Origin of the sequence: Prosthecobacter sp. SYSU 5D2 (assembly GCF_039655865.1) — a bacterium.
Classification (GTDB): Bacteria; Verrucomicrobiota; Verrucomicrobiia; order Verrucomicrobiales; family Verrucomicrobiaceae; genus Prosthecobacter.
In genome coordinates this window covers 115,344-173,014 of the sequence record NZ_JBBYXL010000008.1, presented here as the reverse complement: position 1 = coordinate 173,014, position 57,671 = coordinate 115,344, and the positions used below count along the sequence as shown (strand labels likewise).

Here is a 57,671-nt window from a genome sequence, read left to right as displayed (position 1 = left end):
CTTTGCAAAAGCGCATTCTTCAAATTCTGAATCCTGTGCGTGAGAAACTGTCCGGTCAAAAGCCTGAGGCGTATGCTGCCGATGCGCCCGTTCCGTATGCCGAGTGGACGTTTGATAAAGACGGATCGGATACGCTTCAGCGCCTGCCCTTGAAGCTCGAAGGAGCTGCCAAGATCGCCGATGGATCCCTGATCCTGGATGGACGCACCGCTCTGGCCAGAAGTATGCCACTAACAAAAAGTCTGGCAGACAAGACCTTGGAGGCCTGGGTGGTGCTTGACACGCTGGATCAGAAAGGCGGCGGTGTCATGACGGTGCAGGATCGTCGCGGCGGCGTCTTTGATGCCATCGTTTATGCCGAGCGCTCGCCTCAGGCGTGGCTGTCTGGCAGCAATAATCATAAGCGCACCGAGGAGTTTGGCGGACCGCCTGATGACGAGGCAGACAAGCGGCCTGTGCACGTGGCCATCACGTATCAGGGGAATAAAGTTACCGGCTATCGCGATGGGGTGCGCTATGGCGAATCCTATGCCAGCAAGGAGGTCAGCGAATTCAGCGCCGGAGATGCCGAAGTGCTGCTGGGCTGTCGCCATGGCAATCCGAGCGGCAACCGCATGCTGCGAGGCCGCATCCTGCGGGCACGGCTTTACGACCGGGCCTTGAGCGAAAAAGAGATCTCCCTTTCCCGGCATCTGGAAAGCACCTTGGTCACCGAGCGTGACGTCATGAATGCCCTCAGCGAAGCGCAGCTCGCTGAGCTGGAACAATGCAAAACCGAGCTGCACCAAGTCATCGGCTCCCTAAACCGCCTAACAGAGAATGCCGAAAGGGTGGATCCCGGGACGTCCGGCTGGGAGAGCCTCGCTCTCTCCATCATCAACCTCAAAGAATTCGTTTATCTGAGATGAACCCCTTCCTCACACGTCGTCAGATTCTGTCCCGCACCTCCACGGGCTTTGGGCTTGCGGCCCTGAGCGGACTCATGGCTCAGCAGGCCAATGCGGGGGTTGGCATGGACCGGTCGCGGCGTTTTGCGCCGCGTGCGCGCAGCGTCATCTTTTGTTACATGAGCGGCGGGGTGTCGCATGTGGATTCGTTTGATCCCAAACCGATGCTGGAGAAACATGCAGGCAAGCCGCCGCCCTTCGCGACTGCGCGCACGCAGTTTAACAATGACGGTGTGATCCAGCCTTCCCACTGGGGATACAAGCAATATGGCCAGAGCGGGCTGCCGGTGAGTGATCTGTTTCCTCACATGGCCAGTGTGGCGGATGAACTGGCGGTGGTGCGCAGCATGACGGCGAAGTTCAGTGAGCATGCGCAGGGGAATTTTTTCATGCACACAGGTTTTCCTTTTGTGGGTTATCCCAGTGCGGGCGCGTGGACCAGTTATGGACTGGGCACGGAATCGCAGGACCTGCCAGGCTACGTGGTGCTGCAAAGCGGCGGTGCCACGGCTCCGCATGGCGGTGTGGGCTTGTTTGGCAATGGCTTCCTGCCAGCCCAGCATCAGGCCTCTATCATCAAGGCGGACAGCAGTGAGCCGGTGTTGAACATCCAGCCACGCGAGGCGGCCATGCTGCAAAGGCAGCGGCTCAATTTCATCGGTGAGATGGATCAAAACTTCCTCGGTGAACTGGGGGCGAACAGCCAGGTGGAGGCGGCCATTCAAAACTATGAGATGGCCTGGCGCATGCAGGCGGCGGTGCCGGAGCTGTGTGACATCCGTGGCGAGTCCGAAGCGACGAAAAAGATGTATGGCATGGACGGCCCTGAAAACTCCAGGACGGGCTATGCGCGGCAGTGCCTGCTGGCACGGCGGCTGGTGGAGCGCGGGGTGCGCTTTGTGGAGCTGAGCTGTCTGGCGCAAAACATCGGCAGCGGTCAGGCGGCGAACCCCTGGGATCAGCATGGTGCTTTGAAAAAAGGACATGGCAACATGGCGCATCAGGTGGACCAGCCGATCGCCGCCCTGATCAAGGATCTGAAATCACGCGGTCTGCTGGACAGCACGCTGGTTGTGTGGGCCGGGGAGTTTGGCCGCACGCCGTTTGCCCAAGGTGCTGATGGCCGTGATCACAACCCTTATGGCTTCAGCATCTGGATGGCCGGCGGCGGGATCAAGGGAGGCACGACTCTGGGCGAGACGGATGAGTTTGGTTATAAGGCCGTGGACAAGCCTCAAACCGTTTATGACCTGTGGGCCACCGTATTGTATCTGATGGGTGTGGACCATGAGCAGCTTACGTATCTCTTCAGCGGCAGAAACGTGCGCCTGACCGATGTGCATGGACATGTGATGAAGGAGATTTTGGCGTAACAAACTACTTTGGCAATGGCACTTGCGAAGGGTGCATGAGGTAGGAGATGAGGTCGCGGATCTGGTCGGGCTGGAAGGCCATGAGCAGGCCTTCGGGCATCATCGAGACAGGAGAGGTTTCCTGTTTGGCGATCTCGGCTTTTTCAAGCGTGGTCTCCTCGGTGAGCAGGCGCAGGGTCAGGGTGCGGGCATCCTGCCGGGCGATGACACCGGAGAGCACGCGGCCATCTTTGAGGGTGAGGACGCTCATGCGGTAGTCGGCGCTGACCACGCCGCTAGGGTCAATGATGTTTTCTAGTAGGTAGTCAATGTTGCTGCGGCCAGAGCCGGTGAGGTCGGGGCCTACCTTTCCACCCTCGCCATACATGATGTGGCAGGCGGAGCAGATTTGATACATGAGGCGGCCCTGGCTGAGATCGGCCTTGGCCAGGACTTCGGGCGTGAGGCGGGCTTTGAGATCTTCGATCATCTTCGTCTTGTCCTCGGCGGAGTCTCGCAGCTCCCCCCAGACTTCGGTCAGACGGTTGGTTAGGCCATCATCCCCCAGGCTGCGGATCTGCCGCGCGTGGAAGGCGGACAGGTCCGCCCGGGAAATCTTGCCAGCGGCGACCTGGTCCAGCAGAACCTTGGCAAAGGCAGGGCGCGATGTAAGGGCCGCGATGATGCCGGGGCGGTCCTCGCTACTGAACTTACGGTAGCTGGTCGCCAGCTTCTGGCCAATGGCCGGATCATCAAACTGGGCGAGGGCTTTGGCGGCGAGGCCATTGAGGCCGCGTGTTTCGATGAGCTTTTCGCAGAGGGCGCGGAGGTCATCGGGCCGGGCATCAATCAGGGTCTTGAGGGCGGCGATGCGGTTTTCAATCGGGGCCTTGGGATCAAGTGCGAGAGCCTTCACTTCATCCAGGGCGCGGCCATCTCCGAAGAGGGTGGAGAGTTCGCGGACTGCCTTGTCACTGCCGACGGAGGTTTGAGTCATAAAGCTGTCCCAAGCCTCCGGTTTCGGGGCTTTGCGCCAGCCTTGGAAGGCTTCGCTGAGTCCCTGGAGGATCGCGGCATCGCCTGGCCGTGAGCTCAGCAGTGCATTCACCGGCTCAGGATGCGTTTCGATTCTTGAAGCCAGGGCGCGGGTGATCCAGCTGACAGCGTCTGGCCAGGTGCACGCTTGTGCCACGTTGATCAATGCCATGGGGTCTTTCTCAGATAGGGGAATGAGGCCATACCAAACGAGCGACGGAAGGAATGTATCCTGGGCGTCAGCGGCGTGTTTGACCAGTTCCATGGCCAGAGCCGGGCGATGTTTCAATGGCAGGCGCTGCAATGTGCTGGCGAGAGTGAGGCGGACAAGGCTGGAAGGATCAGTCCTGGCCAGACTAACCAAAGATGTGTAAATGGTTTCATCAAACACCTCCTTGGCGGGACGCTGGCTGGTCAGGGTATCCAGCGGCCAGAAGTCGGTGAGCAGGCGGATGGCCCAGACGCGGACGTGCTCGTCTTCATCCATGAGGTGCTGCATCAGTCCATCTGTCGTGGTTTTGCCCTCTTGATATTGCTTCCAGAGAGAGGACAGCTTGCCTTCTCCCATCAGGCAGCGGGGATACTGGGCGGGCTGTGGCGGGCCGGGTTTGCCGTAACTGATTTTAAAGATGCGGCCGCTGGTGCGATGTACACCGGTGCTGTCATGGCACTCGCCGGTATCGCTCCAGTCAAGAATGTATCCGCTGCCGTCGGGGCCGGTGCTGATCTCGATGCCACGGAACCATTCATCCTCGGTCAGGAAGACATCCGGTTCGTGCTTGCCGACGTAGCCTGAGCCGTGGCGCTCCAGCCGCTCCACATTGGCCCGGCGGCCATGCATGTTGAGGGTAAAAAGTTTGTTGCGGTATTGGTTAGGCCATTGGCCGCCCTGGTAGATCATCATGCCGATGTGGGCGTGGCCGCCGCCGAGGTCGTTGGCCTTGCCGTCCCGGCTTTCCTGCCAGGAGCCGCTGGTATCAAAGTGATAATGGTCGGCGATGGTATCCAGCCGCTCATAGACATAGGGGTTGAGGGAAGGGGAGGTATCATGCAGATGCGCACCGGGGATGAGATGCCAGAGGTGGCCGGTGACGGTGTTGATGAAAAACATCTCGCCGTTTTTATCCCAGTCGTGGCCCCAGGGATTGGTGGTGCCGTGGGTCAGGACCTCCACCGTTTTCCGCTCTGGATGAAAGCGCCAGATGCCGCCCTTCATGGGGATGCGCTGGTCATCGGGCGTACCAGGCACGCCAAGGCTTGCGGGGCAGGAATGGCCACAGCGGCCGTAAAGCCAGCCATCCGGGCCCCAGCGCAGGCCATTGGCAAAGTTGTGGTAGTTGTCCTTCGCCACCGTGAAGCCATCCAGCATCACCTGTGGCGGGCCGTCGGGAATGTCATCGCCATTGGCATCAGGGATGAACAGAACCTGCGGCGGGCACATCAGCCACACGCCACCCCGGCCCACTTCCACACTGGTCAGCATCTGGACGGTGTCGGTGAAGACCTTGCGGGTCTCGGCATGGCCGTCGTTATCCTTGTCTTCCAGGATGATGACGCGGTCGCGCAGGGAGAGGTCAAAGCGCATGCTGCGCTCGGCATAGGTGTAGTTTTCCGCCACCCACATGCGGCCCTTTTGGTCCCAGGCCAGGGCAACCGGGTTTTGTACATCCGGCTCGGCGGCAAAGAGGGAAGCCTGGAAACCCTCCGGCAGTTTCAGCATGGCCAGGGCTTCCTGCGGACCCGGGGGCTGCGTATCGCCGGGGTCACTGTTATATACCTGGGGAAAGTCAGCCTGCAGGGCGCAAGGCAGGGCGATCAGGCAAAGGAGGCGGCGCAGGGTGGAAGGCATGAGAGGGCGGAAAGAGACTCGCGTGACAATGCTGGCGACAGATCCGCAAAAGGAAAGCGGCTTTCCTTCTTGCCACCTGCCACACACTCCGCTGAGATAGGTAGTACAACCAAACATGAAAATCACCTTTTGCGGAGCTGCAGGGACGACGACGGGGTCCAAGCATTTGATCGAAATCAACGGAAGCCGCATCCTGCTGGATTGCGGGCTGTTTCAGGGGCGCCGCAAGGAGTCCATGGAAAGGAACAGCAGCTTCCCTTTTGATCCTGAAAAAGTGGACTGCGTGGTGCTTTCCCATGCCCACATTGATCACACGGGAAACTTGCCGCACCTGTGCCGGAAGGGATTCAATGGCAACATTTATGCGACGCCTGCCACGCGGGACCTGTGCAGCATCATGCTCCCGGATGCGGCGCATATTCATGAGAGTGACATCGCCTGGCTGAACCGGCACCGGAAGCGGGAAGACCTGCCGCTGCTGACGCCGAACTATACCAAAATGGATGCGGAGAACTGCATGCGGCAGTTTGTGACGCTGAGCTATAACCGGCCGATGCGCATCGCGGACGGGGTGCAAATCACCTTCATTGATGCCGGGCACATCCTGGGCAGTGCGCAGGTGGTGCTGGACCTGGAAGACCACGCCACAAAGAAAAAATGCCGAATTCTCTTCAGTGGTGACGTTGGCCGGCCAGGCAATGATCTGCTGGAAGAGGCGGCTCCCTGTGCGGATGTGGACTACGTCATCATGGAGAGCACGTATGGCGGACGGCATCATGAGATGCCGGCGGAGACCTCGGAGCACATCTGCCACATCATCCGGGAGGTCCAGCAGCGCCGTGCCCGGCTCATCATCCCGGCCTTCGCCGTGGAGCGCACCCAGCAGCTTCTCTTTACCCTGGACAAACTGCGCGCAGAAAATTGCTTCGCCCCGGTGCCCACCTTTGTGGACAGCCCACTGGCGGTACGTGCCACTGAGATATTCCGGTTGCACATCGAGGACCTGAAACCGGAGGTGCGGGATGCGGTCTTCATGCGGGATGATCCGTTTGGTTTCGAAGGATTGCGCCTGGTCCGCAGCGTGGATGAATCCAAAGCACTGAATTTTCTCAAAGGCCCCAGCATCATTATTTCCGCGTCCGGCATGGCAGAAAGCGGGCGCATTTTGCACCACCTGCGCAACAACGTCGGCAACCCGGATAACATCCTCCTCTTTGTCGGCTACTGTGCAGAAAACACCCTCGGCTGGAAGCTGCGCAGCGGGCAGAAACGGGTGAACATCCTGGGTGATGAATTTGAGGTGCGTGCCGAGATCGAAACCCTGGATTCCTTTTCCGGCCATGCTGACCACAATGAACTGCTGGCTTACTTTGACCGCATCAAAGGTCCAAAACGCCGCGTCTTCCTCGTCCACGGCGAGCCCGAGCGGTCCGAGGTTTTCAGCAAAGCCCTGGCTGAGCGCCACCCGGAAGGCACCGTGGAGGTGGCCCAGCACATGCAGACGGTGGAGCTGTAAACCGTTCGGGCTGGTCAACATCGTTTATGGCAGGTGGATTCCCTGCCATCCTTCCTGCTTGGCACTTGTCAAGATAGGCAAGGTTGGTAGCGTTGAGGTCTATGGATACACTTTCTCCGGATCGCATTCTTCAGACTGGTATGGGGTTTTGGGCTTCGAAAGCTCTGCTGACGGCGGTGGAACTGGGAGTCTTTACGGCGCTGGCGCGGGAGTCTGGAGATGAGGCGGCTTTACGTGCCCGGCTGGGGTTGCATGCGCGGGGTGCGCGTGATTTCCTGGATGCGCTGGTGGCCCTGGGTTTTCTGCATTGCGAGGGGGGCGTGTATCGAAATGCACCTGAGACGGAGATGTTTTTGGACCGCGAAAAACCGAGCTACATCGGGGGCATTTTGGAGATGTGCAATCACCGGCTCTACGGTTTCTGGGGGAATCTGACGACCGCGCTGCGCACAGGAGAGGCTCAAAATGAGGCCAAGGGCGGCGGGCCAGACCCCTTTGCGGCCATCTATGCGGAGCCGGAGAGGCTTCGTGAGTTCCTCCGCGCGATGTCGGGCGTGAGCCGTGGGGCGAACATCGCTATCGCCAGGACGTTTCCTTGGGCTGACTATCAAAGCTGCGCGGACATCGGCACGGCACAGGGGGATCTGGTGACGCAGATTGCGCTGGCGAACCCGCATTTGCAGGGGATCGGCTTTGACCTGCCACCCGTGGGCCCAGTTTTTGAGTCCTACGTGGCGGAGCATGGGCTGGCGGAGCGGGTGACCTTCCAGGGCGGCAGTTTTTTTGAGCAGGATCTGCCACAGGCGGAGGTGCTGCTGTTCGGCCATATCCTGCATGACTGGGATGTGGAGACGAAGCGGATGCTGCTGCGCAAGGCTTACGAGGCGCTGCCTCCAGGCGGCGCGGTGGTGGTGTATGATGCGATCATTGACGACGAGCGGAAGCAAAATGCCTTTGGCCTGCTGATGAGCCTGAACATGCTGATCGAGACCCCCGGTGGGTTTGATTACACGGGCGCGGACTGCATCGGCTGGATGCAGGAAGCGGGCTTCAAGGACTGCCGTATGCAGCACCTGGTGGGGCCTGACTCGATGGTGGTGGGCATGAAGTGAAGAGCGAAAATGGGTGCCGCGTCGCGGTATCTGCCTGCTTGGCGGTCAAACTCCCTGGTTGCGAAATGCCGCCCGCGCGCCTTCTTGCGCGCCCCGTATGAGCAGCGAGCAGCGTAAAGCATTCCCCTTTTCTGAATTTGAGCCGAAGTGGCAGTCCGAGTGGGACGCCAGACAGGCTTTCCGTACCCCGAATCCGGGGGACGCGGACTTTGATGCGTCCAAGCCGAAGTACTACGTGCTCGACATGTTCCCGTATCCCAGCGGCGCGGGCCTGCATGTGGGCCACCCGGAAGGTTATACCGCCACGGACATCATCGGCCGGTATAAAAAAATGACGGGTCACAACGTCCTGCACCCGATGGGCTGGGACGCCTTCGGTCTGCCGGCGGAGCAGTACGCCATCAAGACCGGCCAGCATCCGCGCGTGACGACGGAGGCGAACATTGATGGCTTCCGTGGCCAGCTCAAGCGCCTGGGTTTCGCCTATGACTGGAGCCGCGAGGTCAACACCACGGACCCAGATTATTTCAAATGGACGCAGTGGATCTTCACCAAGCTGTACAACAGTTATGTGAACGAGGCAGGCAAAGCCGCTCCCATCAGCGAGCTGGAAGCCCAGGGTCTGAGCCGTGCGGAGATTGACGCACGTCGTCTGGCCTATGTGAGCGAGGCCCCGGTGAACTGGTGCCCGGAGCTGGGCACCGTGCTGGCCAATGAAGAAGTGGTGGACGGCAAGAGCGAGGTGGGCGGCTTCCCCGTGGAGCGCCGCCCCATGCGCCAGTGGATGCTGCGCATCACCGCCTTTGCCCAGCGCCTGATTGATGAACTGGACGGCCTGGACTGGCCGGAAAGCATCCGCCTGCTGCAGCGCAACTGGATCGGCCGGAGCGAGGGCGCGGAGGTGAAGTTTTCCCTGGTCGGCAATGACCAGACCGTTACCGTCTTCACCACCCGTCCAGACACCCTGTTCGGCGCGACCTACATGGTCATCGCCCCGGAGCATCCGCTGGTGGATGCCATCACCACACCGGAGCAGAAAGAAGCTGTGGCCGCTTACCAAAAGGCCGTCGGCTCCAAGTCCGACCTGGAGCGCACCGAGCTGGCCAAGGAGAAGACCGGCGTCTTCACTGGCGGCTTCGTCATCAATCCCGTCAATGACGAAAAGATCCCGGTGTGGATCGCCGACTACGTCATGATGGGCTACGGCACCGGTGCCATCATGGCCGTTCCTGCACATGATGAACGGGACTGGGAATTTGCCACGAAGTTTGCCCTGCCGATCCGCGAGGTCGTTGCCTCTGCGCCGAAGCTGGGCGGTGAAGGAGGGGCCGTCTGTGAGATGGAACCTGCGGAGTGTTTTGCCAACGAAGGCTTCGCCGTGAACTCCGGTTTTCTGAATGGAATGGCCACAAAGGAAGCCAAAAAGAAAATGGCCACCTGGCTGGAAGAAAAAGGCGTGGGCAAGGCCATGGTGAACTTCAAACTGCGCGACTGGTTGTTCAGCCGTCAGCGGTATTGGGGTGAGCCCTTCCCCATCGTTTGGGAGAACGGTGAGCACCGCTCCATTCCGGAGACGGAGCTGCCGCTGCTGCCGCCGACGCTGGAGGACTTCAAACCCACCGGCACGCCTGAGCCGCCGCTGTCCAAGGCCACCGACTGGGTGAAGTATTCTGAAACTGCCACGCGCGAGCTGAATACGATGCCTCAATGGGCCGGCTCCTGCTGGTACTATCTGCGTTATTGCGATGCGCAGAATAACCAACGATTCGTCAGCGAAGAGGCGGAGAAATACTGGATGGGCGGCGGCAAGCCCGGCGGTGTGGACCTTTACGTCGGAGGCACCGAGCATGCCGTGCTGCACCTGCTGTATGCGCGCTTCTGGCACAAGGTACTGTTTGACCTGGGCTACGTCAGCACACCGGAGCCCTTCCAGCGTCTGGTGAACCAGGGCCTCATCATGGGCGAGGACGGCCAGAAGATGTCCAAGAGCCGCGGCAACGTGGTGAACCCGGATGACGTCGTCAAAGAATACGGTGCCGATTCGCTGCGTCTGTATGAGATGTTCATGGGCCCGCTGGAGCAGGTGAAACCCTGGAGCATGAAGGGCGTGGAAGGCGTGTATCGTTTCCTGGCCCGCGTGTGGCGTCTGGTCATGGAGCAGAATGCTGAAGGCGAGTGGAGCGTATCCGCCGCCTTGCAGGATGTGCCTGCGGACAAGCAGGTGACCAAAGTCCTGCATGAGACCATCAAGAAATGCGGCGAGGACATTGAGAAGCTGAGCTTCAACACCGCCATCGCCCAGATGATGGTCTGCACAAATGCCTTCACGGGTGCAGCGGTGAAACCCGCCTCCGCCATCGTCACCTTCCTGAAAGTGCTTGGCCCCTTTGCCCCGCACCTCGCGGAAGAGCTGAATGCCCGCATCGCCAGCAAGTTCCCTGAGCTGGCCGTGAGCGGTCTGCTCAGCGACACCACCTGGCCTGTCTATGACCCGGCGGCCCTCATCGAAGACGAAGTCGAAATCGTCTTTCAGGTGAACGGCAAGCTGCGTGACAAAGCCCGCGTGGCCATCCAGGCCACCAAGGAGGAGATCGAAAAAATCGCCCTGGCCAGCCCGCGTGTGCAGGAGTTCATGGAAGGCAAGCCCGTCAAAAAGCTCATCGTCGTCCCCGGCAAGCTGGTGAACATTGTGGTTTGATCACAGGAGAACGCGTCCCGCCTTTCACACAAAAAACCCGCGCAGGTGACTGCGCGGGTTTTTTGTGATAAACTTAAAACCTGTTAGGCCAGATCAATCCTCTCCGCTGGCGGCGAGCTGGGCGATGACGCTCAGGTCCTCCAGGGTGGTGGTGTCTCCCTTGATGACTTCACCAGCGGCGATCTGCTTCAGCAGGCGGCGCATGATCTTGCCAGAGCGTGTCTTCGGCAGCGCAGCGGCGAAGCGGATCTCATCCGGCGTGGCGACCGGGCCGATGACCTTGCGCACGTGCTTCTTGAGATCGTCCGCCAGCTCGCGGCCGGTGGCGATGCCTTCCTTCACAGTGACAAAGCAGACGATGCCCTGGCCCTTCATTTCATCCGGACGGCCCACGACTGCGGCCTCAGCCACGGCTGGGTGGGAAACGAGGGCGCTTTCCACTTCGGCAGTGCCCAGGCGGTGGCCGGCGACGTTGAGAACGTCATCAATGCGGCCAATGATCCAGATGTAGCCGTCCTTGTCGCGACGGGCGCCGTCACCGGCAAAGTACCAGCCGTCGAATTCGCTCCAGTAGGTTTCTTGATAGCGCTTCTTGTCGCCCCAGATGCCGCGCAGCATGCCCGGCCAGGGTTTGCGGATGACCAGTTTGCCCTGCTCGTCCTTGCCCACTTCATTGCCCAGATCGTCCACGATGGCCACATCCACGCCGAAGAAGGGCAGGGTGGCGGTGCCGGGTTTCGTCGGAGTAGCGCCAGGGAGAGGCGTGATCATGTGACCGCCGGTTTCCGTCTGCCACCAGGTGTCCACGATGGGGCACTTGCCGCCGCCCACCTGGGTGTGATACCACATCCAGGCTTCCGGGTTGATCGGCTCACCCACCGTACCCAGCAGGCGCAGGCTGGAAAGATCATGCTTCTTCAGCCACTCATCACCCCACTTCATGAAGGCGCGGATGGCGGTCGGTGCGGTGTAGAAAACGGTGACGGCGTATTCCTCGATGATCCGCCAGAAGCGGTCATTCTCCGGCCAGTTCGGCGCGCCTTCATACATCAGGGAGGTAGCACCCAGAGCCAGCGGCCCATAGACCATGTAGCTGTGACCGGTGACCCAGCCCACATCGGCGGTGCACCAGTAAACGTCGTCTGCGCGCAGATCGAAGACATACTTGCAGGTCATCTGCGCGTGCAGAAGGTAACCGCCCGTGCTGTGAAGAATGCCCTTCGGCTTGCCCGTGCTGCCGCTGGTATAAAGGATGAAAAGAGGCGCTTCAGAATCCATCGCCGCCGCAGCGCAGTGGGCGTCCACGTATTCCAGCTCACGATGCCACCAGACATCGCGGCCCTGCTCGATGTGCACATCCTGACCTGTGCGACGGAAGACGATCACCTTGTCCACACCGGTATCGTTGGCCTTCAGCGCATCATCTACATTCTTCTTCAAAGGCACCACACTGCCGCGGCGGTAGCCGCCATCGGAGGTGATGATGATCTTGGCCCCGCAGTCCATCACGCGGTCCTTGATGCTCTCCGCGCTGAATCCGCCAAAGACCACGCTGTGCACCGCGCCGATGCGGGTACAAGCCAGCATGGCGATCGCCGCTTCCGGGATCATCGGCATGTAGATCATCACCCGGTCGCCTTTTTTGACGTTGTTGCGCTTCAGCACATTGGCAAAGCGGCACACCTCACGATGAAGCTGCTGATAAGTCAGCACGCGTTTTTCTCCCGGCTCACCTTCCCAGATGAGCGCCGCCTTGGTCTTGTTCACGCCAGTGAGGTGGCGGTCCAGGCAGTTTTCACTGACATTCAGTTTTCCGCCCACGAACCACTTCGCATTCGGGCACTTCCATTCCAGCACCTTCGTGTAGGGCTTCTGCCAGGTCAGCTCCTTGGCCTCACGGCCGAAGAACTTGTCGGGATGCTTGATGGATTCCTCATGCATCCGGCGATACTCCGCCATGCTGCCCACCTGGGCCTTTTTGGAAAATTCTGCGCTCGGTTTAAAAACGCGGTTTTCCGTCATGATCGTCTGCGCTTTCACAGCAGACTTCTTGGCAGCGGACTTCTTCGGGGCGGGCTTGGCAGCTTTCTTCTTGCTCATGGTTGGTTGAAACGGACGGATTAAACGCAGGAAAATCCAGGCTACATGCAGCAAACATGCCCTGGCAACAGCAGAGTGTTGCAATCCGTCGCATCAGGTCTAACCTGTCTGCCCCCTTTCCCCCAACCTAAAAACACACAACCATGAGCAACCTCAAGCACGTCGCAGTCGTCGGCGCCACCGGAGCGGTGGGTGCGGAAATGCTGCGCTGTCTGGAACAGCGCCACTTCCCTGTCGGCCAGCTAACCCTTCTCGCCAGCGCCCGAAGCGCCGGCAAGACCCTGAAATTCAAGGGTGAAGACGTGACGATCAAGGAACTGACCCCAGAAAGCTTCGCCGGTGTGGACATCGCCCTGTTCAGTGCAGGCGGCGGCATCTCCCGCGACTTCGCCCCGCATGCCGTCAAGGCTGGAGCCGTCGTGGTGGACAATTCCTCCTACTTCCGCATGGATCCCAACGTCCCCCTGGTGGTGCCGGAGATCAATGCCGAGGACGTCAAAGGCCACCAGGGCATCATTGCCAATCCGAATTGCACCACCGCCATCTCGCTCATGGCACTGTATCCGCTGCATCAGGCCTTTGGTGTGAAGCGCATTATTGCCTCCAGCTACCAGGCCGTCTCCGGCACCGGTGCCCAGGCCATCGAAGAACTCGCAAAGCAGAGCCGCGAATGGGCTTCCGAAAACCGCGAGTGGGACGCCGCCAAGCTGGACTCCAAGCCGCATGTGTATCCCCATCAGATCGCCTTCAATGCCATCCCGCATGTGGATTCCTTCCTGGATAACGGCTACACCAAAGAGGAGATGAAAATGGAGAACGAGGGGCGCAAAATCATGCACCACCCGGACTTCCGCGCCTCCGTCACCTGCGTTCGCATCCCGGTCTTCCGCAGCCACAGCATCTCCATCAGCGCCGAGTTTGAAAAGCCGGTGGACCTCGCCATCGCCCGCGAAGTCCTCTCCAAGGCCCCCGGCCTGGACGTGCTGGACGACCCCGCCAACAAGGTCTATCCCCTGGCCCTGGACATCGCCGGTCGCGACAACTGCGCCATCGGCCGCTTGCGTCTCGATTGCGCCCTGGGTAATGGCCTCAGCTTCTGGGTCGTCGGCGATCAGCTCCTGAAAGGAGCTGCGCTCAATGCCGTCCAGATCGCCGAGTGCCTGTAAGCAAGGTTGATTAGACATCCTCCAAAGGCGCATCGGACATCCGTCCGGTGCGCCTTTTTCGCTTCGCTAAGGGCCGATGAGGATGATCGGGCCTTCGTTTTTGGGCACGCCGCCTTCACGCTCGATGCTGAGGGCAAACTTGCCAGCGCTGCTGACCACTTCGGCAGGTTTGAAATCCACGCTGGCAAATCCCTGGGCATCCACCCGGACGATGCCTGCTGGCACCGGCTCTGGATTCTTTGGATCCACGACCCAGAGCTGGTAATCCTTGCCCGTTTCCACCGGCGGCATTTTTTCCAGTTTCAGCACGCCCTGCATTTTGTCGCTGTCCCAGACGACGACGGCCACGCCTTCTTTGTAGGCGGCCACGGTGCTTTGCAGAGTGGCGATTTGCATCTGGGCAAAGGCATCTTTGCGGCGCAGCTGGGCGATTTCCTCGCTCAGCGTGGCCAGTTGCTCCTGGGCCACCTGGCCGCTCTGGCGGGCAGATTCCAGCTCCGTTTGCAGCCTGGCCAGTTGCTGTGCCGCCGATTGATTTTTGGCCTCAGCGGCATCCCGTTCATCGCGGACCTCGATAAGCTTTCGCCGGGCTTCCTCTTCCACCTCGCTCATGGCCTGGACCTGCATGGCCAGGTGGCTGCGCTCCGTCCAAAGCCAGAAACAGCCTGCGGCCAGCACCGCCGCGATGCCCCAGGTCAGCCCTTGATAAAAACGGGGCGGTTGGGCAGCCTTCCGGCTTTCTTTTTTCTGCGTGGCTTTGCGGGCTCTCACCTGGGCCACCAGGGCCGCTTTGACATTTGCCGGCGGCTTCACGGCAGGCGCAGCGGCAGCCAGGGTCGCGGCCACGGTGTCCAGTTCAAAGGCGAGGCCGCTCAATTCGCTGTCGCGCGCCATCTCGATCTCCAGGGCGCTCTGCTCGGAATCATCCAGAGCATGCAGCGCATTCAGAGCGGCCAGTTCTTCGTGTTGTTCGTCCATTAGGACTGCCCTCCTTTCATCAAATCGCGCAGCCGCAGGAGGCCGCGCCGGATGTTCGTTTTCACGGTGCCTAAAGGTAGATTGAGTGATTCGGCAATGGCATGATGCGTGAGGCCCTTCAAAAAAGCAAATTCGATCAGCTTGCGTTGTTCCCCGGGCAGCTCATTCAGGGCAGTGTGCACCCGTTTTTGCCGTTCCTTCATGTCCACTGTCTCTCCGGCTGTCACCGCTGTGGGTTCTAAAACGGCCAGCTCACACGCGGCGGATTCCATCACCCGGGCCCGTCTTCCCAGGGCCCGCATGCGGTCAATGGCCTTGTGGCGGAAAATCATCACCGTCCAGGTAAAGGCGCGGCTGCGGTCCGGATTATAACTGGACGCATGGTCCCAGAGGTAAAGGAACCCCTCCTGGAGCACATCTTCAGCCTCCTTTTCATCCTCCAGCATCTGCCTCAGCAGCCCAAAAAGCCGGGGAGAAAAGCGGTCATACAGCTTTTCGAACGAGCGCACATCCCCCTGGCCGACCTGCTGGACCAGGGTTTCATCGCTGATTTCGAGTGAAGTCATGAATTGGTGAGGGGCAATGGCGAAATGAATTCTGCTGTCGGTAAGGATATGCCTGGGCTCACCTGAGGATGCTATCAGCAGGATCCATGTCAAAGAAAGCGCATTCACACAAGCATTTGCGTCATGTGAAGAGCGGCGGATTCGGAAATCTACCGCTCAGGCCTTCTTGGGCTTCATTTCCCAAGCGCATTTTTAACAGCAGCTTCGATTTCGCCGCCCTCCGGTTCCGCATCCGAGCCATACCGGGCGATGAGCTTGCCATTCTTGCCAACCAGGAATTTCTCGAAGTTCCACTGCACTTCGCCTGTGGATGTGAGCGCGGCGAACAGAGGGTGCTTGTCCGTGCCGGTGATGGAGACCTTTGCAAACATGGGGAAGGTCACATTGTAGCGGCTGGTGCAGAAGGTTTTGATTTCAGCCTCCGATCCCGGTTCCTGCCCGCCAAAGTCATTGCAGGGAAATCCCAGCACTGCGAAACCCTCCTTCGCATATTTGTCATGCAGCGCCTGGAGGCCCGAATACTGGCCGGTATAGCCGCACTCCGAGGCGACATTGACGATGAGCAGCACTTTATCCGCGTGGTCTTTGAGGCTCGCGTCTTTGCCGTCAATGGTCTTCAAAGGAATGTCCTGAAGGTCGGCAGCCGGGGCGGCAAAGGTGATCATGGCGAGCAGGGTGACAAGGGTTTTCATAAAGATGAATCAGCGAGACCAGGAAACGCAATCCAGGCACCCGCTTGTTTCAACAACGCCTGAAAGTTCTGGCAGGATGAATGTTTCCTTACTTCCCAAGTTCCTCTGTGCCGGGAGGATCAAACGGCTTGTTAAAAGGGGGGCCGCGCTCGCCTCCATAGGTAGCCCTCAGTCTTTTGTCGTCGGCTCCCTCCTTGCGGCGGATGATGGCCGGTGCCACCAGATTCCCTGTTCGCCGCCGGGCGGCACGCCCCGCCTGCCACTGCTCCCAGGTGTAGCAGCGTTCAGGATCAACGGGCAGTGTGGTGCGGATCATGGGGCAATTTTAGACTCTTTTCTTTGGTGTTTCCAGTTCCGAAGTGACTTCCGCTTTTACATCTTCAAGCTCTTTTTCACAACGATATGCTGGAAGTGCGGCAATTTGCCGCGCCGTCTCCCAATCACAGGAGATCTCGCCTCTTAAAATACTGGCCATCAGTTTTTTGGCACAGGCATCATCTTCCGCGTTGAAACCGACCCAACGACGTGCGGCGAACACGCGCTCGGCCAGGACTTCCTCGACGGAAATAAAAACAACTTCTCCAAAGGGTGTCAGCGTTGAAGTGAATGGCCGGGAACCATACGATCTGAGCTCCCCCAAAAGATCAACCCACGCATTTTCGATGATCCAGGATCTCGTTCCGTTAGCCCTGACTCCTGGAATCTGACTCATGACCTCCGCACGTTCAAAAGGGGTTGGGACGCTGATGCCTGCCCAACAGATATCCGTGTCTCCAGAGGTATATGCTCCGTCGGTGTAAAACTCGATCGCAGAACCTCCCACGACGACCGGTTCAAATCCACGCTCACGAAACAATTCAGAAACGAGACCTGCCAGGAGCAGCGATCTGACATTCGCATCCGTTTGAGCGGCAATCTGTTTTAAACCGTCCAGAATTTTATCGGAAGTCATGATGGACCATAAATCGCCATCATCGGCTTGAAAACCTGCAAAATTTTGGTGCCAATTGTGCTAGGCTCGCTATCCCTGAGTATCACCCGATGAATACCCCTAGCACTTTCACCACTGGAACTGGCGCCACAGGCAAGTTTTACTCCCTTCCCGAACTCGAAAAACAGGGCGTCGGCAAGATCTCCAAACTGCCAGTTTCCATCCGCATCGTGCTGGAATCCCTGCTCCGCAATCTGGACGGCAAAAAGGTCACTGAAAAGGACGTCACCAACCTGGCCAACTGGAACGCCAAGAACCCTGGTGACTATGAGATCCCGTTCACCGTCGCCCGCATCGTCCTGCAGGACTTCACTGGTGTGCCTCTTCTGGTGGACCTGGCCGCCATGCGCAGCGCCGTCGCCAAGATGGGTAAAAACACCAAGATGATCGAGCCGCTCGTGCCGGTGGATCTCGTCGTGGACCACAGCGTGCAGGTGGACTTCGCCGGCACCCAGGCCGCCCTTAACCAGAACCTGGCCCTCGAGTTTGAGCGCAACCGCGAGCGTTATGAGTTCCTCAAGTGGGGTGAGCAGGCTTTTGATACCTTTAAAGTCGTGCCTCCCGGCATCGGCATCGTCCACCAGGTGAACCTGGAATACCTGGCCAAAGGCGTGCTGGAAAAGGACGGCGTCTTTTACCCGGATACCCTCGTCGGTACGGACAGCCACACCACCATGATCAACGGCCTGGGCGTCGTCGCCTGGGGCGTTGGTGGCATTGAGGCGGAAGCCGGCATGCTCGGCCAGCCCGTCACCTTCCTGGTACCGGAAGTCGTCGGCGTTTACATCACCGGTTCCCTGCGTGAAGGCGTGACCGCCACCGATCTGGCCCTGCATTGCACCCAGATGCTGCGCAAGCACGGCGTGGTGGGCAAGTTTGTCGAGTTCTATGGCCCAGGCGCTGAAAGCCTGCCGCTGCCAGACCGCGCCACCATCGCCAACATGGCCCCTGAATACGGTGCCACCATGGGCTTCTTCCCGATTGATGAAGAGTGCGTCAATTACCTCCGTGGCACCGGCCGCACCGAGGAACTCTGCGCCACCTTCAAAAACTACTACACCGCCCAGGGCATGTTCGGCATCCCGCAGAAGGGCGAGGTGGAATACACCAGCGACCTGTCTCTGGATCTCGGTGACATTCAGCCTTCTGTCGCCGGACCGAAGCGCCCACAGGACCGCATCACTGTGGATGCCCTCAAAGGCACCTGGAATGAAATCCTCACCAAAGCCGCCCCCCAGGGCTACGGCAAGCTGCCTGAGGTCAATAACGAAGCGGTCCCCAACCTGCCTGAGACCCTGGATGCTATCCCGGACGGCTCTGGTGTGGCTCGTGCTTTTGGTGCCCAAGAAGGTGTCATTACTGAAAACAGCGACAAGCCGGCCTATCCCCTCTGGGAAGTGGCGGTGGACAGCAAAGGCGGCGAAAAAGACGTCATCACCCACGGCAGCGTGCTCATTGCCGCCATCACCAGCTGCACTAACACCAGCAACCCCAGCGTCATGCTGGCCGCCGGTCTCCTGGCCAAAAAAGCCAACGAAAAAGGCCTCACCGTCAAGCCCGCTGTCAAAACCAGCCTCGGCCCAGGCAGCCGTGTGGTGACCGATTACCTCACCAAAACCGGCCTCCAGGTGGAGCTGGACAAGCTCGGTTTCCAGACCGTCGGCTACGGCTGCACCACTTGCATTGGCAACTCCGGCCCTCTGGATGCAGGCATCGAAGACGTCGTCAAAGCGGAAGACATCGTCGCCGCCAGCGTGCTCTCCGGTAACCGCAACTTCGAAGCCCGCGTGCATCAGAGCATCAAGGCCAACTTCCTCATGAGCCCGCCGCTGGTCGTGGCCTACGCCATTGCCGGCACTGTGGACATTGACCTCAGCCAGGATGAACTCGTTCCCGGCAGCGGTGTTTTCCTCAAGGACATCTGGCCCAGCCTTGAAGAGATCCGCGAGGCCATGCTCTCCGCCCTTTCCCCGGACGTCTTCCGCGCTCTTTACACCGACTTCGCCAGCCAGAATCCAAAGTGGAACGAGATCCCGGCCTCCACTGGCCTGGTTTACGACTGGAACGAATCCAGCACTTACATCCAGCATCCTCCTTTCTTTGAGGACTTCAGCATGGAGCCGAACGACATCCATGAGATCATCGGTGCCCGTCCCCTCGGCATCTTTGGCGACTCCGTCACCACCGACCACATCAGCCCTGCCGGTGCCATCAAGAAAGCCAGCCCCGCAGGCCGCTTCCTCGGCGAAAACGGCGTGGCCCAGAGCGACTTCAACAGCTACGGCAGCCGTCGTGGCAATGACCGCATCATGACCCGTGGCACCTTCGCCAACGTGCGCATCAAGAACCTCATGCTCGGCGGCAAGGAAGGTGGCGACACCCTCCTCCAGCCTGCTGGCACCGAGATGAGCATCTACGACGCAGCGACCGCCTACATGGCCGCAGGCGTTCCCACCATCATCATCGGCGGTGAAGACTACGGCATGGGCTCCAGCCGTGACTGGGCCGCCAAAGGCACCCGTCTCCTGGGCGTCAAAGCCGTCATCACCAAGTCCTTCGAGCGCATCCACCGCAGCAACCTGGTCGGAATGGGCGTCCTGCCTTGCAACTTCAAGGACAAGGCTGACTACGACAAGGTCAAGGATCTCTCCGGAGCTACCTTCAGCATCCTCGGCATCTCCAATGACACCAAGCCCCAGGCCGAAGCCACCCTCCGCGTCACCCAAGCAGACGGCACCAGCTTCGACATCCCTCTCGTCGTCCGCATTGATACCCCCGTGGAGATCGATTACTATCGCGCTGGCGGCATCCTCCCCTACGTCCTCGCCCAGATCCTTCGCGCCAACGCTTGATCAACGGAGCGCGGACGCCCCGTCCGCATCCCTGAAAACTCAAAAATCCCACGGTCCAAAGCCGTGGGATTTTTTGTTGAAATGAAATGCTCTTATCTGTGCTCAGACGATGCCCGAGCAAAACGCTTGCTGAAAGGCGGACAGAATGGTTACCTTCCTTCGTGGACTCTCACGTCAAATACGGTCCAGCCTTCAGATCATGATCCAGAAGCTTTCCATCCGTAACTTCAAATCCATCCGGCACCTCGAACTGGATTGCCGCCGGGTGAATGTATTCATCGGAGAGCCGAATGTGGGTAAGACGAATATTTTGGAGGCGCTAGCACTGTGGTGTTATCCCGTACTTCAAAGTCTCAATAAGACAATCCGGGTGGAGCGGCGTTCTCAGCTTCATTTTGATAATGATCTCAGTTCCCCTGTGGAAATCGGCTTCGATGACGAAAAATTGCTGTTCACCGACAATGGCTCTTCAACTTCATTGACGACCATGTCTGAAACCCGCGAGTCGCTACCCTTGCGCGATTTGACGAGTGATTTGCAGTGGGAGGACCCTTATGATCCAAAGGAATGGGACGGGATTGAATGGCTGGATTCACTGACGCGCTATTATGTATTCTCCAATCAAGCAGGTGAGCCATCAGTTGAAGAAAAGAGGTTAGCCTGTCCATTTGGATCAAACTTGTTTAGGTTGCTCCTTTCCAACAAGAACGCACGGCAAATTTCTTCATCCTATTTTCAAGGTTCTGGACTCAAATTGAACTTAGACAGCTCACTCGGAAAGGTCATGCTAGCCAAGGAAGTGGATGATACGTTTATTTCGTTTCAATATGAGGCTGCATCTGAAACCTTGCGCCGAATGGTCTTTTATAGTTTGGCCTTGGAGACCAACTCCAATCAAGTCCTCGTCTTCGACGAACCCGAGGCTCACTCATTCCCGCCTTACACCAAGACCCTCGCCGAGCGGATTGCCCTGGATGACCGGGGAAATCAGTTCTTCCTGACGACTCACAGTCCATACATGCTGGACTCGCTGCTATCAAAAACGCCCGCCTCTGAATTGAACGTGGTGCTTTGCCGGATGGAAAACTTTGAGACCAAGGCCTATTCTCTCAATCAGGAGCAGATTGACCAGATCAAGGAATGGAGCATGGATGCGTTCTTCAACTTTGACCGGCTGCTGCCAGAGAAAGAATGATCCATCTCGAATGCGACAACGATGAAACATTAATTCTGGCGCTGGGAAAATCCCGTGCCCAGGTGTCACATCATGCTGGAAAAGGGCGCGTATCACACGCGCTTTCCAAATCGGAAAATGCGAAGGATATTGGCCTCATTGACGAGGACCCTGGCCAGCCGCCGCCGCCTTACCTGAGAGAGTTCAAACTCGTCGAAGATGCACCTCATGTGAGTTTGCGGTTGTTCCTGCATCCCGGACAAGGAAAACGACTGATCGAAATTCAACCTGATCTGGAACCTTGGTTATACCTTATTGGAAAGCGAGTGGGCGTAAGGCCTGTGGACTTCAATCTTCCAGATAACCACACCGGCCTCCATCAAAACGCCAAAAAGCATCGGAAGCATCTGTTGAGCTACCTGGCAGCCTGCGAGGCCGCAGGAAGTCCGCATTTGGCCAAAATGAGGCAGTGGTTGGCAGATGTCTGATCTTATTATTCTGCCAAACCCATTTCTAACCGGGAACGACAAGATAATGAACCCCGCGACTGGCCGCAGATGCCTCCAGTCAGTCTCGTTATAGAACCTCAATCCAGCGCCTTAAAAATCACATACGACAACCCCGCCGTGATCGGAATGGTCAGCACCCAGGCCCAGACGATGCGCTCCACGAGCGTCCAGCGGATGGAATTGAAGCGCTTGGCAGCCCCTACACCCATGATGGAAGTCGTGATCGTGTGCGTGGTGGAAACGGGCATGCCCATGTGACCGGTGACGGCCAGGATGGTCGCGCCGGTCATCTCAGCGGCGAAGCCGTGCACGGGCTTCATTTTCACCATCCGGTGGCCCAGGGTCTTGATGATACGCCAGCCACCCGCCCATGTGCCCGCAGCCATGACGACGGCGCAGAGGATCTTGATCCAGGTCGCCACGTCAAACTCCGGCGTGCGCAGAAAGCTCAGGAAGGCCGGTGCATCATCCAGGGTGCCTGCCTGGGTGGCCGTGTAAAGCGTCAGCGCCAGGATACCCATGGTCTTCTGTGCATCGGCAAATCCGTGGCCAAATCCCATGTAGGCGGCGCTGACAATCTGGAGCTTGCCGAAGATGTTGTTGATGAGGTTTGGGCGCCAGTTGCGGATCAGGATGAACAGCAGCCCCATGAAGATGAAGCCGATCACAAAACCCAGGACCGGAGAGGTGATCATTGGCACGACCACCTTTGGCCAGATGCCATCCACGGTGATGGCACCGGTTTCAGGGTTCACCTTTTCCTTGGCCCAGATGAGGACGTTCCAGTCTCCCTTGGCCGAGGCAAGAGAGGCACCGCACAGGCCGCCGATGAGGGCATGGCTGCTGCTGCTGGGCAGGCCGAAGTACCAGGTGATCAGGTTCCAGATGATGCCCCCGATCATCGCGGCGAGAATGGTCATGGTGGTGACGAATGCGGTATCCACCAAGCCGCTGCCGATGGTCTTGGCCACGGCATCTCCCCACAGGGCGCCGACGAGATTCGCCGAGGCGGCCAGGATGATGGCCTGGCGGGGCGTTAGCACCTTGGTGGAGACCACGGTGGCGATGGCGTTGGCCGTGTCGTGAAAGCCATTGATGTACTCAAAGGCCAGCACCACAAAGATCACCACAAGGAGCAGAATCAGGGCGGAAGTCATGCGGACGGGCGGTCAGGAATACTTCAGCACAATGTGAGAGACCACGTTACCGGCATCCCGGCAGCGGTCATAGACCTTTTCCATGAGCTCATACAGGTCCTTCAGGATGATGGTCTGGATGGGATCACGCTGGCCGGCATAGAGCTCTTTGAGGAGCTCCATCATGAGTTTGTCCGCCTCGCCCTCGATGTGCTGGAGCTTCGCATTCAGGTCCTTCACACGCTCCAGGTGCATTTTTTTGCGCAGTTCCTTGACGATGGTCACCACGGTGGTGGTGGCCTCCTCCATCATCTGTAGATGCCGGCTGAAATCCACATCCTTGATTCTGCCTTCGGTGATGATCACACGCTCGGCGATTTTTTCGACCGTTTTGGGGATCTTGTAGAGCACGTTGGAAAGCGCTTCAATGTCCTCGCGGTCCAGCTCCGTCACAAAAGTCCGGCACAGGGCCTCGTTGATCTGCTCGGTGATCTTCTTGTCCTTCCGGCGGGTCAGGATCAGCTCATCCAGGCTTTGGGCAGCTGCGGGCTGGGTGATGAGCTTGTCCAGAGCCTGCACGCTGTGCAGTGCCTCTGCGGCACTGGCTTCCAGCAAATCGTAGAAGATGTCGTTTTTTCCAAAAAGCTTCTGCAGGGAGATCATGGGTGGTCAAGGCCGCTGCGCTGAGCGGGTAACGCAGATGGAGCAGAGCAGGCTTAATGTGTCAATTCTGTAACATTCTCTCTGTCCCAAAAAAACCCTCTTTGTAGGACCTCCGGAATCAGTTTGCTGTAGCGTCGGTTTCCTACACGACGGATTCCGGGCTGCCGGAAGGCGGAACGACCCGCACCTTGTCAATACGCTGCCGGTCCATATCAATCACCTCCACCTTGAATCCCTGCCAGTCAAAGTTTTCTCCCTCTGCCGGCACATGGCCCAGCATGTGCATGACAAAGCCGGCCAGCGTGCGGTAATCATCATCATCAAAAGTGGCAGGAAGTGGCAGGCCGGTCAATTCAGCCGCATCTTCCATTTCTGCCTGTCCCTCCACGATCCACGAGCCGTCATCCAGCTGCCTGGCCGAAGGCGGCTCCCCTGCGGGATCATCCGGCATGATGCCGACGATGGCCTCCATCATGTCGTTCATGGTGATCAGCCCCTGGATGGCGCCAAATTCATCAATGACCAAGGCCTGGTGCCGGTTGTTTTTGCGAAACTGCTCGATGACGCGCGCCGCAGGCATGCTTTCAGGTACAAAAAGCGGTTTGATGAGCAGCGGTTCCAGCGCGGGCAGTTTGCCGGGTTCGCTGTGTTTCCAGAGATCCTTCACCGAGATCATGCCCTGCACATTGTCCCGTGTGCCCTGATATGCCGGGTAATAGGAATGCGCCCCTTCGACCATTTGGCGGCGTGTTTCTTCCAGACTCTCTGTCAGATTGATCCAGACAATCTGCGGCTTCGGCGTCATCAGGTCGGAGGCCGTCATGTCATCCAGCTCCAGTACGCTTTCCAGCATGTCCTTTTCGTGGCTCTTCAGGGCACCCGCCTGATGGCCCTGGATGATGTAGGCCCTGACCTCCTCCTCGGACATCACCGGTTCATCCCCTGGTTTCACCCCAAAAAGACGTACCAGCGTATCACTGGAAAAATCCAGCAGGCGGACGATGGGGGAGGCAAGGGTGGAGATGCGCGTCATCGGTCCTGCCAGGGCAGCGGCCCAGCGCTCCGGCGCATGGATGGCCAGGCGCTTCGGCAGCAGCTCGCCCATGACCACGCTCATAAAGGTGATGAAGGAAACAACGATGACCATGCTCAACGTTGGTGCCCACTGCCCCAGCCAGGGAACCATGGCCATCCAGGGCTGGAGTTCCCTGGCCAGGCCTGCGCCGCTGGCCGCACCCGCCACGATCCCCACCAAAGTGATCCCCACCTGCACGGTGGAGAGAAAGATGCCAGGATTGGATTGCAGGTCCATGGCTCGCTTAGCGCTGGCCTGCCCCTGCTGGACCAACATTTCAAGCCGGGTACGCCGGGCGGAGATGAGGGACGTTTCCGCCATGGCAAAGATGCCATTGATCAGCAGAAGACCAAAAAGGATGAGAAGTTCCGTTACAATGGATGACATGGGGCATTTCCATTTAAGAGAGGAAAACAGGTGATGCAAGACGCAGGGCGGCCACTGAACCGGCCTCATCACCGGCGGCCCGCACAGTTATCAAAGGTACTGTGGAACGGAGGTTGATTTCCCCCGCCAGCACGCCTACTTCCGCGCACATGACGGACAATTTGAAGATTTTGAGTGGATCAGCGCATCCCGAACTGGCGCGCCTGATTTGTGAAAACCTCGATACAAAGCTTTGTGAGGCCACGCTCACCACTTTCCCTGACGGGGAGACTTTTGTCCAGATTCACGAAAACATCCGGGGCAGTGACCTGTTCATTGTCCAGCCCACCTGTCCGCCTACCAACCAGAACCTGATGGAACTGCTCATCATGGTGGATGCCGTGCGCCGTGCCAGCGCCCACCGCATCACCGCCGTGCTGCCCTTTTTTGGTTATGCCCGCCAGGACCGCAAAGACCGACCCCGTGTGCCCATTACCGCCAAGCTTGTGGCCAACTTGCTCGTCGCCAGCGGCGTGAACCGCGTCCTGACGGTGGATCTGCACGCCGGGCAGATTCAGGGTTTCTTTGACATTCCGGTGGACCATCTTTACGCCGGTCCAGTTCTCATGAAGGCCATCAAAGAACGGCAGATCGAGGATCTCGTCGTCGTTTCACCGGATGTCGGCGGCATTAAAATGACCCATGCCTACGCCAAGGCCCTGAAAGCTCCCATGGCCATCGTCGCCAAAAACCGCGTCAGCGCCGAGGAGGTGGAGGCACTGAATGTCATCGGCGATGTGAATGGAAAAAATGTCCTGCTCGTGGATGACCTCACCGAAACCGCCGGCACGCTCACGGCCGCCGCAGAGCTGCTTTTGAAGCACGGGGCCAAAGCCATCTACGCCGGCGTTTCCCACGCAGTCCTGGGGGAAAAGGGCCACAGCCGCATTTCCAAATCGCCCATTTTGGAGCTTTTCTCCACCAATTCCACCCCGCAGGCGCAGGGACATAAGGTGACCACTTTGGACATCGCCCCACTGCTGGCCCAGGCCATCCGGCGCATTCACGACAACGAGTCTGTCACATCTCTCTTTGACATCTGAAAAATGCCGCGTATCCTCGCGGCCCTTTTCCCCTCTAACATACTGTTCAGAAGAACTAACGGCCATGGCTAAAATCCTCGATATCATCGCTCAATCCCGAACCAGTGAAGGCACTGCTTCCGTCAACCGCCTGCGCAAGGCCGGTTCCATCCCAGCGGTGATCTATGGCCGCAAGACCCAGCCTACGAATGTGCAGGTGGACGCCAAGTCTTTCACCAAGCTCATCGAAAGCAGCGCTTCTGACAATATCCTGGTCAGCCTGAAGATTGATTCCAAGGAGCAGCTCGCCCTGGTGCAGGAAGTGCAGCATGATCATCTTCGTGGCGGCATTCTTCACGTGGACTTCCACGCCATCGCCATGGATGAAGAAATTCACGCCCATGCTCCTCTTCACCTTGTGGGTGAATCCCCGGGTGCCAAGGCTGGCGGCCTGATCGAAGCCATTCATCACACTCTGGAAGTGCGCTGCCTGCCGAAGGATCTTCCTGATGCCATCGAAGTGGACATCTCTGACCTCCAGACCGGCAAAGGCATTCATGTGGGTGACCTGAAGCTTCCTGAAGGCGTCCGTGCCAAGCTGGCTGATGATGTCGTCCTGATCATGTGCGAAGAGCCAAAGGTGGTTGAAGAAGCCCCTGCCGCCGCTGCACCCAAGGCCAAGGCTGCCAAGAAGTAAAACCCTGTTTGAGCTGACCTCAGCCGCCGCCGGTGCCTGGTGATGAAACAACTCCCCGCACCGATGGCGGCCTGAAACCCAGGCTCATCATCGGACTCGGCAATCCCGGAATCGAATACCGCGACACCCGTCACAACATCGGATTTATGGTGGCAGATGAGCTGGCGCGGCTTTCAGGCGTTTCCTTTACCGAAGAAAAACGCTGGCACGGCTGGGTGGCAAAAATTCCTGGTGCCATCCTGCTGAAGCCCACCACCTTCATGAACGACAGCGGCCGCTCCGTTTTGGCCGTCAGCCAGTTTTACAAGATTCCGGTCCAGGAATCTCTGGTCGTCTATGATGATGTGGACCTGCCTCTGGGCCGCATGAGAATGCGTCTTTCAGGCTCTGCCGGTGGTCACAACGGCCTCAAATCCATGATCCGTTCCCTGGGTTCAGACGCCTTTCCACGTTTAAAGTTAGGCATCTCCACCCCCTCAGGGCGGCCCGCTGGCGAAAGGCTCGTCGGCCACGTCCTTGGAAAATTTCGTGAAGATGAGCGTACAGAACTCGCCATCATCATTCAACGTGCTACAGATGCAGTCCGCCTCGCGTGCCAGTCCGGCCTTGAGACGGCCATGAATCTTTTCAACCGCAAAGAAGAACAACCGTAAACCTCCACCCGAACACACACAGATGAAGCGCAAATATGAAGCCATGATCGTCCTCGACATGAAGGGCAAAGAAGAAACCGTCGAACAGCTCGTCAGCGGCATTGGCCGTGACATGGAGCAGTCCGGTGCCAAGCTCGAGCAGATTGACCAGATCGGTAAACGCAAGTTCCCCTACAATCCACGTCACGTGGAGAGCGGCTACTTCGTGAACTTCCAGATCGAGGCCGACGGCCCCGCCCTGGACTCCCTCCGCGCCAAGCTGAAGCTCAACGAAAACGTCTATCAGCAGTATTATCAGCGCCGCTAATTGCGCTTGCAGCTACCCTTTTAAAACCCCGGCCCCCAAGCCGGGGTTTTTTGTGTTTGTGGAGCGCACGCGTCCCGCGTGCGTTCCAGGAAGGCCTACCTCCCGGCCATCAGCTCCTCGATTTCCTCCGCCTCAATCGGGATGTCCGCCATCAGATCGGTATTCTGATACTCACTGATCAGGAGGTTGTTCTCCAGCCGGATGCCAATGCCCTCCTCACGGATGTAAATGCCGGGCTCGACGGTGAAGACCATGCCGGCCTGGATGGGTTTCCAGGTGTGGCCGACATCGTGGACATCAATGCCCAGCAGATGGCTGGTTCCATGCGGGAAATACTTCTTATAAAGCGGCCGGTCGGGATCCTGTTTTTCCACGGCATCCCGGTCCAGCAGGCCGAGGCCGACCAGCTCAGAGGTCATCAGCCTGCCAATTTCCTCCTGATATTCCCGGATCAACACGCCTGGCCTTAGCATCTGGCAGGCCTCACGGAAAATGCGTAACACAGCCGAATACACCTGGCACTGTCGGGCAGAATACGTGCCGTTCACGGGAATGGTGCGGGTCAGGTCGGCATTGTAGTTGGCATAGTTGGCTGCCACATCCAGCAGCAGCAGCTCGCCATCCCGGCACTGGCCATGGTTGGTGATGTAATGCAGCACACAGGCGCTGGCCCCGCTGGCGATGATGGGCGTGTAGGCAAATCCGCGAGCACGCTGGCGGATGAATTCATGGGCGAATTCCGCCTCGATTTCAAATTCATGAACTCCCGGTTTAACAAACTTTAAAACACGCCGGAAGCCTTCGTCCGTGATGCGGATGGCCTCCCTCAGCGCCTCCACCTCGGCCGCCTGCTTCACGCAGCGCAGGTCATGCATCAGCGGGGCCAGGCGGCGGTAGTCATGCAGCGGATACTCCCGCAGGCAGCGGTGCGTGAAGCGGTTTTCCCGCGTCTCCACAGCAATGCTCGCACGAGGATGCTCGTTGGAGTTCAGATACACGGCCCCGGCCTGGCACATCACCTGGCGGAACAGGGTCTCAAACTCCTGCAGCCAGTGCACCCGGCTGATGCCGGAACGGTCGGTCGCCGCCTCTTTGGTGAGCTTTTCCCCCTCCCATAGGGCGATGTATTCATTGGTCTCCCGGACGAAGAGCATCTCCCGCATCTTTGGGTCCGGTGCATCCGGGAAAAGCAGCAGGATGGTCTCCTCCTGGTCCACTCCACTCAGATAATATAAATCACTGTTTTGTACAAACCCCAGCGTCCCGTCCGCATTGGTGGGCAGCACGTCGTTGGCATGCAGGATGACCAGCGCTCCAGGTGGCAGGAGTGCCGCCAGGCGTTGGCGGTTGGTGGCGAAAAGCTCAGCGGGCAGGGGAGTGTAGCGCATGGGGATCTTGGCTCATTGTGGCACGGCTTCCCAATCCCGCCAAGAGTACAGTACTCATCACTCTCCGAGTGATGTTTCTCTGAAGGTACGATTTTTATCATCCTCCCGCTCCTGCTAACGATCCCCAAATCTCCTCACTCTGAGAGTGAGGAGTACTGTACTAAGCCAGCAGCCCATGCAGGATCTCCCCATGCACATCCGTCAGGCGGAAATCGCGGCCCTGGAATTTGAAAGTCAGTTTTTCATGATCCAGGCCGAGGAGATGCATGATGGTGGCATGGATGTCATGCACATGCGCTTTCTGCTCCACTCCGTCAAAGCCCAGCTCATCGGTCTGGCCATAGGTCTGCCCAGGTTTGATGCCGCCCCCGGCGAACCACATGGTGAAGGCGTCAATGTGATGATTGCGGCCCGTCTTCTCACGGTTCTCGCCCATCGGAGTACGGCCAAATTCACCGCCCCAGATAACCAGTGTTTCTTCCAGCAGGCCGCGTGATTTCAGGTCATGGATCAGTGCGGCGCAGCCCTGGTCCACATCATGCACCACTTTGGGGAAGTCATCTTCCAGCGTCTCGCCCTTGCCGCCGTGGCTGTCCCAGTTGGTGTGGTAGAGCTGCACAAAGCGCACGCCGCGCTCCACCAGGCGGCGGGCCAGCAGGCAGTTGCGGGCAAAGGAGGGCTGGCTCGGATCCACGCCATACAGGTCCAGCGTGGCCTTGGACTCGCCCTGGATGTCAATGAGCTCCGGCGCGCTGGATTGCATCCGGTAGGCCATTTCATAGGCATTGATGCGGGTCTGGATCTCATCATCGCCGGTGGCCACCAGGCGTTTCATATTCATCTCGCGCACGGTTTCGATGACCTTTCGCTGGCTGCTCGCATTCACACTGGCAGGCGTGGTGAGGTTCAGGATCGGCTCGCCCTGGCTGCGCAGCGGCACGCCCTGGTAGGTGGTGGGCAGGAATCCGCTGCCCCAGTTCACGGCACCGCCGCGCGGTCCGCGCGGTCCGCTTTGCAGCACGACAAAGCCGGGCAGGTCGCTGGATTCGCTGCCGATGCCGTAAGTCACCCAGGAGCCCATGCTGGGCCGGCCAAACTGGCCGCTGCCGGTGTTCATGAAAAGCTTGGCCGGGGCGTGGTTGAAAAGCGTCGTCTGGCAGGTTGTCACCACGCTGATGTCATCCGCAATGCCCGCCGTATAGGGCAGCATCTCGCTCACCCAGGTGCCGCTTTGGCCGCGACGTTTAAATTCCTTGCGCGTGCCCAGCAGCTTCACCCCGTGGCTGGTGCCCATGAAGGCGAACCGCTTCCCTTCGATGTAGCTCTGGGGAATAGGCTGGCCGTTGAGCTTTTGCAGCACCGGTTTGTAATCAAACAGTTCCAACTGGGAGGGGCCGCCTGCCATGAACAGAAAGATGACGTTCTTTGCCTTCGCCGGGTGATTACCCTTCACCGGCACTCCCGGTCCTGGCTGGGCCGCGGCGCTGGCGGCACTCAGCCCCCGTTCAGCCATCATGGATGCCAGCGCCACACTGCCGATCCCCATGCCGCACTGGCTGAAGAAATGACGGCGGGTGGCCTGCTGAAGGGAATCTGGGGTGGAGGTCATGGGACCTTTATTATACGAATCGTAGCCCTGGGTTGTTTCTTCCGCCCTGGTGAAGACGGTATGCACCTATAAAAACAGCCCGTGCGGTGGCACGGGCTGTTACTCAAAATTCAGCGGCTGTTTTCGACGCCGGGATTATTCCGGAATCAGCACGCTATCAATGACATGAATCACACCATTGCTGGCGGAGATGTCGGTTTTCACGACATTGGCGCTGCCAATGGTGACCTTGCCATCGGCCACTTTGATGGTGGCTTCCTTGCCATTGACGGTTTTGACATCGCCTGACTTCACATCCGCTGCCATCACTTTTCCAGCGACGACGTGGTAGGTCAAAATGGCGGTGAGCTTTTCCTTGTTCTCAGGCTTCAGAAGACCTTCCACCGTGCCTTCTGGCAGTTTGGCAAAAGCCTCGTCCGTTGGGGCGAAGACGGTGAACGGGCCTTCGCCGCTCAGGGTTTCCACCAGACCGGCAGCCTTCACGGCAGCGACGAGGGTGTTAAACTGGCCTGCACCGGCAGCCACTCCGACAATGGTTTTGTCGTCTGCGGCAGACAGAGGGCTGGTGAAGGCGGTGAGCGCCAGGGCGCAGGTGGCGAAGAGGGATGTCAGTTTCATAGGAATCGTTGGATGGTTATATTGATAAGAGGTGCAGTGTATCGCGACCTCGGTTTGTTGAACGCCCCTGGCAGACACTGGGTGCCGTTGTTTAATTTTTATATTCGCCCCGTCCGGGCATCCAAAAAATTCGACAATGCGTTCCCGCGATCGGTTCTCGTGCTGCTTTGGAATAACAAAAAAGATGAAAATTTTGTCACCTTGCCGGTTGGATCTGAAAGGCACCTTCAGGATGAATCCTGTTTTGGGACTGCCACCCAAAGCCAGCCGCAGGGCAAGCTACACGCGGGAGCTGCTGAGCCTGAACCGGGACCTTCTTCTGAAAGCCTGGAGCAATGCGTTGACGATGGCCTGGGCCACTCTCCAATCGTACGTTGATCTCAAGCGGGCTGCCGCTGAGACTGGTGAACTGAAAAAAAGACAGGAGGCCATTCAGAGCATGCACCAACGTACAGTGTGGAAGGAGATGATCCGTCAGAGGCAGTCTATTCCTGCTCTCCAGGCTGCCTTTGATGCGGCTCCTGAGGCATTGGCTTGGTGATGTGATGAGGAAGTATTAGGCCGGACGGGTTGTTTTTTTTTGATGAAATAAATCCGGGGTGTCCTTTTGGGACGAGTTTGTTCGTCATGATTTTGACGGGAGTGACCGGCGGGACTTCTGCCAGGCGGTTAACAAACTATAACATAAAAAGAAAGGGACATGGCGATGAAAGTGATGGTCTTGGTCAAGGCAACGAAGAACTCGGAGGACGGTATCCTGCCGTCGATGGAGTTGATGGCGGAGATGGGCCGGTTTAATGAGGAGCTGGTGGCGGCGGGGGTGCTGCTGGATGGGGATGGGCTGAAGCCGAGCCGCCAAGGAAAACGGGTGCGGTTTTCAGGCGGGAAGCAGACGGTGATGGCTGGGCCGTTTTCGCAGACCAATGAACTGGTGGCGGGCTTTTGGATCTGGCAGGTGAAGTCCATGGAAGAAGCGCTGGAATGGATGAAGCGCTGCCCGGTGCCGATGCCGGGAGAGGACTGTGAGGTGGAGCTGCGGCCGTTTTATGAGATGGAGGACTTTGGGCCGGAGATGGCGCAGGAGCTGCGGGAGCAGGAGGAGAGGTTGAGGAGGGAGGTGGAGAAGAGAATACAGAATGACGAATGATCAGGCAGGGGCCTCACATCGGTGCGGGCAGCGCCCCAGCCAGGAGAAAGAGAAAGATGATTACCAGAAGAAACGCCGTGGCCACCGAGGTGGTGGTTTTCGAAGGGGTGGGAATCGTATTCATGATTTTATTTTTGAATTTCGGATCGGTTATACCGCATTTATGAGTAAATGCATAGTACATACCATGTAAACTTTTTCGGCAGCATTGAAATGACGGAATGGATGGCAGTCTGCAGCGGTCACTGTTCCCTGGCAGAATGCCTGCCCGCCCCCGTCACCTCTTGCACAGCAGCGGGTTTGCGCGAAACTGTCCGGTGCCAGAGACCGACCTCACCAAACCCGCCGCGCGTTTTGAAGACTTGCGCGGCGTTCTTCGTTACGTGCCGCAGTTCCGGCAGCGTGTCTTCGTGATTGCCATTGACGGGGCGCTCATGCATCAGCCGGGATTTGCCGGCCTGCTGCAGGACGTGGCCGTTTTGCAATCTCTGAATATTGAGGTGGTGCTCATCTTCGGTGCCCGCGCCCAGCTGCGCTACCTGGCGGGGAAAAGAGGCGTCACCCTGAGCAGCGATGACGGCATGGGCCGCACGGATGCGGCCACGCTGGAGGTGGCGGTGGATGCCATCACGCGGCAGACCAGCGCCCTGATGGCGGACCTGACGGCGCTGGAGATGCCGGTGGCCGTGTCCAATGCGCTGGCGGTACATCCGGCAGGGGTGATGGATGGCATTGACCTGGAATTCACAGGCCGGATCGAGCGGGTGGACACAGAGACCCTGCAGGTGCTGCTGAAGGCGGACATCATCCCCGTCCTGCCGCCGCTGGGCTATGACAGCCGGGGGACGAGCCTGCGGCTGAATTCCGATGCCGTGGCCGTGGAGGTGGCCATCGCCCTGCGGGCGGCCAAGGTGATTTTTGTGTCCGAAGCCGGTCTGACCATGCCCGATGGAGCGCGGCTGGCCCAGCTTTCCGTGGCGGATGCGCGGGAGCTCTACCGGCGGAAGGATCCGCGCCACGACATCAACCTGCTTTCCAAGCTGCGGTATGCCGCTCTGGCCTGTGAAGAAGGCGTGCCCAGGGTGCACATCGTGGATGGCAGCCAGGATGAAGCGCTGCTGTCCGAGCTCTTCAGCAATGAAGGTGTGGGTACGATGATCCATGCGGATGACTACCAGCAGATCCGGCCGGCGAACCCGGCGGACATTCCGGCACTGCTTTCCATGATGCAGCAGTCCATGGATGATTCCGCGCTGGTGCCGCGCACGCGTGAGGAGATCCAGTCGCGCATCCAGGACTTTTACGTGCTGGATGTGGACGGCAACCCCATCGGCTCCGTGGCGGTACACGGGTATGAAGAAAACGGTCTGCACATTGCGGAACTGGCCTGCCTGTTTGTGCGGCGCAGCCACAAAAACCGGGGCCATGGCCAGAAACTGGTGGCCTATGCGGAAGAAGTGGCCCGGCTGCGTGGCTGCGATGTCCTGGTGGCGCTGAGCACGCAGGCTTTCCGGTTCTTTGAGGAAAAAATGGGCTTCCAAGTCACCACGCCGGAATCACTGCCCGGCCCACGCCGGGAGAAATATGACCGGAGCGGGCGGAACTCCAAGGTGCTGAAGAAGGCGCTGAGGTAGGGGGGGAGGAATGACGAATGACGAATGCAGAATGACGAATGCAGAATGGCGAAGCAAATGGGATGACAGCTAGGAAGATCCAAAATTGAAATCCTATTTATTCCGAACATCTGCCCACCCCACCTCAATTCGTCATTCGTCATTCGTCATTCGTCATTTTACCTTCCGCATTCCGTTCCTTGACGCCGCCCCCGGTCCCGGCTAACCGAGCGGCATGCGAATCCTCATCACCGGCGGTGCCGGTTTCCTTGGCTCCCATCTCTGCGAACGCCTCCTCAACGAAGGTCATGACGTCCTGTGCATGGACAATTTTTTCACGGGGCGGAAGGCGAACATTGCGCACCTGCTGCCGAATCCGAATTTTGAGCTGTTTCGCCATGACGTGATTGATCCGTTCAAGGCGGAGGTGGACCGCATTTACAACCTGGCCTGCCCGGCCTCGCCGCCGCATTATCAGTACAATGCCATCAAGACGATCAAGACCTCGGTGATGGGGGCGATCAATGTGCTCGGCCTGGCCAAACGGACACGCGCCCGTGTGTTCCAGGCCTCCACCTCCGAGGTGTATGGCGACCCTGAAGTGCATCCGCAGCCGGAGAGTTACTGGGGGCATGTGAACCCCATCGGCATCCGCTCCTGCTATGATGAAGGCAAGCGTGTGGCGGAGACGCTGTTCTTTGATTACCATCGGCAAAACGGCGTGGACATCCGCGTGGTGCGCATCTTCAACACCTATGGCCCGCGCATGCTGCCGGATGACGGGCGGGTGGTTTCCAATTTCATCGTGCAGGCGCTGCGCGGACAAAACATCACCATCTATGGCGATGGCAGCCAGACGCGCAGCTTCTGCTATGTGGATGATCTCATTGAGGGCTTTGTGCGCCTCATGGAGACGCCGAACATCACCGGCCCGGTGAACATCGGCAATCCGGGTGAATTTACCATGCTGCAACTGGCGGAAAAGGTGGTGAAGAAAGTCGGTGGGGCGTCCAAGATTACTTTCCATCCGCTGCCGTCCGATGATCCGCGCCAGCGCCAGCCGGATATTACTTTGGCCAAAAGCCAGCTCGGCTGGGAACCGAAGGTGTCGCTGGATGAAGGGCTGGACCACACAATTGAGTATTTTAAAAAGGTCGTGAAAGGATAAAACAATCCAGATATCCGTTTCTGATTTCCGCTTTTAGCTTTCCCACCTTCTGCTTCTACTTTTCCCATGAACATCTGCTGCATTGGTGCCGGTTACGTTGGAGGTCCTACGATGGCCATGATCGCGGCGAAGTGCCCGGATATCCGGGTCGAAGTCGTGGATCTGAATGCGGCGCGCATTGCCGCGTGGAATTCAGACGAGCTGCCGGTCTATGAACCCGGGCTGGATGATATCGTGCGCGAGGCGCGCGGACGAAACTTGTTTTTCACGACAGGCGTGGAAGAGGCAATCCGGGCGGCGGACATCATCTTTGTGAGTGTGAACACGCCGACCAAGACCTTCGGCGTGGGCGCAGACAAGGCGGCGGATTTGCGCTATGTGGAGGCGGTGGCACGCACCATTGCGGAGGTGGTGGACGAGCCGAAGATCATTGTGGAAAAGAGCACCATCCCGGTGAAAACGGCTGAGGCCATCCACAGCATCCTGGCCTCCAACGGCAAGGGGCTGCGGCACCAGGTGCTGTCGAATCCGGAGTTTCTGGCGGAAGGCACTGCCGTGGCAGATCTGAGCAATCCGGATCGCATTCTCATCGGAGGCGAGACGACGCCCGAGGGGCAGGCTGCGATTGAGACGCTGGTAGGCGTGTATGCCCACTGGGTGCCGCGTGAGCGCATCCTGACGACAAATTTGTGGTCCTCCGAGCTGTCCAAGCTGGTGGCCAATGCCTTTCTGGCGCAGCGCATTTCTTCCATCAACAGCATCTCCGCGCTGTGCGAGGCCACGGGTGCGGATGTGGATGAGGTGGCCCGCGCCATCGGCACGGACTCGCGCATCGGGCCTAAGTTTCTGAAGGCGTCGGTGGGCTTTGGCGGGTCCTGCTTTCAAAAGGATGTGCTGAACCTGGTGTATCTCTGCGGTCACTTTGGCCTGCCGGAGGTGGCCGCGTATTGGGACCACGTGATCCGCATGAACGACTGGCAGAAGCACCGCTTCTCTGAGCGGGTGGTGCGCACGCTGTTCAATACGGTGACGGGCAAGCGCATTGCGATCCTCGGTTTCGCCTTCAAGAAGGACACGAATGACACGCGCGAATCGGCCGCGATTTATGTCTGCAAAGACCTGCTGGAGGAGCGGGCGCACCTGGCCATCCATGATCCCAAGGTCAAGCCCGCGCAGATCCGCACGGACCTGGCCCTGGAGGAGGGGGATGCGCGGGTGACCTTTGCCGCGACGGCGCTCGAGGCGGCCACGGGAGCGCATGCGCTGCTGGTGCTGACGGAGTGGGATGCCTTCAAGGAGCTGGACTTCGCCCAAATTTATCAGGTCATGCTGAAGCCGGCCTGGATCTTTGACGGACGGAATGTGCTGGACCGCAGCAAGCTGGAGGCACTTGGATTTAAAGTTTACAGCATTGGCAAACCTGTCCCTTAACGGTAAAGATGGGTGGCAGAACACCCCGCCTCGCACTTCGACTTCCATCCATGCCCACCGCACTCATCACCGGTATCACCGGCCAGGACGGCTCCTACCTTGCCGAGCAGCTCCTCGCCAAAGGCTACACCGTTCATGGCATGATCCGCCGGGCATCGAATTTCAACACCCAGCGCATCGAGCATCTGTTCAATGATCCGGAAATCTACAATCAACGGTTGTTTCTGCATCATGGGGACCTGACGGACTCCAGCAACCTGAACCGCCTGCTGGACCGGACGGAGCCTAACGAAATTTATAACCTGGCGGCGCAGAGCCATGTGAAGGTCTCCTTTGAAGTGCCGGAATACACGGCCGAGGTGGACGGGCTGGGCACGCTGCGATTTCTGGATGCCATCAAAGAGGTGGGGCTGGAAAAACGGGCACGGTTTTACCAGGCTTCCACCAGTGAGCTTTACGGCCTGGTGCAGGAGGTGCCGCAGACGGAGAAGACTCCCTTCTATCCCCGCTCACCGTATGGCGTGGCCAAGCTGTATGGCTACTGGATCGTCGTGAACTACCGTGAATCTTACGGTCTGCACGCCAGCAACGGCATCCTCTTTAACCACGAATCCCCGCGCCGTGGGGAGACCTTTGTCACGCGCAAGATCACCCGCGCGGCGGGGCGCATCCGCGAGGGGCTGCAGGAGGATGTGTCCCTGGGCAATCTGAGTGCGCAGCGCGACTGGGGCTACGCGCCGGAATACACGGAAATGATGTGGCGCATCCTGCAGCAGGAACAGCCGGGAGACTATGTGTGCGCGACGAACGAGACACACACGGTGCGGGAATTTTGCGAGCACACCTTCGCCGCCGTGGACCTGCCGCTGACCTTTGAAGGCGAAGGCGAGCATGAGGTGGGCCGCGATGAAAAAGGCATCGTGCGTGTGAGGGTGAACCCGAACTACTACCGCCCGGCGGAGGTGGAACTGCTGATCGGCAATCCTGAAAAAGCGCGCCGCGAACTGGGCTGGGAGGCAAAGGTGACCTTCCATGAACTGGTCAGGATCATGGCCGAGGCTGACTGGGAGCTGGCGAAGAAGGAGAAAGTCCTGCTGGCCTGACCACCCCTCATTTGACACACCCTATGCCGACTTCACGCATCTACATCGCCGGGCATCGCGGCATGGTGGGCAGCGCCCTGGTGCGCGCATTGCAGGAGATGGGCGGGGCGGACATCCTCACCGCCACCCATGCGGAGCTGGACCTGTGCCGGCAGGCGGATGTGGAAAGTTGGTTAGGCCAAAACAGGCCTGATACCGTCATCCTGGCCGCAGCCAGGGTGGGTGGCATTCACGCCAACAAAACCTACCCGGCGGACTTCATCTATGACAATCTGATGATGGCCGCCAATGTCATCCATGCCTCCTACAAGGCCGGGGTGAAACGCCTGCTGTTTCTGGGCAGCTCCTGCATCTATCCGCGCCTGGCCCCGCAACCGATGCCGGAAGACTGTCTGCTGACCGGCCCGCTGGAAAGCACCAATGAAGCCTATGCGCTGGCCAAGATCGCCGGACTGAAGCTGTGCCAGCACTATCGCAGCCAGCATGGGGTGCTGTTTCATTCCGCCATGCCCACCAACCTTTACGGCCCTGGTGATAACTACCACCCGGAGAACTCCCATGTCATTCCCGGCCTGATCCGCCGCTTTCATGAGGCCAAGGTCCGGCAGGACCCTGCGGTCACCGTCTGGGGCACGGGCACTCCCTTGCGTGAGTTCCTGCATGTGGATGACCTCGCCGCCGCCTGCCTGCATCTGTTAGAACTGGAAAACCCGCCCGACTGGGTGAACATCGGCAGCGGCCAGGAATGCAGCATCGGCGCGCTGGCGCAGACGGTGAAGGAGGCAACGGGCTATGCCGGCGAGCTGCGGTTTGATCCGGACAAGCCGGACGGCACGCCCCGCAAGCTGCTGGATTCCAGCCTCATCATGAGCCTGGGCTGGCAGCCGCGCGTGGAGCTGGCAGCAGGCCTGCGGGCGGCGTATGCGGACTTTCAGAAAGGTGAGACGCGGGGGGAATGACGGGAAGCGGGCGCCTGTTTTTTACAGGATTAACAAGATTTAGAAAAATCCCGTCTAACAAAATGGGTGACTAGGAGGGAGGCAAGTAGGCTGGATGTGTTCTGCGCAGGGTGAGGTCGCGGTCCTGAAACAGGCCGTTCGCAGAACTATCCGGCTTTCTTCGGCGGTGCCCTTTTCTCCTTGCGACGGTTTTGCCAAAAAACGAATGGCTGTTTGACTCCGCACCTTCAAAGAATAGCCGGATAATTCGGCGATGGGAATTGTGGGGCGGAGGGATGCAGCGCGCCGAACACATCCGGCCTACGGATGGAGCAGAGCGGCAATTCCAGGGCTTACTCCTTCGTGATTTTCAGCACGCGGTTGTTGTAGCTGTCGGTGATGTACAGTTCTCCCGATTGAGGATGGATGGTCACGCCGTGAGGGCGGGCGAGCTGGCACTGTTTTGGGTCACCGCCGACGCCGGAGCTGCCTTTGGTGCCGGTGCCGGCGATGCGCTCCATCTTGCCGGTGGCGGGCACGTAACGGCGGATGAGGTGGCTTTCGGCATCGGCAATGATGACGCTGTCGTCCTGGTCCACACACAGGTGCTTGGGGCCGGTCATGGTGGCTTCGATCGCTGGGCCGCCGTCACCGGTACCGCCTTTTTTGCCGCTGGCATTGACGACGGTGCGGATGCGGCCGGCTGGATCCACGACGCGCAGGGCATTGCCATTGCGCTCCAGGATGTACACGTTGCCCTGGCGGTCCACAGCGACGGCGCGGGGGTCCACCAGCGGGGCTTCTGTGGCGACGGCACCATCTTCCGGTACGCCTTTTTCACCATTGCCTGCGATGACTTTGGACATGCCGGTTTTGAGGTCCAGACGATGGACCTGGCGCAGGTTGGCGATGTAGAGGTTTTCACCTTTGAAGTCCAGGGTGATGCAGTAGGGGCCGTTGCCGCGCTCCTTGCCCTTGGGCGCCTTCCAGCCTTCAAGGGTCTTCACCAGGCCGGCTTTCACATCCACTTCCCGCACGCAGCCGTTCCAGGTATCGCCAATGAGGACTTTTCCATCCGGCAGGATGGCCAGGTTATGCGGGCCGTTGAACTGGGCCTTGATGGCAGGGCCGCCATCGCCGCTGTAGCCGGGCGTCAACTGGCCGGCCACGTGCGTGAGGATGCCGCCGCCATCCACCTGGAGCAGACGGTTGCCGGAGACCATCTCGATGATCCACATGTGGCCGCCGGGGTCAAACTCGGTGCCGAAGGGCTCCTTGAGCACGGCTTCCTTGGCATCAATGCCGACGGATTCCTGCTTGCCGCCAGCCACCAGATGAATGCGGTCCGCCAGGGCATAACCAGGGAGCAGGGCGGTGAGGAGAAGGAGGCGGAGTGAGGTCATGAAATGGAGTGGGTAAGGGGAGGGCGGCAGCCGTGTTTATTTCTTGCGCAGGACGCGGACTTTATGGGCCTCGCTGTCACCGATATAGACGGCACCGTCGGCGTCCACATAGATGCCGTGCAGGCGGGCCATCTCACATTTCAGCGGGTCGCCATCGGCACCGTCGCCCTTTTTGCCGTTGCCGGCGATGAGGTCCAGGGTGCCGGTTTTCGCGTTCACCATGCGCACGCTGTGGCTTTCCGTATCGGCCAGCCAGGCATTGCCTTCCGCATCCAGCGCGATGCCTTTGGGGCCGCTGAGGGTGGCTTCCTTGGCAGGTCCGCCGTGGCCGGTGAAACCTTTTTTGCCCGTGCCGGCGATGTGGTGAATCTTGCCTGCCTTGAGGTCAAACTTGAAGACCTGATTCCCTTCACGGGTGCAGAGCCAGAGGTTGCCATCCTTGTCAAAATCCAGTGAGCGGGGGCCCTTCAAAGGGGTGCCTGCGATGGGTGCTCCATCGGGCGTGGCTCCGGGCTTGCCGGTGCCGGCAAAGGTGCTGATGGTGCCGGTCTTCATGTCCACCTTGCGGATGACGTTGTTGCCGATGTCACAGATGTAGAGGTCACCATCCGGGCCAAACTGGATGCTGTGGGGGTCCTTCAACTGCGCCTGGGCGGCAGGTCCGCCATCACCGCTGTAGCCGGGCTTGCCGGTGCCGGCAAAGGTGCTGATGATGCCGGTTTTCATGTCCACCTTGCGGACGGCATGGTTGCGCATGTCCACGATGTACAGGTCACCGGCGGCATCGAAGCGGATTTCGTGAGGCAGATTAAAGGTGGCCTTCAGGGCCGGGCCGCCGTCGCCCGTGTAGCCCAGTTCCCCGGTGCCGGCGATGGTGTGGATGATGCCATCTGGCGTGACTTTGCGCACCTTCTGGCCGGTGTATTCGCAATACCAGAGGGCACCGTCCGGCCCGCGGGTGACGCCGAACGGATTGTCCATCTTGGCCTGCGTGGCAGGACCTCCGTCGCCGCTGAAGCCTTTTTCACCGGTACCGGCAAAGGTGGAGATGGTCCACTCCGCCGCCGGAGCAGCCAGGGCAAACATGAGGGAGAGACCAACGGCAAAAGATTTCATCGGGTGCATAAGGTGGGAACAAAACAATAAGAGGACTTATCAACGAGCTTTTGGACAGCCTTTGTGCCGGAAAATTCCATGTCGTGTCATTTGTCCTGAAGCAGGGGCACAAAAATAAAATGATGTAACTCTTTTGCCGAAAAACAGTAAACTTTAAGGTGATGAAACCAGAGAGCCCTGGCAATCACCGGCCACCTGTGGTTGATCACTTGCTCGCCCATGCCACCCATAACTTCCTACACCAAACCCCTGAACGAAGCCCAGGCCGTCAAGCTGCGGGCGCTTCTGATGCAGCAGGGCTGGGAGTTTGAAACCAAGCCCCACTGCCTCTACGCGGCCAGTCGCGGAAAAGTGAACGTGGCCGTTTATCAAAAGGGGCCGAAGATCCTGGTTCAAGGCAAGGAGACGGAGGATTTCGTGACCCTGGTCTTGGAGCCACAGATCCTGGGCCAGGCAGAGCTGGGTTATGAGGAGGTGCTGCATCCGGAAATGTTCCAGCCCCACATCGGTGTGGATGAAAGCGGCAAGGGGGATTTTTTTGGCCCGCTGGTCATCGCGGGCGTGTATGTGGATGCCGCCGCCGCACGCCACCTGCGGGAGGCGGGGGCGGTGGACAGCAAGCGCATCACCAGCGATGCGAAGATCGAGCAGGTGGCCCAGGCCATCCGTTCCGTGCCCGGCCTGCGATATGAGATCGTGCAGATCAATCCCGAGCGCTACAATGCCCTCTATGAAAAGTTTGGTAACTTGAACCGCCTGCTCGCCTGGGGTCATGCCAAGGTCATCGAGCTGCTGCTGGAGCGCGTTCCAGACTGCCCGCAGGCCCTGTCGGACCAGTTTGCCAATCCCGCCGTGCTGCAGCGCGCCCTGCAGGCCAAAGGTCGGGAGATTGAACTCATCCAGCGGACCAAGGCGGAGTCCGACCCTGCCGTCGCGGCCGCCTCCGTACTGGCCCGGGAAAAGTTTGTCCACTGGCTGCGGGATACCGGCCTGCAAACCGGCATTCCCCTGCCAAAAGGCGTCTCCGCCCTGGTCAAGGCAAGTGCCCGGCAGATGCTCCAGGCCCATGGCAGCGCCGGCCTGGCCAAAGTGGCCAAATGGCACTTCAAAACCACAGCCGAAATTCTTTCTTCATCAGATTCAGAAGGAGGCGGCACAGCCCTTCCCCAGCCAGCCTAAGGAATAACTTGCAATCAATCATCTGTCAGGCATCTAAATTGCTACTCCCACCACGAACATGACTACCGTTACCAAGCGCGATATGATCACGGAATTGAGCGACCTCACCGGGCTCAAGCATCACCAAGTCGCCGAGGTGCTGGATGGGCTGATGGAGCTTATCGCCAAAAAGGTGGAATCCGGGCATGACGTGACTTTCCGCACCTTTGGCACCTTTGAGGTTTGCGTGGCCAAATCGAAGATCGGCCGGAATCCGAACAAACCTCAGGATGAAGTGCTGATTCCGGACCGCTGCGTGGTCCGCTTCAAACCCGGGCGTGAATTGAAAGAACGCGTGGCCAGACTGCCCACCAAGACCATTTTGGGGGATTGAGGGCGCGAGGAGCGAGGGTGGGTTTTGGGAATCTACAGGGATCCTTTATCCGGCCACTTGTGGTTGGGTGAGTTTTTTCTCATTCAACAGAACCATCATCGTCTGAGGGGCCGATTCCCTCACAACGATGACTGCTTTACCTGGAACTTACCTGCGTTCGGCTCGCGTCCGGCTCGGTCTGAGCCTGGAGGATGCCGCCCATAAGACGCGCATCCCGCAGCAGCGGCTGGAGTGGCTGGAGGAGGACAATTTTGCCGCCTTTGGCAGCCTGACCTATGCGCGCGCCTTTTTGAAAATCTACAGCCGCTTCCTGGGCGTGGATGCCAGCGAGATACTGGAGGAGCTGCCCTGCACACGGTTGCGGCCTGTGAAGAGCTGCCGGTACCTGAGCGCAAACCAGGGAAGGTGGCTGGCCGGTCAGGATGATCTCCAATTGGAGACGCGCCGGAAGGGCCTCGCCTCCCCCATGACGGCAGGCATGGCTATCTTTGTCCTGCTGCTGATGGGCTCGGGTGTTTGGGGTTACCATATTTCACGGCAGTCTTTGGCTGTGATGGAGGCTCATTCCATCCAGAGGGTCGCAGAGGCGGTCCATGCTCCGGCACCCGCATCCGGACCTCCGCATCAGACGGTTCCTCTGACGGGGCTGATCTCTTCCTCCCAATCGGTCCAAGCGGTTTCTACGCGGTCAGACATACCGGCCCACAATCTGGTCATCACCAGCCCCATGCCAGCAATCCAGGCTGGAATCCCCGCAGGAATGGATTAAACTGGCGCATGACCGAAGCTCGTGTCCCAAATCGCTGGTGGGTTTCTCCGCTGCTCTTCACTCTGGCTCTGATTATTGCCGTCACCGCCGTCTGCATGTCCAGCGAGACGGCCCGCGAAGTGCTGGCCAAGGCAGTCATGATGATCGCTGGCGCACTCGCCACTCCATTTATTCTGGAAACTTCTGTTTTCCTCATCGGCCTGGTCATCGTCATCGCCCTGAACCAGTGGCGCATGCAAAAGGAGGGGGACGGCTGGGTTTACCTGGCCCAGACCGAGCCTGATCCTGCCAGCATTGCCGCCGGGGCGGAGACACCGTCAAAGCGGCTCGAAGGCATCATCCTGACAGCGGCCCCGGATGCGCGCATTGATCTGGAAGCCCGGCTTTCCATTGCCGAAGGTTTCCTGGATCTGGGTTTGAAGGATGAGGCTGTGGAGCACCTGAATCTGCTGAGTGCGGAAGAACAGAAAGACCCGAGGGCGGTGGCCTTGAGGCAGCGGGTGGCAGTGCCCTGATAAAACCTGGCTGATTCCGCCCCTACTTCTTGTCTCCCCGCCCGGGCTTCTCCCACGACAGGAGGTTGTGGCCGAGGAAGACATCAAAGATACGCTTGTTGTTAGGCCCCAGCGTGACCTCGACACGCCCCAGGCGCTCGACTTTCTCGAATCTTTTCGCCACGGCGGGGAAAAGGGCGGCAGGCTCGGCATCCCCACCTTTGAAAATGAGCGCATCATCGCCCAGCCGCTCCTCCGGCCCTGGCCAGACCTCGTATTGGGAGAGCACACGGCCTGAGCGTTCCCAGCGGTAAGTGCGCGGATGCTGTGGCATCGTGAAGGCGAGCTGGGCGGCATCGTACCGGTACCCGGTGGCCAGGACAAAAGTGTTCTCCGGGCGCGGGACGCGGTCCAGGAACTCGCCGGCCTGGATGCCGGTCTCGGTCCAGCCGCGCATTTCATTGAGCTTCTTGTGCCCCTTTAAATCCGTGAGGAAGATCACCAGCAGGGCAATGTGCGCCAGAATGACCAGGCCTGCGCCGACACGAACCGTCCACGTCCTCCAAAAAGGGCGCGCGATGAAAGGAAGCTGACCAGCAAACCAGGCCGCCAGCAGGATGAAGGCCGGCACGTAGAAGACCGCCGGCCAGTTGGGATTGATCTTCTGGCGCAGGGAGAGGGCAAAGAAACCCAGAAGGGCCGGGGCGGAGCAGAGGAGCAGGTAGCGGGCGCGGCGGTCCATGAGCCGCCAGTTTTTCGCGCCTAGATAAAGCACCACCAGCAGGGCGACGTAGGTGACGGGGGAATAGACGAGCGTTTGCACTGCCGGGAACTCCAGGGTGCGGGAGAGCCATTTGGTGAAGCTGAGACTCTGCGTTTCAAAATGATGTTTGGTATGCTCCAGGGTGATCCATTCATGCTGGGTGTTCCACCACAGCACCGGGGTGATGAAGGCCATGCCGATGAGGATGCTGGCCCACATTCGCGGGTTGCGCAGCAGGTGGCGGTCAGGTGGCGAAAAAATGGCAAAGGCGGCCATCATGGCCGGGAAAGCCAGCATCATCTGCTTGCTCAACGTGCCCAGGCCGATGGTCAGGGCGAGCGCGCCCCAGCGCCAGAGGCAGGCGGGTTTTTCCACAGCCAGCCAGAACAGCAGCAGCGCCAGGGACCAGAAGAGCAGAAGCGGCGCATCAATGGTGAAGAAAAGGTTCAGCCCCATGTTGGCCGGCGTCAGCAGGATGAGCAGGGCCGCCACATAGGCGGTGGCGGCACCGAAAAGCTGCCGTGCCAGGGCAAACAGGACGGCCAGCGTGGCGGTGCCGAAAAGAAGCGGTGCCAGGCGCACGCCCCATTCTGCATTCCCCGTGGCCCAGCCGACGAGGCCCATGAGCCAGCCGATCATGGGCGGCTTGCTAAAATAGCCCCAGTCCGGCTGGCGGCCCCAGTCCCAGTAATAGGCCTCGTCCCCGGCCAGGTCAGCCTGGGCGGTGAAAAACAGCATGAAGGCGATGCGAAACAGGAAAACCACGCCCAGCAACCCGGCAAAACGGCGGGTCCAGAGGGCGTCAGAGGCAGGATCAGGCAAAGAGGTCAAGAGTGGCAGGCTAAAGCGGGGATTTACGGCTGGCAAGATGCGGCATGGCTCAGCCCCGATGAATTTCCATGCAAAAGTGCAACGTTGGCCCTACCTTTGCGGTCATAATTAACATCATGCCAACCACCCCTGATGCATCCCCCCTGGCCGGGAACCTGCTGCTGGCTGTACCCTCCATGCGGGACCCGAATTTCAAGCGCACCGTCATCTTTGTGGCGGCGCACAATGCTGAGGACGGAGCCTTTGGCTACGTGCTCAACCGGCCGCTGGAGCAGCGCGTGGCTGACCTGCTGCCGGATCAGAACCTGGGCGCATTGGGCCAGGTGCCGGTTTACATCGGCGGACCGGTGGCCACGGACAAGCTGGCCTTCGCCTCCCTGCATTGGAACCGGAAAAGAAGCACCCTCCGCTGCCAGACCCACCTCTCCGTGGCGGATGCCATGCATGAGCTGAGCATGGGGCACGAGGTGCGCGGTTTCGTCGGTTACTCCGGCTGGACCGGCGGCCAGATTGAGGGGGAGATCCAGCGGAAATCCTGGATCATCGCCCCGGCGCATAAAGTGGTCCTGACCCTGGAGCAGCCCACCACCCTGTGGAGTGCCGTTCTGGACGAGATGGGCCCCGTGTTCCGCCTCATGGCGAATACGCCTGAGCGGGTGGAGCTGAACTGAGGGCACTTCCTTCAGCGGAGACGTCTCACCTGCCCAGCGCCTGCTTCAGGATCGCATCCAGGTGGGTGATGGGCAGCGAGTAATGGCCCTCTTCCTCCAGCCAGCGGGTGGTGACGTGGGGCATGATGCTGGAGAGTTTTTCTGTGTAGCGCCAGTCAATGTTGCGGTCCTGTTTGCCGTGCCAGAAGTGGATCAACATGCCGATTTCACCTACTTCAAAACCCCACTCGGAAAGGTAGATGTCTGCATCGGCGATGACGGCCTTGGGGCCGCGACGCAGTGCCTCGAGGATGCCGGCGCGGACGACGGTGAAGATTTCCGGGCGTGCCAACACGGCGCGGTCTGCGGGGCCGAGCATCCTGAGCAGCCACTTGAGCGGTGCGCGGTCCGGCTTGCCTTTGGATACCTGCTCGCCGACGCGCAGGAGCAGGCCGAGGATGGTTGGAAAGGCATGGCGTATCCGGATCATCAGCCGGTACAGCCAGAACATGTGCTCGTAACCCAGGAAGGTCAGAGGCGGCGCTCCGCACATGATGGTGGCGCTGAGCAAGCGCTCCGGCATGGTTTTGGCCGTCACCAGCACATAGGGGCCCCCGCCGGACCAGCCAATGACGTGGAACTTCTCCGCGCCCACGTGGGCGGCCAGCTCCTCCAGCAGGGCCGGCCAGTCCTTCAGCTCGCGGCCCACATGCAGGTCCGACAGGCCGATGCCCGGCCGGTCAGGTGAAATGATCCGCAGGCCATGTTTTTTCCCCGCCTCATCCATCAGCGCACCCTGCACCCGCGCGCTGGGCCACCCGTGGAAGTAAAAACAGGGCACCCCGGCCGGATCACCATGCTCCGCGTAGCCGAGCGTGCGGCCCGAAGATAAACGAAGGGTATGGTCTGGCATGCAAGATCAAGAAATGGGGGAACAACAGACTAAAGCCACATCCCAACGTCCGCAATCAACATCCATAAGCATCCTCTGCATCTCCTGGCAGCCAACCGGAAAGCATCTCACCAGGAGGGTGACACCGTTCAGAGGCTCTCAAAAGCCGATTGCAGCCCAGCGAACTCCCTCTAAGCTCAGCAAAGTCACCTTCATGAAAATCGCCCTCGCTTTCTTTGCCGCCGCAGCCTTCGTTCTTGCCTCCTCCTCTTGCGACAAGCATTCATGGGAGTCCACCCAGACCCTGCATGAAGGCATGCACAAAGAGCATCATGGTGATGACCATGCCGCCCCCCACGGTGAAAAGGATGCCCACGCGCCAGCCGCGAAGCATTGATCTCTTACCGCCTCACGCCAGCACGGTCCTCAGCGTCTTCAGCAACGTCTCCGCCGTGTACGGTTTCGGGATGAAGTGCTTCACTCCGGCATTCGCCGCCCTGGCCACCATGCCGTTGGCATTCAGCCCGCTGGCGGCAATGATGCGCACCTCCGGGTTGATGCGCATCAGCACCGGGATCATGGTCGGCCCGTCCATGACCGGCATCATCATGTCCGTCAGCACCACCGCGATCTCCGCGTTGCGCATGGCGAAATAGGCCGTCGCCTCGGCTCCGTCTGCCGCCAGCAGCACCCGGTAGCCAAAGGCCTCCAGCGTCTGCCGGGTGATCTGGCGCACCGCCGCCTCATCATCCACCAGCAGGACCAGCTCTCCGTTTCCCCTCGGCAGCGCCTCCGTCCGGACCCCGGCCGGTTCATCACCGCTCCGGGTCTGGGCCGGCAGATAGATGTCAAACCGGGTGCCCTTGCCCTTCTCACTGTACACGCGCACAAAACCGCCATGGCTCTTGATGATGGCCAGCGTGGTGGACAGTCCCAGCCCCGTTCCCTTGCCCAGTTCCTTGGTGGTGTAAAAGGGCTCAAAGACCCGCTCCTGCACACCTGGTGTCATGCCGCCGCCTGTGTCCTCCACCTGCAGCACCACATGCGGGCCCACCTGGGCCTCCAGGTTCATTGCCGCATAGTGCGCATCCAGCTCCAGGTTGCCGGCGGTCAGGGTCAGCGTTCCGCCGTCCGGCATCGCATCCCGCGCATTCACACACAGGTTGATGAGCACCTGGTGGAGCTGCGTCGGATCTCCCTGCACCGTCCACAGATCTTCCTGGGAATTCACCACCACCTCGATGTGCTTTAAAAAAGTCTCATTGGCGATCTTTTCCACCTCCTCCAGCAGGGGGCGCAGTTGCACCTCCACCTGCTGCCCCTCCATGCCCCGGGCGAAGGACAGCACCTGCCCCACCATGTCCGCGCCGCGTTTCGTGCTTCCCTCGATGGTTCTGAGGATGCCCAGCCGCTGCGGGTCCGTTTCCCCCATCTTCAGCAGGTCAATGGACATCATGATGGGCGACAGCACATTGTTAAGATCATGCGCGATTCCCCCCGCCAGCGTGCCGATGCTCTCCATCCGCTGCGCGCGTAAAAACTGCTGCTCCAGCTTCTTGTGCAGGGTGATGTCACGGGCCACGCAGGACATCACCTGGTCAACCTCGGACCACTGGGCGGACCATTCCAGCGTGGCCAGCTCTTCGTCCTTCCGCACGTAGCGGTTCTCAAAGTTCCGGCTGATCCGGCCTTCGATGACAGCTGCCGCCTCCTCCAGCGTCCTCATCTGGTCCGCCTCATGAACTTTGGCAATGTACAGCGTGCCCAGCAACTCCTGCGGAGTGTAGCCCAGCATGGGCAGGCAGGCCGCATTCACCTGTAAAAAACACCCCTCCCGGTCCAGTGTGCAGATCATGTCCAGGGAGGAGTCCAGCAGCGCGGAAAGCCGTCCCGCCGTCTCGCGGTACCGGCCCTCGCTCTCTTTCAGCGCCCCCTCCGCCTGCCGGCGTTTGGTGATGTCGGACCAGACCCCCACCACCTCCGTCGGCTGCCCCGCCTCCGCCCGCACCACCCGGTTGTTGTCCTCCACCCAGCGGTAGCTCCCGTCCTGGTGCAGTAGCCGGTATTCCAGCGTGCAGCCGCCAGCGTGCAGCCCCTGCGCCAGGCCCTCCAGCACCCGTTCACGGTCTTCTTCGCAGAGGCTCTCCTGCCACCAGCCAGGCCGCCGTGTCTCCTCCAGCCTCACCCCCAGCAGCCGCTCGATGTTTTCACTCACCACGCAGGGGCTTAAGCCGCCGCCGTCATTTCGCAGTTTGTACATCACCGCCGGGCTGTGCGCCAGCAGGTGGGTCAGCTCCGCATGCGTCGTCTCCAGCTTCTTCACCAGCCGCTCATTGTAGTCCTTCATCAGGTCCAGCTCCTCCGGGGGGCTGATGGGTTTCGGCCGCTCCAGAGGCGCCGTGTGGATCACTTCGTACAGCGCCTTCATGATGGCCTTTGGCGGCACCGGTTTCCTCAGATACAAGGTCGCGCCCATGTCCATGGACAGCTTCTCGTCCTTGGCAGAGGTGTAGCTGGCCGTGTAGATGATCACCGGCAGCAGCTCCAGCCGCTTGATCTTGCGCAGCTCGAAGCACAGGCGGTAGCCGTCCATCAGGGGCATCAGCACGTCGGTGATGACTGCATCCACCGTTTCTACGGCCAGCGTCTTCAGTGCCTCAATCCCATTGGTGGCCTCTATGACCGTCACTCCTTCCCCCTCCAGCGTCACGCGCAGCAGTTTCAGGTTGGTCAGATTGTCATCAACAATGAGGATGTGCATGGCGGGAGGTCGGCAGTTTAAAGAGGGAGAAAAGCAGGAGCGGACCCAAACACCCGCTTCAGGGCAGGGGAGGGGCCTGTTTGCTGGCCACTGCCGCCTGGAGGTCGTCAGAAAGCGTCCGCGTGTTCAGCGGTTTCAAAAGATAGGCGGCGGATCCCGCCGCCAGGGTGGCGGTTCTGGAAAACGTCTCCGTATAGGATGTCATCGTCACGATGTGGATGTCCGCCGTTTCAGGCGCGCCTTTCAGTTGCCGCACCAGTGTCAGCCCGTCTGTTCCGGGCATGTACAGGTCCAGCAAAATCACCTCCGGCCGGTCACTGGCGATGAGGTCATAGGCCTCATCCGCCGTGCTGGCGCCGTTCACCTCATGGCCTGCCGCCTGCAGCACATCCTGCGCCAGTTTCAGCTCCGCCGGCTGGTCTTCGATAACGAGTATTTTCATAGTGTCTGTGGGCTGTGCGCCGTCTGTCCTTTTTTGAGATAACCGGCCACCTGCGCACAGATGGACCGGGTATCAATGGGCTTGGTGATGTAGCCGTCGCAGCCCGCCTCGCGCGCCTTCGCCTCATCCCCCTTCATTGCATAGGCGGTCAGCGCCACGATGATGATGTGCCGCGTCGCCGGGTCCGCCTTCAGCAGCCGGGTCAGTGTCAGCCCGTCCATGCCCGGCAGCGCCAGGTCCATCAGCACCAGGTCCGGCACCGTCAGCCGGATCATCTCCTGGGCCGTCTCCGCATCCACCGCGCGCAGCACCTCATAATCTTCAAATTCCAGGAGATCGGACACCAGTTTCAGGTTCGTCGGGTGGTCATCCACCACCAGCAGGCAGGGTTTTTTCATCATGGGTTCATTGCGTGGGTGGTGACCGGCAGCGTCACGGTAAAAGTGCTTCCCTTGCCCGGCTCGCTCTCCAGCCCAATGTGCCCGTCTTGCAGTTCCACAATCTTCCGCGTCAGTGCCAGGCCCAGTCCCGAGCCCTCATACCGCCGCGCCGCGCCGGAATCCAGCTGCTCAAATTCCTGGAACAGGCGCTTGATGTCCTCCGGCTGGATGCCGATGCCGTTGTCCGTCACCGCCAAGGTGAAACGGTCATTTGCGCATGGCATCACCGTGATCTGCACCAGGCCGCCATCATCCGTAAACTTGATGGCATTGGACACCAGGTTGTAGAGCACCTGCTTGAACTTCTGCTGGTCCAGCATCACCATCCCCACCTCGGCGGAGACGGACACCTTCACCTGCATCCGCTTCTTCTGCGCGCTCGGCTTCACCACCGCGCAGACCTGGTCAATCGCATTCTGCGGCTGGAAGCATTCCGGGTTCAGCTCCATCTTCCCTGCCTCCACCTTCGCCAGGTCCAGCACATCATTGATCAGGTGCAGCAGGTGCTGCCCGCTGTTGAGGATGTCCCCCAGATACTCCTTCTGCTTCGCATTCAGCGGCCCCGGCTTGCCGTCCACCAGGAACTCCGCAAACCCGATGATGCCGTTCAGCGGCGTCCGCAGCTCATGGGACATGCTGGCCAGGAACTCGCTCTTCATCTGGCTGGCCTTTTGCAGCGACTGCTCAAAGCGCTTCAGCTCCGTCACATCACGCGCCGCCGCGAAGACCCCCTGCAGCTTCCGGTCCCGGTCATAAAAAGTCGCCGCATTGTAGGAGACCACCGTTTCCTTGCCGTCGCGCGCCCGCGCCGTCAGCTCATAGTTCGTCACCTTCTTCTCACTGAGCACCAGCTTGATGCCCGCCTCCGCACGCCGGGGGTCCGTGAAGTTGTTTTTAAAAGGGGCGCCGATCAGCTCATCCCGCGTGCAACCGGTCAGCGCTTCCATTTGCTTGTTCACATCCGTGATCACGCCTGCCGGGTCCGTGGTCATCAGCGCATCAATGTTGGATTCGATGAGGGACCGTGTGTAGAACTGCTGGTCGCGGAGCCGCTGGTCCAGCTTCCTCTTGTCCGCCTCGATCTCCTTGCGTGCCGTATTGTCCGTGCCAATCAGCAGATAACCGATGATTTCCCCCTCCTCAGACCGTAGCGCCGTCACGGACACCACTGCCGGAAACCGGCTGCCATCCTTGCGGATGTAAGTCATCTCATAGATGTCCTCGATCCCGCGGGATGCTTTGAATACCAGCGCCTGAAAGCCCGGTGTGATCGCTGTACCCAGCTCCGCCGTCAGGACCTCCGCCCGGGTGATGACCTCCTGCGGGTCCGAGATGTCCGCCGGTGTGATCATGTTCACCACCTCCGCCGCGCCATACCCCAGCATCCGCTCCGCCCCCACATTGAAGATCTGGATCACCCCCAGTTCATCCGTAGCGATGCAGGAAAAGTTCGCGCTGTTGAAAATCGCGTTTTGCAGCGCTCCGGTTTTCAACAGGACCTCCTTGCGCAGGGTCTCAGTCACCGTCTCAACCGACGGTTCAGTCACAGGGGGCTGCGGGTTCTCTTGAATGGGGTTTGGCATGGCTGCAGTTTCAGTATCCGCATTGGATCAGTTGCTGACTGGATACACACGCACAAGCTTTCGGGGGTCTATTTTAGCCTGGCTTGGAAAGCGCGTAAGGACCGGGGTGGAATCCCGATTCTGCAATACCTTATGTTATGCCCGATCTGACCCGGGCACAACGTCTATAAATGTTTCTCTATACCGATTTCCAAAAAGAATGTCCAAAATTCAGCCACTCACCCTTTGCACCCCCAGCCCGTAGGGCTGCCCATGAATAGCTGGTGTGTCGGCGAGCCTGAGCGAGCCAGACCTCCGATTACGACGGAGCGTTACCCATCCACGACCTGCTCCGCAGGAGCAGCCCCATCGGCACCATGACGCCGATGCAGGTGGCGATCTGATGGGGCAACCCTGCGGGTTGGTCTTCAAGACGGGTCGTGCTTGCCTGACCGGAGGTTAGCTCGCCGAGGCTCGCGTCACCTTCCGGCTACTCATGGGTTAGCCCTTCGGGCTAGAAAAAGCGGGCCAAACAGAGGCTTGCCTGCGCTCAGGCGAGGTTGCGGAACCCCTGCGGCTGGCAGGAGCCACACGCTTGTGCGCCGGACACCGGAGGGATAGGACCGCATGCTGAGGAGCTTCAGGCGGGCTTTGGATTGGATGAGCCCCATTCGCTGGCACGGACTTTTCAGACAACCATTTTGGAAATCAGTATAATGCCCTCTTTTCATGCCAGGACCGCTTTCAGTGTCTTTAGCAGCGTCTCAGCCGTGTACGGTTTGGGGATGAAGTGCTTCACTCCCGCATTGGCGGCTTTGGCGACCATGCCGTTGGCATTCAGCCCGCTGGCGGCGATGATGCGCACCTCCGGGTTGATGCGCATGAGCACCGGGATCATGGTCGGCCCGTCCATCACCGGCATCATCATATCCGTCAGCACGATGGCGATCTCGTCCCGGTGCGTGGCATAGTGCGCCGTGGCCTCCGCCCCGTCCGATGCCAGCATGACCCGGTAGCCAAAGGCCTCCAGCGTCTGCCGGGTGATCTGGCGCACGGCGGCCTCATCATCCACCAGCAGCACCAGTTCGCCGTTGCCGCGCGGCAGCTCTTCAATAACCGCCTTCGCCTCATTCACCCGGACGTGTGTGTGTGCAGGCAGGTAAACGTGAAAGCGCGTGCCGACGCCCAGCTCGCTGTAGACGCGCACAAAGCCGCCGTGGCTCTTGATGATGGCGATGGTGGTGGAGAGGCCCAGGCCGGTGCCCTTGCCCAGCTCCTTGGTGGTAAAGAACGGCTCAAAGATGCGGTCCATCACTTCCGGGCTCATGCCCGTCCCCGTATCCTCCACATGGATGGCCACATACGGTCCTACTTTGGCATCCAGGTTCATGGCCACATAGTGCTCGTCCATGCGCAGGTTGCTGGCTGAGAGCGTCAGCGTGCCGCCTTGCGGCATCGCATCCCGCGCATTCACGCACAGGTTGACCAGCACCTGGTGCAGTTGGGTCGGGTCCCCTTCCACCGTCCACAGGTCCGCCGGGAACTTGCTGCGCACCTCGATGTTTTTCAGGAACGTTTCGTTGGCGATTTTCTCCACCTCTCTCAGCAGCGGCAGCACCTCCACTTCCACCTGCTGCCCTTCCATGCCACGGGCAAAGGAGAGCACCTGCTTCACCATGTCCGCGCCCCTCTTGGTGCTGGATTCGATGGTGCTGAGGATGCCGAGCCGTTGCGGGTCGGTTTCGGTGAGCTTCAGCAGGTCAATGGACATCATGATGGGCGAGAGCACGTTGTTCAAATCATGGGCGATGCCGCCTGCCAGCGTGCCGATGCTCTCCATGCGCTGTGCGCGGAGGAACTGCTGCTCGAGCTTCTTGCGCTCCGAGATGTCGGTGTTGATGGCCAGGATGGATCTGGGCTGTCCCGCATCATCTCTGACAAGCGTCCAGCGGCACTCCACCGTCAGCGTCTGCCCGTTTTTCTTCATCTGTTGCAGTTCCCCTGTCCATTCCCCGGTCGCAATGGTCTGCTGCGTGGCTGCGATGAAGGCCTTTGGCTCATTGTATAAAAGCTCCTGGATGGACCGCCCCAACGCCTCCTCCGCCGTCCAGCCATACAGACGTTCCGCGCTCTGGTTCCAGTAGAGAATGTGGTGCTCCAGATCCCGCACGAGGATGGCATCCTGGGCCTTGTCCAGCAGGGCGGCCTGTTCAGCGATCCGCTCCGCATTCTGCTTCGCCGCGGTGATGTCACGCCCCACGCAAAACATCGTCTGCTCCTCCTCAGACCAGCGTGCTGACCATTGAATGTGAATGGTTCTGCCATCCTTCTGGATATACCGGTTTTCAAACCGGCTGGTCGCATTTCCTGCCATGATGGAAGCCGCCGCCTCCACTGTCCGGGCATGATCATCCGGATGCACCATGTCCATATAGGCGGTGCCCATCAGTTCCTCCGCCGTCCGGCCCCAGAGATCTTCACAGGTCCGGTTCAGCTGCACGAACCGGCCCTCTGCATCCACGGAGCAGATCACATCCAGGGAGGAATTCAGCACATTGGTCAGTTGCGCCGTCGCCTGCCGGTAACGGTCCTCGCTCACTTGCAGATCTTCCAGTGTCTTTTTGGCCGCTGTGATGTCCGTGCGGATAGCGACAAACTGAACCGGCTTTCCTGCGCTGTCCAGAAAGGGCACGATGGTCGTGTCCACCCAATAGTGCGTTCCGTCCTTGGCCTTGTTTTTCATCTCCCCCTGCCACACCCGGCCCGAATTGATCGTCTCCCACAGCCCCCGGATGAAATCCTTTGTATGGTGCCCCGAGTTCACCACCCGGTGGTCTTTCCCCAGCAGCTCCTCACGTGTGTACTTGGAGATGGCGCAGAATTTGTCATTCACATAGGTGATCTTCCCCTTGGCATCCGTGCGGGCCACGATGGCATGCTCATCCAGCGTTGTACACAGGTCGCGGATCTCCTGAGTATAAGTATGCAGAGCCTCTTCCGCCAATTTCCTGGCCGTGATGACCCGGAAGTAAACCGCGAGTCCTTCAGGCGAGGCATGGGCATTCAGTTCAAACCAGTTATCCAGAGCCGGGTAATAAAACTCCAGCCGCGCCGAGGTCTTCTCATGCACGGCCTGGTGGTAGGTTTCATACAGGGCTGAATCCACCGCCTCGGGGAATTCCTCCCAGATGACTTTGCCCAGCAGATCCGCCCGCTTGCGTCTGAGAACCCGTTCAGCTTCTGCATTCAGGTAAACAAAGGTCCAGGTCGCCGGGTCCAGCAGGTAAAACGCATCCGACATGCTCTCCATCGTGGTGGACAGCCGCTCCGCCGTCCGGCTCAGCTCCATCTGAGTGCGCCGGCTCTCCGTGATGTCACGGGAGATGCCCACCAGGCCCAGCAGCTTTCCTTCAGGATCATAGTAGGGGGCCTTTGTGGCCAGGTACAGGCGGGTCACCCCGTCTGCCGTCAGGTTCTCTTCCGCCATCAGGGGCAGGCCCGTCTCCATCACCTTACGGTCACTTTCCCTCACCACATCTGCTCCCTCCGGCCCGAATAAATAGACATCATCCTGTCCGATGACCTCGTCCACCTCACGTCCGACGAGCTTCGCCGCCCCCTTGTTGAAAAGCAGGTACTTCCCCTCCACATCCTTGATGAAGACCGCATCCGGTGTGCTGTCTGCCACGGCATTCAGCAGGTCCGTCTTCCGCTGGATTTCCAGCTCGGCCAGCTTCCTCTCTGTGATGTCCTGGCAGGTACCCCGCGCATACAGCGGCCGTCCATCCTCATCATGGATCACCTGCCAGCGCTCCCGCACATGCTTGATGCTGCCGTCCGGCATGAGCAGCCGGTGCTCCATCTCCCGGGCCTGACCATGCGCCAATGAGGCATTGAAGGCCTCGTCCACCGCCGCCCGGTCATCCGGATGCACCATTTCCAGGAAGCCTGCATGGGTTGGTAAAAACGTACCCGGCTCCTGATCAAAAATCGCATAGACTTCGTTGGACCATGTCACGATTCCCGTGGCGATGTCTGTCTCCCAACTGCCCATCTTGGCCAGCACCTGGGCGGCTGCCAGCCTCTCTGCCAGCCGCCGCTGTTCGCGCTCGCTCTCCTCCAGCGCTGCCTGCGCCTTGCGCGCCTCCGTGATGTCATGCGCGGTGCCCACCATTTTTAATGGTTGGCCCGTCTCATCGTCATAGATGATCTGCGCCATCTGGTGCACAAGCCTTTCCTCCCCGTCAGACCGCCTCATGCGGTTGGTCACGGTGTATTCACGCCTCTCCTGCACTGCTTTCACCACGGCCTCCCGCACCGGCCCACGGTCATCCGGGTGGGTAAACTCCATGAACAGCTTCGGCGTCACCTCCACCGCACCTGGTTGCAGGCCTAAAATGCGGAACACTTCATTGGACCAGCGCAGCGGATTTTCATCCATCTTCTCCAGATCCCGCAGCTCCAGTTCCCAGCTGCCAAAATGCGCTATTTTCTGGGCCGTGGCCATGCTGGCCTCGCTCGCCCGCAGCAGCACCTCCATTTCCTTCCGTTCCGCGATGTCACGTTCCAGCCTCCGGTTGGTTTCCTCCAGCTCCAGCGTCTTCTCCTCCAGCTTGCGGATCAGCGTCTGGCTATAGACCTTCATCAGCTCCTCCTCAGTGCCCGAGGTCACCTTCGGCTGGGCGGGCTGTTTATCGGCGGTCATCGCCTTCACCGTTTCAAGCTTTTCAAGAAACTCTTCCGGTTCTGCCGGTTTCAGGATGAAGGCATCCGCGCCCAGGTTCATCGCCAGCTCTTCATCCTCGGCCTGCGTATAAGTCGCCGTATAGACGATGAAAGGTGCCAGCTTCAACCTCGCATCGGCCTTCCAGTATCTCAGCAGCGTGTAGCCGTCCATGACCGGCATGAGCAGGTCGGAGATGATCACATCCGGCGGATTCATGCGCGCCTTCGTCAGCGCCTCCGCCCCATGGCAGGCTGTGGTCACCGTATAACCGTGCCCCTTTAGCAGCACCTCCAGGTAGTACAGATTCTCAATCTTATCATCAACGATGAGAACACTGGTCATAGGGTCGGGTTTGGGTCAGGAAGATCAGGTGAATCAGTTTTTTGGGTATCACTATCAGAATCCGTCAGAGGCTGGAACTCGGAAATAACACTTCCATACGTTTCCACTTCCTTGACGAATGTCTCCGGATTGATCGGCTTCTCAATGTAGCCGGTGCAGCCCGCATCCAGAGACTTCTGCCGGTCACCCTCCATGGCATAAGAGGTCACGGCGATGATCGGCGTTTCCCGCAGGCTTGCTTCCTTCCTCAGCTCCCTGGCCACCGCATAGCCGTCCATTCCTGGAAGCTGGATGTCCAGCAGGATGTAGTCCGGCACCATGGTCTTCACCACCGCGAGCCCGCTGGGGCCGTCCTTCACGGACACGACCTCATAGCCATGCTTCTCCAGCAAAAAAG

49 protein-coding genes (2 of these 49 cut by a window edge) are annotated in these 57,671 nt (G+C 59.5%); 26 read left to right on the top strand and 23 right to left on the bottom strand.

Translation table 11 applies throughout. From position 1 onward, the window contains the following. Together WJU23_RS15230 and WJU23_RS15225 are read left to right on the top strand one after the other, a co-directional pair. Positions 1 to 908, top strand: partial view of a DUF1553 domain-containing protein gene (locus WJU23_RS15230; protein WP_346333459.1) — the 3' end only. 2,914 nt of this gene lie to the left of the window's left edge; 908 of the gene's 3,822 nt are visible here — the last part of the coding sequence; the start codon falls outside the window, past its left edge; the stop codon is at positions 906 to 908. Beyond that, the gene (locus WJU23_RS15225; RefSeq protein WP_346333458.1) at positions 905 to 2,320 is read left to right on the top strand and encodes a DUF1501 domain-containing protein; all 1,416 of its coding nucleotides are present in this window, start codon (positions 905 to 907) and stop codon (positions 2,318 to 2,320) included. The genes WJU23_RS15230 and WJU23_RS15225 overlap by 4 nt, the downstream gene beginning before the upstream one ends. A 4-nt stretch (positions 2,321 to 2,324) precedes the next feature. Here WJU23_RS15225 and WJU23_RS15220 read toward each other — a convergent pair whose 3' ends face one another. Beyond that, positions 2,325 to 5,183 carry a PVC-type heme-binding CxxCH protein gene (locus WJU23_RS15220; RefSeq protein WP_346333457.1) on the bottom strand — a complete coding sequence of 953 codons (2,859 nt, stop codon included), beginning with the start codon at positions 5,181 to 5,183 and terminating at the stop codon, positions 2,325 to 2,327. Positions 5,184 to 5,298: 115 nt separating this feature from the next. Here WJU23_RS15220 and WJU23_RS15215 point away from each other — a divergent pair, with 115 nt between their 5' ends. From WJU23_RS15215 to leuS, 3 genes are all read left to right on the top strand, one after another. Beyond that, positions 5,299 to 6,699 (top strand): MBL fold metallo-hydrolase, encoded by a 1,401-nt coding sequence (locus tag WJU23_RS15215; protein ID WP_346333456.1) that lies wholly within the window; start codon positions 5,299 to 5,301, stop codon positions 6,697 to 6,699. Between the two features lie 101 nt (positions 6,700 to 6,800). Then, positions 6,801 to 7,811 carry a methyltransferase gene (locus WJU23_RS15210; protein ID WP_346333455.1) on the top strand — a complete coding sequence of 337 codons (1,011 nt, stop codon included), beginning with the start codon at positions 6,801 to 6,803 and terminating at the stop codon, positions 7,809 to 7,811. A gap of 97 nt (positions 7,812 to 7,908) precedes the next feature. Further along, positions 7,909 to 10,509, top strand: coding sequence for a leucine--tRNA ligase (leuS, locus tag WJU23_RS15205; protein WP_346333454.1), 2,601 nt, complete (start codon positions 7,909 to 7,911; stop codon positions 10,507 to 10,509). A gap of 93 nt (positions 10,510 to 10,602) precedes the next feature. Here leuS and acs read toward each other — a convergent pair whose 3' ends face one another. Continuing rightward, positions 10,603 to 12,531, bottom strand: coding sequence for an acetate--CoA ligase (gene acs / locus WJU23_RS15200; protein ID WP_346333599.1), 1,929 nt, complete (start codon positions 12,529 to 12,531; stop codon positions 10,603 to 10,605). A 221-nt stretch (positions 12,532 to 12,752) separates the two neighbouring features. Between acs and WJU23_RS15195 the strand changes: the two genes are divergently transcribed. After that, positions 12,753 to 13,775: an aspartate-semialdehyde dehydrogenase gene (locus tag WJU23_RS15195; RefSeq protein WP_346333453.1), complete on the top strand. Its 1,023-nt coding sequence runs from the start codon at positions 12,753 to 12,755 to the stop codon at positions 13,773 to 13,775. Positions 13,776 to 13,841: 66 nt separating this feature from the next. On the opposite strand, the gene WJU23_RS15190 is transcribed toward WJU23_RS15195, so the two are convergent. From WJU23_RS15190 to WJU23_RS15170, 5 genes are all read right to left on the bottom strand, one after another. Continuing rightward, the gene (locus WJU23_RS15190; protein WP_346333452.1) at positions 13,842 to 14,753 is read right to left on the bottom strand and encodes an anti-sigma factor; all 912 of its coding nucleotides are present in this window, start codon (positions 14,751 to 14,753) and stop codon (positions 13,842 to 13,844) included. Further along, positions 14,753 to 15,319, bottom strand: coding sequence for a sigma-70 family RNA polymerase sigma factor (locus tag WJU23_RS15185; protein WP_346333451.1), 567 nt, complete (start codon positions 15,317 to 15,319; stop codon positions 14,753 to 14,755). Before WJU23_RS15185 ends, WJU23_RS15190 begins: the two co-directional genes overlap by 1 nt. Before the next feature lie 173 nt (positions 15,320 to 15,492). Beyond that, complete coding sequence (locus WJU23_RS15180; protein WP_346333450.1) at positions 15,493 to 16,011, bottom strand: glutathione peroxidase; 519 nt, start codon at positions 16,009 to 16,011, stop codon at positions 15,493 to 15,495. An 88-nt stretch (positions 16,012 to 16,099) separates the two neighbouring features. Continuing rightward, entirely contained in the window at positions 16,100 to 16,327 is a 228-nt protein-coding gene (locus WJU23_RS15175; RefSeq protein ID WP_346333449.1) for a hypothetical protein, read from the bottom strand. Positions 16,328 to 16,336: 9 nt separating this feature from the next. Next, positions 16,337 to 16,963, bottom strand: coding sequence for a hypothetical protein (locus WJU23_RS15170; RefSeq protein ID WP_346333448.1), 627 nt, complete (start codon positions 16,961 to 16,963; stop codon positions 16,337 to 16,339). Positions 16,964 to 17,052: 89 nt separating this feature from the next. On the opposite strand from WJU23_RS15170, the gene acnA reads away from it, so the two are divergent. From acnA to WJU23_RS15155, 3 genes are all read left to right on the top strand, one after another. Then, positions 17,053 to 19,854 (top strand): aconitate hydratase AcnA, encoded by a 2,802-nt coding sequence (acnA, locus tag WJU23_RS15165; RefSeq protein ID WP_346333447.1) that lies wholly within the window; start codon positions 17,053 to 17,055, stop codon positions 19,852 to 19,854. 199 nt (positions 19,855 to 20,053) lie between these two features. Further along, on the top strand, positions 20,054 to 21,049 hold the full coding sequence (locus WJU23_RS15160; RefSeq protein WP_346333446.1) for an AAA family ATPase: 996 nt from the start codon (positions 20,054 to 20,056) through the stop codon (positions 21,047 to 21,049). After that, positions 21,046 to 21,516, top strand: coding sequence for a hypothetical protein (locus tag WJU23_RS15155; RefSeq protein ID WP_346333445.1), 471 nt, complete (start codon positions 21,046 to 21,048; stop codon positions 21,514 to 21,516). The genes WJU23_RS15160 and WJU23_RS15155 overlap by 4 nt, the downstream gene beginning before the upstream one ends. A gap of 98 nt (positions 21,517 to 21,614) precedes the next feature. Here the strand turns inward: WJU23_RS15155 and WJU23_RS15150 are convergent, their stop codons facing one another. The 3 genes from WJU23_RS15150 to WJU23_RS15140 form a co-directional block, all read right to left on the bottom strand. Next, positions 21,615 to 22,694, bottom strand: a complete 1,080-nt coding sequence (locus WJU23_RS15150) for an inorganic phosphate transporter (RefSeq protein ID WP_346333444.1) — start codon at positions 22,692 to 22,694, stop codon at positions 21,615 to 21,617. A gap of 12 nt (positions 22,695 to 22,706) precedes the next feature. Next, positions 22,707 to 23,336: a DUF47 family protein gene (locus WJU23_RS15145; protein ID WP_346333443.1), complete on the bottom strand. Its 630-nt coding sequence runs from the start codon at positions 23,334 to 23,336 to the stop codon at positions 22,707 to 22,709. 142 nt (positions 23,337 to 23,478) lie between these two features. Continuing rightward, positions 23,479 to 24,798 carry a hemolysin family protein gene (locus WJU23_RS15140; protein ID WP_346333442.1) on the bottom strand — a complete coding sequence of 440 codons (1,320 nt, stop codon included), beginning with the start codon at positions 24,796 to 24,798 and terminating at the stop codon, positions 23,479 to 23,481. Positions 24,799 to 24,947: 149 nt separating this feature from the next. Here WJU23_RS15140 and WJU23_RS15135 point away from each other — a divergent pair, with 149 nt between their 5' ends. The 4 genes from WJU23_RS15135 to rpsF all read left to right on the top strand — a co-directional run bounded on the left by WJU23_RS15135 (position 24,948) and on the right by rpsF (position 27,516). After that, entirely contained in the window at positions 24,948 to 25,880 is a 933-nt protein-coding gene (locus WJU23_RS15135) for a ribose-phosphate pyrophosphokinase (RefSeq protein ID WP_346333441.1), read from the top strand. Positions 25,881 to 25,944: 64 nt separating this feature from the next. Then, positions 25,945 to 26,556: a 50S ribosomal protein L25 gene (locus WJU23_RS15130; protein ID WP_346333440.1), complete on the top strand. Its 612-nt coding sequence runs from the start codon at positions 25,945 to 25,947 to the stop codon at positions 26,554 to 26,556. 32 nt (positions 26,557 to 26,588) lie between these two features. Then, a complete protein-coding gene (pth, locus tag WJU23_RS15125; RefSeq protein ID WP_346333439.1) occupies positions 26,589 to 27,209 on the top strand; it encodes an aminoacyl-tRNA hydrolase in 621 nt (206 codons plus the stop codon). Positions 27,210 to 27,231: 22 nt separating this feature from the next. Further along, the gene (rpsF, locus tag WJU23_RS15120) at positions 27,232 to 27,516 is read left to right on the top strand and encodes a 30S ribosomal protein S6 (protein ID WP_346333438.1); all 285 of its coding nucleotides are present in this window, start codon (positions 27,232 to 27,234) and stop codon (positions 27,514 to 27,516) included. Positions 27,517 to 27,611: 95 nt separating this feature from the next. On the opposite strand, the gene WJU23_RS15115 is transcribed toward rpsF, so the two are convergent. From WJU23_RS15115 to WJU23_RS15105, 3 genes are all read right to left on the bottom strand, one after another. After that, the gene (locus WJU23_RS15115; protein ID WP_346333437.1) at positions 27,612 to 28,904 is read right to left on the bottom strand and encodes an aminopeptidase P family protein; all 1,293 of its coding nucleotides are present in this window, start codon (positions 28,902 to 28,904) and stop codon (positions 27,612 to 27,614) included. Positions 28,905 to 29,064: 160 nt separating this feature from the next. Beyond that, on the bottom strand, positions 29,065 to 30,513 hold the full coding sequence (locus WJU23_RS15110) for a DUF1501 domain-containing protein (protein ID WP_346333436.1): 1,449 nt from the start codon (positions 30,511 to 30,513) through the stop codon (positions 29,065 to 29,067). Between the two features lie 135 nt (positions 30,514 to 30,648). Further along, entirely contained in the window at positions 30,649 to 31,131 is a 483-nt protein-coding gene (locus tag WJU23_RS15105) for a fasciclin domain-containing protein (RefSeq protein ID WP_346333435.1), read from the bottom strand. 232 nt (positions 31,132 to 31,363) lie between these two features. Here WJU23_RS15105 and WJU23_RS15100 point away from each other — a divergent pair, with 232 nt between their 5' ends. The 7 genes from WJU23_RS15100 (at position 31,364) to WJU23_RS15070 (ending at position 38,552) form a co-directional block, all read left to right on the top strand. Continuing rightward, positions 31,364 to 31,672 carry a hypothetical protein gene (locus WJU23_RS15100; RefSeq protein ID WP_346333434.1) on the top strand — a complete coding sequence of 103 codons (309 nt, stop codon included), beginning with the start codon at positions 31,364 to 31,366 and terminating at the stop codon, positions 31,670 to 31,672. Between the two features lie 165 nt (positions 31,673 to 31,837). Continuing rightward, entirely contained in the window at positions 31,838 to 32,278 is a 441-nt protein-coding gene (locus WJU23_RS15095; RefSeq protein ID WP_346333598.1) for a YciI family protein, read from the top strand. A 260-nt stretch (positions 32,279 to 32,538) separates the two neighbouring features. After that, a complete protein-coding gene (gene argA, locus WJU23_RS15090; protein WP_346333433.1) occupies positions 32,539 to 33,912 on the top strand; it encodes an amino-acid N-acetyltransferase in 1,374 nt (457 codons plus the stop codon). A 214-nt stretch (positions 33,913 to 34,126) separates the two neighbouring features. Continuing rightward, on the top strand, positions 34,127 to 35,059 hold the full coding sequence (locus tag WJU23_RS15085; protein WP_346333432.1) for a UDP-glucuronic acid decarboxylase family protein: 933 nt from the start codon (positions 34,127 to 34,129) through the stop codon (positions 35,057 to 35,059). A 66-nt stretch (positions 35,060 to 35,125) separates the two neighbouring features. Continuing rightward, a complete protein-coding gene (locus WJU23_RS15080) occupies positions 35,126 to 36,490 on the top strand; it encodes a UDP-glucose 6-dehydrogenase (protein ID WP_346333431.1) in 1,365 nt (454 codons plus the stop codon). Positions 36,491 to 36,540: 50 nt separating this feature from the next. After that, on the top strand, positions 36,541 to 37,593 hold the full coding sequence (gene gmd, locus WJU23_RS15075; protein WP_346333430.1) for a GDP-mannose 4,6-dehydratase: 1,053 nt from the start codon (positions 36,541 to 36,543) through the stop codon (positions 37,591 to 37,593). A gap of 23 nt (positions 37,594 to 37,616) precedes the next feature. Continuing rightward, the gene (locus tag WJU23_RS15070) at positions 37,617 to 38,552 is read left to right on the top strand and encodes a GDP-L-fucose synthase (protein ID WP_346333429.1); all 936 of its coding nucleotides are present in this window, start codon (positions 37,617 to 37,619) and stop codon (positions 38,550 to 38,552) included. Between the two features lie 332 nt (positions 38,553 to 38,884). Here the strand turns inward: WJU23_RS15070 and WJU23_RS15065 are convergent, their stop codons facing one another. Together WJU23_RS15065 and WJU23_RS15060 are read right to left on the bottom strand one after the other, a co-directional pair. Next, positions 38,885 to 39,934, bottom strand: coding sequence for a hypothetical protein (locus tag WJU23_RS15065; RefSeq protein WP_346333428.1), 1,050 nt, complete (start codon positions 39,932 to 39,934; stop codon positions 38,885 to 38,887). A 36-nt stretch (positions 39,935 to 39,970) separates the two neighbouring features. Next, positions 39,971 to 41,050: a hypothetical protein gene (locus WJU23_RS15060; protein ID WP_346333427.1), complete on the bottom strand. Its 1,080-nt coding sequence runs from the start codon at positions 41,048 to 41,050 to the stop codon at positions 39,971 to 39,973. Between the two features lie 219 nt (positions 41,051 to 41,269). Here WJU23_RS15060 and rnhC point away from each other — a divergent pair, with 219 nt between their 5' ends. From rnhC to WJU23_RS15040, 4 genes are all read left to right on the top strand, one after another. Then, positions 41,270 to 42,229, top strand: coding sequence for a ribonuclease HIII (gene rnhC, locus WJU23_RS15055; RefSeq protein WP_346333426.1), 960 nt, complete (start codon positions 41,270 to 41,272; stop codon positions 42,227 to 42,229). A gap of 58 nt (positions 42,230 to 42,287) precedes the next feature. After that, positions 42,288 to 42,602: an HU family DNA-binding protein gene (locus WJU23_RS15050; RefSeq protein WP_346333425.1), complete on the top strand. Its 315-nt coding sequence runs from the start codon at positions 42,288 to 42,290 to the stop codon at positions 42,600 to 42,602. Between the two features lie 127 nt (positions 42,603 to 42,729). Continuing rightward, positions 42,730 to 43,371, top strand: a complete 642-nt coding sequence (locus tag WJU23_RS15045; protein ID WP_346333424.1) for a helix-turn-helix domain-containing protein — start codon at positions 42,730 to 42,732, stop codon at positions 43,369 to 43,371. 8 nt (positions 43,372 to 43,379) lie between these two features. After that, positions 43,380 to 43,886 (top strand): hypothetical protein, encoded by a 507-nt coding sequence (locus WJU23_RS15040; protein WP_346333423.1) that lies wholly within the window; start codon positions 43,380 to 43,382, stop codon positions 43,884 to 43,886. 22 nt (positions 43,887 to 43,908) lie between these two features. On the opposite strand, the gene WJU23_RS15035 is transcribed toward WJU23_RS15040, so the two are convergent. After that, a complete protein-coding gene (locus WJU23_RS15035; RefSeq protein ID WP_346333422.1) occupies positions 43,909 to 45,450 on the bottom strand; it encodes a glycosyltransferase family 39 protein in 1,542 nt (513 codons plus the stop codon). Between the two features lie 125 nt (positions 45,451 to 45,575). Between WJU23_RS15035 and WJU23_RS15030 the strand changes: the two genes are divergently transcribed. Then, entirely contained in the window at positions 45,576 to 46,130 is a 555-nt protein-coding gene (locus WJU23_RS15030; RefSeq protein WP_346333421.1) for a YqgE/AlgH family protein, read from the top strand. A 25-nt stretch (positions 46,131 to 46,155) separates the two neighbouring features. On the opposite strand, the gene WJU23_RS15025 is transcribed toward WJU23_RS15030, so the two are convergent. After that, positions 46,156 to 47,022 (bottom strand): alpha/beta hydrolase, encoded by an 867-nt coding sequence (locus tag WJU23_RS15025; protein ID WP_346333420.1) that lies wholly within the window; start codon positions 47,020 to 47,022, stop codon positions 46,156 to 46,158. 193 nt (positions 47,023 to 47,215) lie between these two features. Between WJU23_RS15025 and WJU23_RS15020 the strand changes: the two genes are divergently transcribed. Further along, positions 47,216 to 47,398, top strand: coding sequence for a hypothetical protein (locus tag WJU23_RS15020; protein ID WP_346333419.1), 183 nt, complete (start codon positions 47,216 to 47,218; stop codon positions 47,396 to 47,398). 12 nt (positions 47,399 to 47,410) lie between these two features. Here the strand turns inward: WJU23_RS15020 and WJU23_RS15015 are convergent, their stop codons facing one another. From WJU23_RS15015 to WJU23_RS14990, 6 genes are all read right to left on the bottom strand, one after another. Then, entirely contained in the window at positions 47,411 to 49,762 is a 2,352-nt protein-coding gene (locus tag WJU23_RS15015) for a response regulator (RefSeq protein WP_346333418.1), read from the bottom strand. 58 nt (positions 49,763 to 49,820) lie between these two features. After that, positions 49,821 to 50,204 carry a response regulator gene (locus tag WJU23_RS15010; protein ID WP_346333417.1) on the bottom strand — a complete coding sequence of 128 codons (384 nt, stop codon included), beginning with the start codon at positions 50,202 to 50,204 and terminating at the stop codon, positions 49,821 to 49,823. Beyond that, a complete protein-coding gene (locus tag WJU23_RS15005) occupies positions 50,201 to 50,605 on the bottom strand; it encodes a response regulator (RefSeq protein WP_346333416.1) in 405 nt (134 codons plus the stop codon). The genes WJU23_RS15010 and WJU23_RS15005 overlap by 4 nt, the downstream gene beginning before the upstream one ends. Then, entirely contained in the window at positions 50,602 to 52,227 is a 1,626-nt protein-coding gene (locus tag WJU23_RS15000; RefSeq protein WP_346333415.1) for a PAS domain S-box protein, read from the bottom strand. Before WJU23_RS15000 ends, WJU23_RS15005 begins: the two co-directional genes overlap by 4 nt. A gap of 706 nt (positions 52,228 to 52,933) precedes the next feature. Next, positions 52,934 to 57,274, bottom strand: coding sequence for a PAS domain S-box protein (locus WJU23_RS14995; RefSeq protein ID WP_346333414.1), 4,341 nt, complete (start codon positions 57,272 to 57,274; stop codon positions 52,934 to 52,936). Next, on the bottom strand, positions 57,271 to 57,671 hold the 3' portion of the coding sequence (locus tag WJU23_RS14990) for a response regulator (RefSeq protein WP_346333413.1). Its footprint extends 55 nt past the window's final position; 401 of the gene's 456 nt are visible here — the last part of the coding sequence; its start codon lies beyond the right edge, outside the window; its stop codon occupies positions 57,271 to 57,273. Before WJU23_RS14990 ends, WJU23_RS14995 begins: the two co-directional genes overlap by 4 nt.

Bases quoted from the DNA above. Each gene is read 5' to 3' on its own strand.
- WJU23_RS15225 (WP_346333458.1), top strand. From the start codon at position 905: ATGAACCCCTTCCTCACACGTCGTCAGATTCTGTCCCGCACCTCCACG.
- WJU23_RS15220 (WP_346333457.1), bottom strand. From the start codon at position 5,183: ATGCCTTCCACCCTGCGCCGCCTCCTTTGCCTGATCGCCCTGCCTTGC.
- WJU23_RS15215 (WP_346333456.1), top strand. From the start codon at position 5,299: ATGAAAATCACCTTTTGCGGAGCTGCAGGGACGACGACGGGGTCCAAG.
- WJU23_RS15210 (WP_346333455.1), top strand. From the start codon at position 6,801: ATGGATACACTTTCTCCGGATCGCATTCTTCAGACTGGTATGGGGTTT.
- leuS (WP_346333454.1), top strand. From the start codon at position 7,909: ATGAGCAGCGAGCAGCGTAAAGCATTCCCCTTTTCTGAATTTGAGCCG.
- acs (WP_346333599.1), bottom strand. From the start codon at position 12,531: ATGACGGAAAACCGCGTTTTTAAACCGAGCGCAGAATTTTCCAAAAAG.
- WJU23_RS15195 (WP_346333453.1), top strand. From the start codon at position 12,753: ATGAGCAACCTCAAGCACGTCGCAGTCGTCGGCGCCACCGGAGCGGTG.
- WJU23_RS15190 (WP_346333452.1), bottom strand. From the start codon at position 14,753: ATGGACGAACAACACGAAGAACTGGCCGCTCTGAATGCGCTGCATGCT.
- WJU23_RS15185 (WP_346333451.1), bottom strand. From the start codon at position 15,319: ATGACTTCACTCGAAATCAGCGATGAAACCCTGGTCCAGCAGGTCGGC.
- WJU23_RS15180 (WP_346333450.1), bottom strand. From the start codon at position 16,011: ATGAAAACCCTTGTCACCCTGCTCGCCATGATCACCTTTGCCGCCCCG.
- WJU23_RS15175 (WP_346333449.1), bottom strand. From the start codon at position 16,327: ATGATCCGCACCACACTGCCCGTTGATCCTGAACGCTGCTACACCTGG.
- WJU23_RS15170 (WP_346333448.1), bottom strand. From the start codon at position 16,963: ATGACTTCCGATAAAATTCTGGACGGTTTAAAACAGATTGCCGCTCAA.
- acnA (WP_346333447.1), top strand. From the start codon at position 17,053: ATGAATACCCCTAGCACTTTCACCACTGGAACTGGCGCCACAGGCAAG.
- WJU23_RS15160 (WP_346333446.1), top strand. From the start codon at position 20,054: ATGATCCAGAAGCTTTCCATCCGTAACTTCAAATCCATCCGGCACCTC.
- WJU23_RS15155 (WP_346333445.1), top strand. From the start codon at position 21,046: ATGATCCATCTCGAATGCGACAACGATGAAACATTAATTCTGGCGCTG.
- WJU23_RS15150 (WP_346333444.1), bottom strand. From the start codon at position 22,694: ATGACTTCCGCCCTGATTCTGCTCCTTGTGGTGATCTTTGTGGTGCTG.
- WJU23_RS15145 (WP_346333443.1), bottom strand. From the start codon at position 23,336: ATGATCTCCCTGCAGAAGCTTTTTGGAAAAAACGACATCTTCTACGAT.
- WJU23_RS15140 (WP_346333442.1), bottom strand. From the start codon at position 24,798: ATGTCATCCATTGTAACGGAACTTCTCATCCTTTTTGGTCTTCTGCTG.
- WJU23_RS15135 (WP_346333441.1), top strand. From the start codon at position 24,948: ATGACGGACAATTTGAAGATTTTGAGTGGATCAGCGCATCCCGAACTG.
- WJU23_RS15130 (WP_346333440.1), top strand. From the start codon at position 25,945: ATGGCTAAAATCCTCGATATCATCGCTCAATCCCGAACCAGTGAAGGC.
- rpsF (WP_346333438.1), top strand. From the start codon at position 27,232: ATGAAGCGCAAATATGAAGCCATGATCGTCCTCGACATGAAGGGCAAA.
- WJU23_RS15115 (WP_346333437.1), bottom strand. From the start codon at position 28,904: ATGCGCTACACTCCCCTGCCCGCTGAGCTTTTCGCCACCAACCGCCAA.
- WJU23_RS15110 (WP_346333436.1), bottom strand. From the start codon at position 30,513: ATGACCTCCACCCCAGATTCCCTTCAGCAGGCCACCCGCCGTCATTTC.
- WJU23_RS15105 (WP_346333435.1), bottom strand. From the start codon at position 31,131: ATGAAACTGACATCCCTCTTCGCCACCTGCGCCCTGGCGCTCACCGCC.
- WJU23_RS15100 (WP_346333434.1), top strand. From the start codon at position 31,364: ATGAATCCTGTTTTGGGACTGCCACCCAAAGCCAGCCGCAGGGCAAGC.
- WJU23_RS15095 (WP_346333598.1), top strand. From the start codon at position 31,838: ATGAAAGTGATGGTCTTGGTCAAGGCAACGAAGAACTCGGAGGACGGT.
- argA (WP_346333433.1), top strand. From the start codon at position 32,539: ATGCCTGCCCGCCCCCGTCACCTCTTGCACAGCAGCGGGTTTGCGCGA.
- WJU23_RS15085 (WP_346333432.1), top strand. From the start codon at position 34,127: ATGCGAATCCTCATCACCGGCGGTGCCGGTTTCCTTGGCTCCCATCTC.
- WJU23_RS15080 (WP_346333431.1), top strand. From the start codon at position 35,126: ATGAACATCTGCTGCATTGGTGCCGGTTACGTTGGAGGTCCTACGATG.
- gmd (WP_346333430.1), top strand. From the start codon at position 36,541: ATGCCCACCGCACTCATCACCGGTATCACCGGCCAGGACGGCTCCTAC.
- WJU23_RS15070 (WP_346333429.1), top strand. From the start codon at position 37,617: ATGCCGACTTCACGCATCTACATCGCCGGGCATCGCGGCATGGTGGGC.
- WJU23_RS15065 (WP_346333428.1), bottom strand. From the start codon at position 39,934: ATGACCTCACTCCGCCTCCTTCTCCTCACCGCCCTGCTCCCTGGTTAT.
- WJU23_RS15060 (WP_346333427.1), bottom strand. From the start codon at position 41,050: ATGAAATCTTTTGCCGTTGGTCTCTCCCTCATGTTTGCCCTGGCTGCT.
- rnhC (WP_346333426.1), top strand. From the start codon at position 41,270: ATGCCACCCATAACTTCCTACACCAAACCCCTGAACGAAGCCCAGGCC.
- WJU23_RS15050 (WP_346333425.1), top strand. From the start codon at position 42,288: ATGACTACCGTTACCAAGCGCGATATGATCACGGAATTGAGCGACCTC.
- WJU23_RS15045 (WP_346333424.1), top strand. From the start codon at position 42,730: ATGACTGCTTTACCTGGAACTTACCTGCGTTCGGCTCGCGTCCGGCTC.
- WJU23_RS15040 (WP_346333423.1), top strand. From the start codon at position 43,380: ATGACCGAAGCTCGTGTCCCAAATCGCTGGTGGGTTTCTCCGCTGCTC.
- WJU23_RS15030 (WP_346333421.1), top strand. From the start codon at position 45,576: ATGCCAACCACCCCTGATGCATCCCCCCTGGCCGGGAACCTGCTGCTG.
- WJU23_RS15025 (WP_346333420.1), bottom strand. From the start codon at position 47,022: ATGCCAGACCATACCCTTCGTTTATCTTCGGGCCGCACGCTCGGCTAC.
- WJU23_RS15020 (WP_346333419.1), top strand. From the start codon at position 47,216: ATGAAAATCGCCCTCGCTTTCTTTGCCGCCGCAGCCTTCGTTCTTGCC.
- WJU23_RS15015 (WP_346333418.1), bottom strand. From the start codon at position 49,762: ATGCACATCCTCATTGTTGATGACAATCTGACCAACCTGAAACTGCTG.
- WJU23_RS15010 (WP_346333417.1), bottom strand. From the start codon at position 50,204: ATGAAAATACTCGTTATCGAAGACCAGCCGGCGGAGCTGAAACTGGCG.
- WJU23_RS15005 (WP_346333416.1), bottom strand. From the start codon at position 50,605: ATGATGAAAAAACCCTGCCTGCTGGTGGTGGATGACCACCCGACGAAC.
- WJU23_RS15000 (WP_346333415.1), bottom strand. From the start codon at position 52,227: ATGCCAAACCCCATTCAAGAGAACCCGCAGCCCCCTGTGACTGAACCG.
- WJU23_RS14995 (WP_346333414.1), bottom strand. From the start codon at position 57,274: ATGACCAGTGTTCTCATCGTTGATGATAAGATTGAGAATCTGTACTAC.